The following is a 55,045-nucleotide window of genomic DNA, read 5'->3' as shown; positions in this document are numbered from 1 at the left end:
TCTCGATCCAGCCGGGAGCGATAGCGTTGACGCGGATACGCTCACCCGCCCAGGCGATGGCGAGCGACTTGGTGAGCTGGGCGATGCCGCCCTTGCTGGCGCTGTAGGCCGGCACCAGGCCGCCGCCGAAGAAAGACAGCATGGAGGCGAGGTTGACCACGGCGCCGGCGCCCGACGCCGCCAGCGCGCCGCGGCAGGCAGCGCAAAGGCGCATCGTGCCGTTGAGATTGATGTCGACGACCTCTTCGAAGACCTCCGGTTCGTGCTCGGCCCCGCGCCGGATGATACCGGCAGCATTCACCAGCACATCGAGCCGCAGATAGCGCCCCGCCAGCGCCGTGATGGCCGCGCCATCCCTCACGTCGAGCTCCACCGTTTCGATGCCGGCAGGCGCGGCCACGCCGGGCAAGCCGGCAGCCACCACAGAAGCTCCGACCTCGGCAAACCCCGCCGCAATCGCGGCCCCGATGCCGCTGGTGCCGCCGCTGACCAGCACCAGCCTGTTTTTGAAATCGAATTGCATGATCCAATCACCATGGCGCCCCGGTTGAGCCGGGCACCCGGCAATGATCTGACAATACCCCCTGCCCGGCGTCAATCCGGGTGCGACCATGGGAACGGTGAGAGGACGGCACGGGTTCTTCGTGCACCGGCAGGTAAGGCCGTCGCATGATGCTTGACACCTTTGCTCATCTTGAATTTACTCAACGGCAATAAATAAAGGGCGACGCGGTGACCGTGCCCACGCCCAGCGCATTTTGTGATTTGATTGAATCACGTCAAATCGCAAAGACGCTCCAGCCAATCCGTATGGTTGGCTCGGGACCAGAGAATGAGAGCAAACAAGCGTTCACACCTGAACGTGTTTTGTTCTAAGCAGATTCTTCCTGATCGGGTCACCGGCCCGATCAGGAAGAATCTGCAAGATATCAAACATTTGCAGAATTTCCTGGCGAGGCCCATCCGTGAATCTCGCCAGGAAATTCTGCTTAGCGGTAATGGGGAGGAAGCCATGGCGCCCGCGTCGATGGCGGAACGCGGATTGACCTCCGCGCGCATCCGTCACTACCACCACCGTGTCGTGCTGCAACGACTGCGACGCCTGCGCGAAGCCTCCAAGGCGGACCTTGCCCGCGCCGCCAACCTTACCAACACCGCCATCGGCGAGATCGTCTCGGACCTGCAGGCCTTCGGGCTGATTTCCGTGGTCGGCAAGCGCTATCACGGCCAGCGCGGCCAGCCGGCAACGCTGTTGCGCCTGGAGCCGACAGGCGCTTATGGTATCGGGGTGCGGATCGACCGCAACCGCATCGAGACCGCCCTTGTCGATCTCGGCGGCCAACTGGTCGACAAACGTTCGCATGACTATCCCCTGCCCGCCCCTCAGGAGGCCCTGGCCGTGGTCGCGGCCGATGTAGCCGACCTCAAGGCCATTGCCGACAGCCTGTCCCCCGGGCGCGTGCTCGGCATCGGCCTGGCCCAACCCTACAATCTCGGCGCCTGGCTCGACCGGCTCAATCTGGAGATCGACACGCTGGCGCTGTGGGATGGCTATGATTTCGCCGCGGCTCTGCAGAGCCTGACTGGTCTCGACGTCCATGCCGAAAATGACGGCACGGCTGCCGCCATCGCCGAACTCTTCTATGGCTTCGGCCGGGAATCCGACGATTTCGTCTATTTCTTCCTCGGTCCGGCCATTGGCGGCGGCGTGGTGCTGGGCGGCGACTACCGTCGCGGCTCCCAGGGCAATGCCGGCGATGTCGCCATGCTGCCGGTGCCACCCTCCCGCTTGCCTTCGGTGCCCGCGCCCAAAGGCCCCTACGACATCCTGCTGGCCCGCGCATCCATTGCAGCCCTGATGCGCCATCTTAGCTGGCATGGCCGCAAGATCGCCGGGCCGCACGACCTGCCGGCGGCCATTGCCGGCAGTCCCGCCGTACTGGAGGAATGGATCACCGATTGCGTCGATGCCCTGGTCGGCCCGGTCCTGTCGGCGCAGGCCCTGCTCGATGTTCCCAATGTGGTTGTCGATGGTGACCTCGGGCCAGCGATCATGCAGGAAATCGTCACGCGCCTCGAAACGGCGCTCGCCGCCGCCATTCCCGAGGCCCGCACCGCGCCGGTGTTGCGCCTGGGAACATTCGGCTCGATCGCCCATGCCTTGGGCGCGGCGAGCCTGCCGCTTTTCATCGATTTCGCACCTCGAGCATCACTGACCGCCAGCGCCCGCCCTATCACCTCGCTGGGCGAGTCCGCACGGGCCGACACGCCCTAGGGCGTGTCGTCTTGCTTGAGCCAGTCGAGGCGCACGAGACCACTGCCTTCCTTGGCGAAGAGCGGCGCGAGATAGGCACCCACGGCCCGCAGTTCCTCGTCCAGCTTCCAGGGCGGGTTGAGGATGATCATGCCGCAGCCATTGAGGCGATCGATACGCTGCACGGCATAGCGGCTGAGTTCGAACCGCAGGATGCGGCCGGCAACAGGCAGAGCTGCTACCTTGCGGGCGAAACTCTCCACCTCGCGCATGCCCTTGATGGGATACCAGATGGCGTAGACGCCCGTTGCCCACCGCCGCAGGGCCTGCGCCAACCCTTCGGCAATGGTGCGGAACTCGTTGTCCTCCTCGAAAGGCGGATCGATGAAGACGAGGCCACGCCGCTCGGGCGGAGGCAACAGGCCTGATAGCAGGTCCCAGGCGTCGCCCTCCATCACCTTGACCCGCTTGCCGCGGGCAAAGTTCCCCCGCAGCCTGTCGGCATCCTCCGGATGCTTTTCGCAAAAGACCAGGCGATCCTGGTCCCGCGTCAGATCGGCGGCAAGCCAGGGCGAGCCCGGATAGAGCGGCGGAGATTGGGCCATCAGCCCCTGGCACAGGCCGTACCAAGGCGCGATCAGTTCCGCGACCCGTGCCGGCGGCGGGTTTTCGGCCACCAAGCCGACGCCCTCCAGCCATTCGCCGGTGCGGCGGGCTTCGCTGGCTTCCAGATTGTAGAGCCCGGTGCCCGCATGGGTGTCGATCACGCGGAAGGGCGCATCCTTGGCCCCGAGATGGGTCAGGATACGCGCCAGCACGATATGTTTGAGTACGTCGGCGAAGTTGCCGGCGTGGAAGGCGTGGCGATAGTTCATGATGCGTGATGCAGAGCCTTCGATTTTGCTTTCCTGCCGATATAGCCTTCCCAGATCGCCACGACGAGGAGAATGACGGTGGTGATGCCGCTGATCATCAACAGATCGGTCATGAAGGCGAACGGCGCCATAATGGCCAGTGCCAGCAGGCCGGCGACGTGGGTGATCGGCACACCGCCATAGATCAGGCGCTTATAGAGCGCGTTGCCGATCAGATAGATGGCCGGCCCGCCGAAAATCACCGCCATGCCCCCGAAATCGACATGATGGGCGGGATGCGCGATCGACAAATCATTGCCAACGGCCGTGACGATCACGCCAGCGATCAGGGCTACGTGCAGATAATGGGTATAGGCGGCGATCTGCCCGGGATTCTCGGATTCGACAATGGCCTCCGTGGCGTCCTTGGTGCTGATGTCGAAATAGACCCACCACATGGCGATAGAACCGAGGAAGGCGACGAAGAAGGCGATCAGGCCGGGCGCATCCCAGGCCGGCGATTTGGCGAGGGTGGCTCCTGTGACCAGGACGGACTCACCCAGCGCCACGATGACGAAGAGCGCGCAGCGCTCGACGATATGGCCGCCTTCCACCGTCCATTCCTTGCCGGGATCCGAACGGCCGAGCCCAGGCAACCAGAAGCCGAACCAGGGGGCGAAATATTCGCAGGCAACCGCAATGATCCATAGCACGATCCGGGCCTCGCCCTCGGCGAGGCCGCCGGCGATCCAGATGCAGGCCGCGATCAGGTTCCAGCCGATCATGCGCTGGAAATTGCGGGAGATCGGCGTGCCGGCGCCCAGACTGAACACGGCGAAGGCGGTGCGGCCGACCTGGATGGCCGCAAAGCAGAGCGCAAAGATGAGCCCGCGCTCACCGAAAGCCTCCGGCAAGGCCGCCGCCATGATCAGCCCGAGCGCCATCAAGGCGAAGAGGCAGATGCGAACCGGCGTCTTCTCAGGATCGAACCAGTTGGTGAACCAACAGGTATATTGCCATGCCAGCCAGACGGCGAACCACAGCACCAGGGTTTGGAGCGCCCCGCCCCAGGAAAGATGCTCCAACAGCGAGTGGGAAAGCTGCGTCACCGTGAAGACGTAGACGAGATCGAAGAAGAGTTCCGCATAGGAAACGCGGGCCTCATGACCATCGCGCTCGCGCAGAAAACTAGTGGTGCCACTCTGCTCTGCTGTCATTGTACCTGTTACCTCCGCCCACCCCATATCGCCGGGAACCCGCTGGCGTGGCAAGAGGGGAAATGGCAGCCTGGCGGCACAGGAGGAGGAAGTCTACGGCTCGGGCTTACTCTCCAACCAGACCCATGCCGCCGGCACGTCGGCCTCCGCCAGGCGGTCCGGCAATCCAGTGTGATCCAGGTGCTCGCCGTTCCCAGGGATCCGTTGCCCCCTCGGGCTGCGCATGCCTTCATCGATTTCGTGATGTAGCTGGAAATAGCCGCGGCAGCTGCAACCCGTGTTTCCACCGCGAACAAGGCCGAGCTCTATCCCAACGCCTCCATCTGCCACGAGTATTCGACCGAGGGATTGAAGGCGAAAGGGCCAAGTAACGCTTCAGTAATACTCAAAGGCCGCGCGCACCCAGCCTTTCATACCAATCTGCATAGAGGACCACTCGGTTGGTATTCAAAGCCGGATCACGTAGCTCTTGCGCGTCGTCTCTACCACTTCCCAACTACCGGCAAAGCCCGGCTCGAGGATCATGGTGTCGCCGGGCTTCAATTCCACCGGCGCCCCGCCATCCGGCGTGACGATGGAGTGGCCTTCGAGCAGGGTGCAGCTCTCCCATTCTTCATAGACGATGCGCCAGCGCCCCGGGCTCGCCTCCCAGATGCCGCAGAAGGTCTTGCCATCGGCGCTCTCATAGCTGTTCCAGGTGCGGAACGCCGGATTGCCGGCCTCCAGCCGCTCGGGCTTGGGCGCTCCCGCCTCAGCCTCCCCTTCCCCCGTGCCTGCGAATTTAAGCCATAGAGCCATGTCGGTTCACCAAGACCAATGTCAGTTGAGCGCTGGTATCAGAATGTTTCGCGTTCGGCAGCCTTGATATTGCAGCTGCGTCGGACAGGTCCGGAAACTGCGCAGATCCTTGCTCAGGCAGATGCGCAATTCGGTCAGCACGCTGCCGCGCTCGCCCCGGCTGCAGACCACGGTCATCATGTCGGGCCGCAAGCCAGGATTGGCTTGCGAAAAGGCCCGCTCGATCTCGATGGGCGCGGCGCGGCTATCCTGTGCCGAGCTCCTATAGGCCTCGGGAACGACGATGCGGCGATAGAGCGTCGCCATCGCCTCGAAATAGCGCGCCGGCGACAGGCCCGAGCAGGCCCCGTGCTTGCGCCACTCATAGCGAGCAAGGCCCTCCGAGGGCATCACCCCCCTGGTTGCGGCGAGATCGCGCCGCTGTACGAAGGCACCGGGATTGCACTCGGTGGGATAGTCGCGCTCCCCCTGCGGCCACAGGCCGTGCACGAGGAAGCCGAGGCGCGATCCCATATCGCATTGATCGGGCTGCTTGGTCGCCCCGCCCGTAGCGCAGAAGCCCGGCGACCAGGTCAGTGCGAGCAGATAGAGATCGAAATCCCCCGGCGCCCCGCCGCGGATCTCACGCGCGGCAAGGCCGCTGCTCGCCGCCACCATGACAATGGCCGCGAGCAGAAGACGGATCACGGACGCGCCATCTTGCAGGCGGGTGCGTAGGCCAGATTGTGATCGGTGCCATCGACGCACCATTCCACGCCCCAGCTTGCGCCGATCCAGCCGGTATCCTCGGCGATGGCATAGGAAACGCGACGGTAATGCCCGTCATTGGTCAGCACCCGGGCCACGCAGAAGCGGCGCGGAATATAGCTCGGGCCCCAGGGCGAAAAGGCAATCTGGCGATGACGATCGATCTGCTGGATCGCCAGGTTGGAGTGCCAATAATTGGCCTCTTTGCGGGCAAAGCGCGCAGCGATCTGATCGGAGACGGCCTTGTCGGCGCAATGGGGCAGGATGGCGTCGTAGTTGGGCCCGGACAGCCAGAAATTCTTTTCCAGCGCCGAGGCGGCAAGCGCCGGCGCACAGGATGCAGCCAGCAGGACGGCGGCAAGACCGGCAATACGCATGATGAGAATCCTTAAATCAGCAACTGTGCGAATCTGTCCGTGCCGAGGCCGCCCGTCAAGCGCCAAGCCGTGCGGCCGAGCCCCAATCGCTTCCGGTCCGGATAAGACCGATGCAATCACCGCCTGCGGCGAATGTCCAGGCCGATGAAGCCTCGTTTCTGGGAATTTCGGACCGCGCTTGAGTCACGGTGGCGAGAGACACCGTTCAGGGAGTGCGCATGGCCGTGCGTGACGCAATCGACCCAGTTTGGCGGGGCCGCTTCTCTCCTCATCGCCGCCGTCACATTTCTGTCAGGAAAGACGGTTGTTTTGCAGCAGCCATGAACAGGCTTAAACATGGATCATGAAACGGGGCGTCGATTCGGCCATGCAGAAATTCACCACCGCCCGCGAAGCTGCGCTGGCGCTCCGCCCGGACGAGCCGGTCTACGGTTTCCGTCCGCAGGTCCTGGCCGCCGATGCGCGCGAGTTCATGGCGCAGTTCCCCGGCAAGACTGCCTATGCCGTTAAGACCAATGGCGAACCGATGATCCTCAAGGTGCTGGCCGAGGCCGGCATCACCTCCTTCGATGTGGCCAGCCCTGCCGAATTCGAGGCGGCCCGCGCAGCCTCTCCCAATTGCGAACTGCTCTATATGCATCCGGTCAAGGCCCAGTCCCATATCCGGCTGGCGTTGGAGACCTATGGCATCCGCGAGCTCTCGCTCGACCATGAGGACGAGGTCGCCAAGATCCTGCGCATCGTGCGCGCCCTCGATATTCCGCCCGAGGAGATCACGCTGTTCCTGCGCCTGGCCACCAAGGGTGCGGCGGCCTATGAACTCTCCAAGAAATTCGGCGCCACGCCGACACATGCCGTTGAGCTGCTCGACCGCATGGCCGGCATCGGCTTCAAGACCGGCATCGCCTTCCATGTCGGTTCCCAGGTCGAGGATCCAGAGACCTATGAGCGGGCACTCGCTTCCGTTGCCTGGGTGCGTTCGCGCATCAAGGAGGATATCGTCAGCCTCGACATTGGCGGCGGCTTTCCGGCGCAATATGGCGTGGATCCCAAGAAGAAGGGCTCGAACCAGGGCACGCCGACGACCGAGGCCCTGATGCGCCAGATCGGCGTCGATATCGCCGACTGGAAACTGGACGACCTGCCGCTGGTGGCCGAACCCGGCCGCGTGATCGTGGCGCGCTGCCTGTCGGTGATGGTGCGCGTGCTGCTCAAGAAGGGCCAGCGCCTCTACATCAATGACGGCGTCTGGGCCTCGCTCTCCGATTCATGGACGGGCAAGCTGCTGCTGCCCACCCGCTTCATCCCCGATCCCGCCCGCAAACGCCGCAATGGTTCGCCCGACAAGCTCTTGCCCTTCCGCATCTGCGGCGCGACCTGCGATTCCGTCGACATCCTGACCCGCCCCTTCTATCTGCCCGAGACTGTCGACACCGGCGACTGGATCGAGATCGGCCATATCGGCGCCTATTCGCTCGGCCTGCGCACCCACTTCAACGGCTTCTTCCCCGACCGTTTCGTCGAGCTGGAAACTCCGTTCGAGGAAGAGCCCGGTGTGAGCATTCCGATCGCGGCGGAGTAGCACCGCGCCTCCCTCCTTGATCTTTTCGTTGGGATGACGACTTCGGTTCCGAAATCGTTTGCTTGCCCCAGGCCTCACCCTTAGCTTGATGACGCAATGGAACAGGTCGTCTGTTCTTGCATCCTGGGGGTTCACTTGATTCGTCTTCTTGGTACCTTTCTGATTTGTCTTGCACTGGGCGCCTGCGCGGGAACGTCGGGGCGCACGTCATTTTCGCCAGCTTCCGACCCAGGCCTGGCCTCACAGGGTTGGGTAGAGGCGCGATCCTACGGAGGGCTTGTCCCGGCCGGGGCGCGCATCAAAAAATTACTGGTCTGCGTCAAGCCGCAATGCGGAGGCCTCGGTTTCTTGGTGGTCGGCACCGCGGCAACGCCAGCCAACAGTGCCGTGGGCGTTCGCGCAATATTGGCCAATCCGAAGTTGACCGACGCAAAACTACGCCAGGCTCTCCAGCTTCTCATGGAGGGGTCACCGACGCTCGCTCCCTATAACGGCCATCTCGTCGACGCGCGCAAATCGGGGGATTCGGTGATCATGACTTTCTCCTTCAGCAAGAACGTACCTAATGCCGGCCTCACGCAAGGCCTGGTGCGCGCAAACGTCACCGCGTCGCAGATGAATATCGTGGCGGCCGGCGGCCCCACGTTTGCCAAAGCTCGGGACAGGTTGAGGTTAGGCGGGAACTAAAGAATCGCCCTCGCCAGGCCGCCGTCGATCGGAATGGCCGTGCCGGTGACATAGGAAGCCAGATCACTGGCCAGGAAAGCGGCAACCGCGCCGAATTCGTCGGGCGTACCGTAGCGCCCGATCGGAACCTCGGCCTGGCTTTCCGCTGCGATCGTCTCGGCCGTGACGCCGCGCGCCTCGGCATCGAGACGATCGAGCACTTTGGTGCGTTCGGTGTCGAGCCGGCCGGCAAGCAGAAGGTTGACGGTGATGCCGTCGGCCGCAACCTCGCTGGCCAGGCTCTTTGCCCATCCGGCCACCGCCGCCCGCAGGGCATTCGATGCCGCGAGCCCTTTGATCGGCTCGCGCACGCTTGTGGATGACACCACGAGGAGCCGCCCCCAGCGCCGGGAGCGCATGCCAGGCAGGACATGGGCGGCGATGCGCAGCCCTGTCATGAAGATGGCGTCAAACTGCCGATGCCATCGGGCCGCGTCGGTATCGCAGGCGCCATAGGGCGGCGGCCCGCCGCCATTGAGCAACAGAATGTCGACACCGCCCCATTCACGATCGACCTGTTCGAGCATTTGCGTCACTTGCAGGGGATCGTCGAGGTCGGCCCGAATCCCGAACGAGGCCGGCGAAAAACGGTGAAGGTCCTCGAGCGTCCCCTTGAGCGCCTGATCGTCACGGCCGACCGCGGCAACCGCCGCGCCTTCTTCCGCCAGGCGCGCGGCGACACCACGACCAAGGCCCTTATTGCCGCCCAGGATCAAGGCGCGTTTTCCATCTATGCCGAGATTCATTCCATTTTCCAATATCTTATGAATAATCTTGCCTATCGGACATGCACGATGGCATCGACCTCGACGGCTACGCCGAGGGGAAGCGACGCCATCCCCAGCGCGGAGCGGGCATGCTCGCCTCGTGATCCGAGGATCTTGAGAAACAGTTCGGAGGCGCCATTGCCCACCTGCGAGATTTGGCTGAATCCCGGCGCCGCATTGACATAGACCGCGACCTTGGCGATGCGAACGACCCGGTCGAGATCCCCCTGCAACGCCGCGTCGAGCCAGAACAGCACGTTGGCGGCGCATAATTCGGCGGCCTTGCGGGCCTCGTCGAGGCTCACATCCTCGCCGACCTTGCCGATCGCGACAACTTCCTCCCCCCGCTCCGGGATCTGGCCGGAAATGTAGACGATGTCGCCGACACGCACGCAAGGCGCAAATGGCAGGTCGGCGCGGGCGACCAGCGGCAGTGCGAGACCGAGTTCGTGAAACCGTTTGGCGAGCATGATGGCCACCTGCAATTCAGCGGGAGCAGACTTGCCAGATCCGGTAATTAAAAAGTATTCTTATAATGATTATGTCAATATCAGGATAATTTATGACCAGGGATCTGGATCCCCATCTCTTGCGTGCCCTGCTTGCGGCCGCCGAAACCGGGACGATCAGCGCGGCAGCCGAGCGGCTGTCGCGGACGCAGGCGGCGGTCAGCATGCAATTGCAGCGGCTCGAAAGCGATCTCGGTGCCAGACTGCTCGACAGAACCTCGCGCGGCGTCTCGCTGACGCAGGCCGGCGAGACACTGGCGGCCTATGCCAGGCGCCTGCTCGCCCTGACCAGCGATGCCCGGCGGCAGATCGAGGGCCAGCAATTGGCCGGCAGGATCAGGCTGGGACTGGTCGAGGATCTCGCGCTGACGCAACTGCCGCTGCTGCTGGCCGATTTCCGCCAGCAGCACCCCCGGATCGAGCTCGACCTGATGACGGCCCACAGCCCCGACCTCGACCTCGCGGTGCGGGACGGTCGCTGCGATATCGTCATCGCCGACCCCTCCCGTTTCGGGTCGTCACCGCATTTCCACTGGTCGCGCCGGCTGGTCTGGGGTGGCAGCCGCCTGATCGACCTGCCCGTCGACGAGCCGGTACCGCTGGTTGCCTTCGAGGAATCCTGCACCTGGCAGGATCGGACGGCCGTCGCCTTCGCCGAGGCCGGCATCGCCTGGACGATCGCCTGCCACGTCACCACCTTCGCGGCGCTGGTCGGGGCACTGAGGGCCGGTCTCGGCATCAGCCTGATGCTGCCGCAAACGCTCCCGGCCGATTGCGAGACCCTCGCGCCGCGATATCGCCTGCCACCGCCGCCGGCTGCCTATTTCGGCCTGTTCCTGGCGCAAGAACCGAGCAATCCCACACAGCAGCTCGCCTCATTTCTGCGCGCCAAGCTGATCGCCTGACACCAGGCGGGTTCATGGATGGTCCGGTGGCCTCAATGGGCCCGTCGCGCGCCCAGCACCTCGCGGGGAGTGATACCAAACTGGCGACGGAAAGCGGTGGCGAAATTGGCCGGGCTGGCATAGCCCGCCAGCTCGCTGGCCTCCTGCACACTCTTCTCGCCCGACAGCAGGGCGGCATGGGCATGTTCCAACCGAATGCGCCGCACATAGTCGAAGACACTATGGCCCTCCCCCAACCGGAACAGCCGTTGCAGGCCGCTGGCGCAGACCCCCGCCTCCCGGGCGATCGCCTCGATGCTGAGCGACTCGGCCAGATGGGCTTCGATCAGATCCTTGGCGCGCCGCAGGCGGACCAGATCCTGACGAGCCAAAGCACCGCTGGCGGGCTTGCCGCGATCCGTCCGCGTCGCCGCAGCGATGGTCTCCGCTACGATCTCCACGGCGCGCCCCTCCAGATAGAGATTGCGCAGTTCCGGCGCGAAGGCCGTCGGCGTCATGACCTGCCGCACCAGCTCGGCCAGGCGCGGTGTCAACATCCAGCGATGCTCGCCCAGATGATCCTTGAGCAGCCCGGCCACGACCCCATCGCCATGCACCGCTTCAAGACCTTCGATCTGCAACCATTCCGGCGAGGCGGACACGACCAGATGGCGGACATGCTGGCGTTCCCGCGAGATCCTGCGGAAGATCTCGGGCGTGGTACTCATGATGGCAACGCCTTCCATCGCCCCGCGCGGCCCGCCCCGAAACTCAAAATGACGGTCGCCGATCCCAAGCCCCACCTTGCCGTCCACGAAGAAGATGCAGGACAGGCCCGGCTGCAGGTGCGAGGTGACCGTAAAGGCGTGCTCTTCGACCACATCGCCGCCATGCAGGAACAGGCCCGGGCGCAATTCCCGGTGCATAAACTCGCCTTCCATCAGGATATCATCCATCGACAGGCGGCTGTCGGGGCTATCGAGGGCAACCCGGTCCCTTTCGAGGAAATCGCGCACGCGAATGGCCTTGAGCTCGCCGCCGGTAGCCTGCCCGCGCTGGCTTGACACTGTGCTCATCGGCAAAGCCTTCCGTCTACGTCCGGCATCTCTCCACCCCAGAGTCAGGGCTTGGGACGCCGCGATCATCCGTCACCAAAGATTTCATCGGCGCGCAAAGATCTAAGATCGTCGCGCAAAGACCTTAACATTGCCAAGTACGAAACAATGCCATAGCCGATAATTAAACTCACCTAGTAAGTCAATTCCCTGGGCCTCGCATGTTTTTGAATAGATCAAAACTAGAATACAATCGCAGCGTTACCAGTGGATCGTTACGAAATTCAAAATTTAGAATGAATCTAGACTGCGCAGAATTTGTGTTGCGATTGCGTATGGTTGCAAACGTCTCCGGGCTGACGCTCACCATCGTCCTTCTCCATGGCGTGTCCGCGCCCGCCGCCCTGGCGCAGCAGAATGGCACGGCGACGTCGCAACCGATCGAGCTCGATCCGGTCGTCGTCCAGGCGACAGGTGGCCCGAGCGGTGAGCGGAGCGTGGTGGCCAAGCGCAACAAGAGCGCGTCCAAGACCGATACGCCCCTGATCGAAACACCACAGGCGGTCAGCGTCGTCACGCGCGGACAGATGGATGCGCAGGGTGCCAATACGGTTGCCGAGGCACTGCGCTACACGCCGGGCGTGATGTCGGACCCGAACGGCAACGATATCCGCTATGATTGGCTCTACATCCGCGGCTTCAACACCTACGCCACAACCTGGCTCGACGGGCTCGTGCTGCCCGGCGATCCCAGCGCCTACGCCAATCCCGCCATCAACCCCTATACGCTTGATCGGGTCGAGGTGATCAAGGGCCCGGCCTCGGTGCTCTATGGGCGCACGGTGCCGGGCGGCTTCATCAACCAGGTCAGCAAGCGCCCGCTCACCACCGCCCGCCGCGAAATGTCGCTGCAATCCAGCGCTTTCGGCGGCATCCAGGGCGCCTTCGACTTCACCGGCCCCCTCAGCGACGACGGCGCCTGGTCTTATCGGCTGATCGGCTTGGCCAAGAACCTCAACACCCAGATCGACCATGAGCGCGACCGGCAGTTCCTGATCGCGCCGAGCCTGAGCTGGCGCCCCGACGAGAACACCACGCTGACGCTTTACGGCTACTATCAGAATGATCGGCCGGTCTTCAATCCGCGCTTCTATCCGGCCGTGGGCACGCTGCTGCGCAATCCCAAGGGCCAGATCCCGCGCGACATCTTCCTTGGAGAGCCGGATTGGGGCCACTTCCACCGCGACTATTTCCATCTGGGCTACGAGTTCGAGCACCGTTTCAACGACACCTGGACGGTGCGCCAGAACCTGCGCTACGGCCGCTCCGACCAGAGCATGAAACTGGTGCTGGTGAACCCCGCCTTTGCCTGGCAGTCCGACGGACGTACCCTCGACCGCGTCACTGCCATGTCGCAGGACACGCTATCGGCCTTCACGGTCGACACCCAGATCGAGGCCAAATTTGCCACCGGCCGCTTCGATCACACGGTGCTGGCGGGCCTCGACTATATGCATGGCATCTCGTCGACCAATTTCGGCAATAGCGGCCCGACACGGCCGATCGACATCCTCGATCCCGTCTATGGCAATGGCCCGTTCCCACTGGCCCCGCTTCAGCGCTCCGGCCTGCAGACACAGAACCAAGTCGGCGCCTACATCCAGGACCAGGTCCGCTATGACCGCTGGGTCGCAACGCTCGGCCTGCGCTACGACATCTCCCAGATTGATACGAAAGACCGCATGCCCGGAGGTAAGGCACCTGTTACCACCAAGGACAGGCAATTGAGCGGGCGCGCAGGGCTAACCTACCTGTTCGATAATGGGCTGGCACCCTATGCGAGCTACTCGACCTCCTTCCTGCCGTTGCTTGGTTCCAGCCTTGACAAGGCGCCATTCAAGGCACTGACGGCAGAGCAGTACGAAGTCGGTTTGAAATATGAACCGCCTGGCGGCGGGGCCATGGTGAGCGTGTCAGCCTTCCAGCTCACGACCGATAATGCCCTGACACCAGACTCGCGCGATATTCGTTTCTCCGTTCAGAGTGGCCGACAGCGCGTTCGCGGCATCGAACTGGAAGGGAAATACGATTTCTCGCCCCAGTTCCAGGTGATGGCCTCCTACGCCTATTCGGCCTCCAAGGTGCTATCTTCTACCAATGCGGTGGAGCGTGGCCGGGAAATGCTGCGGCTGCCCGAGCACCAGGCCAGCCTGTGGGCTCTCTATCGCCCCGGCATTGTGCCCGGCCTGTCCCTGAGCGCTGGCATGCGCGCAACCTCCTCCTACCAGACCGACGCCAAATATCTCCCGCAACTGCGCATTCCCGGCCGGGCGCTGGTCGATCTCGGTGCCGAATATGATCTCGGCACTCTGGGCAAGAACCTGCAGGGCGCCACTTTCCGGGTCAATGTCACCAATCTGTTCGATAAGACCTATGTCTCGCACTGCCTCAACATCACCGGCGGCAGCTGCAATTACGGTGCGGCACGCGCCATCACCGCGAATCTGAAATACACATGGTGATGATCGCAGAGCTCTACCGCACCGAACCGCAGGCCGCAGTCACCGGAATGGTGGCTCGCGTGCGTATGACCCTCCTCTTGCTCGGCAGCCTCATCCTGGCTGCCATGAGCCTGGTATCGGTGGCCCAAGCCGAGATCCGGCTGACGGACGCCGCCGGCCGCGAGGTTCGCCTGCAACAGCCGGCCAGGCGCATCGTCACCAATGACAGCCTCGTCCTGCTGTCGCTGGCCCTCGTCGATCCGCAGCCAATCTCCAAGCTGGCCGGCTGGGCCGCGCCGCAGCGTTTCGATCGCGGCCTCTACGATGCCTTTCGCCGCCGTTTCCCCGAGATCGACAACATTGCCGTGGTCGGCGCAGTTTCGCCCGCCAACAGCTCGGTCGAGGCGATCCTCGGCGCGCAGCCCGATCTTTTCGTCGTCAGCATCTGGCAGCCCGATTGGGACGCGATCGCGGCCAAGCTCGAAGCCGCGGGCGTGCCGGTAATCTTTCTCGACTCGCCCCGCAACAGCAGGCGAGCCGGCGAGGCAACCATCGCCTCGATCCGCCTGCTTGGCAGGGCCATCGGCCAGGATACCCGTGCCGAAGCCTTTGCGGCCTTCCTGAAGGCTCGCTACGACGCCATCGCACAGCGACTTCGAGGCGAGAAGACGAAGCCCCGGGGCACCTGGCCTCAGGTCCTCGTCGATGCCCATGCCGGCCTGCAATGCTGCTCCACCCCCGGTGCGGACAATCCCATCACGCATGACCTGGCCTTTGCCGGCGGCCGCGTACTCGGCGCGGACATCGTTCCCGGCTATGATGGCCAGCTCAGCCCCGAATATGTCCTGGCCGCCGATCCAAAAGTCTATGTCGGCACCGGCGGCTCGCATCTGGCCAAGCGCGGCGGCCTCGTTCTCGGCGCCGGCATCGAGCCGGAAACAGCCCGCACCTCCCTGCGCGCCGTGGTCCAGCGCAATCTCCTCGGCGAACTCAGCGCCGTGCGTGAAGGCCGCGCCTATGGCCTGTCGCACCAGGTCGCCATTTCGGCCCTGAACATCCTGGCGGTCGAATGCCTGGCGAAATGGACGCATCCGGAGCTGTTCGCCGATCTCGACCCGGCGCAGACCCTGGCCGAGATCAACCGGAGCTTCCTGGCAGCCCCGATCGAGGGAACCTTCTGGATCGATGCGAGACCTGTGACGGGTCCGTCGGCGCCATGAGCCCCGTCCCTTCCACCGATGGCTCCGGCCGCACCGCCCTCACCGACTATCGCGCGAGCCAGCGCCGCCGCCTGCTCCTGGTCCTTACACTGATCGCACTCGGGCTCGCCGCCTTCTCGATCGACCTCGTCGTCGGCCCGTCCAGTGTCGGCCTGCACAACACGTTGGCGGCTCTGTTCGGCACGGACGAAGTGGCCCGCCCCATCCAGGTTATCGTCTGGCAGGTCCGCCTGCCGACGAGCGTGATGGCGTTGCTGGTCGGCGCCGCCCTTGCCTTGGCGGGTGCGGAAATGCAGACGGTGCTCGGAAATCCCCTCGCCGAACCGTTCACGCTCGGCGTGTCCTACAGCGCCGCTCTCGGCGCGGCGGTGGCGATCGTGCTGGGCCTGTCGCTGCCCGGGTTACCGGCGGGCTGGATGGTTTCGGCCAATGCCTTCTTGTTCGCCGTCCTCTCGCTGGGGGCGATCCACGTGCTCGCCCGCTGGCGCGGCGCCAGTCCGCAGACCCTGATCCTGTTTGGCATCGCGATCGGCCTGTCGGCCGAAGCCCTGCTGTCGCTGCTGCAATTCATGGCCTCGACCGATGCCCTGCAGCAGCTCGTCTTCTGGCGCATGGGCAGCCTGGTGCGCGCGGATGCCGGCTCCACCCTGATCCTGGCCGTCGTGCTCGCCGTCAGCATTCCCTTCTCGCTGGCGGCTTCCTCGCGCTTCACGCTGCTGCGCCTGGGGGAGGAACGCGCCCGCAGCCTCGGCGTCGACATTGCCAGGTTGCGGCTGGGATCGCTGCTGCGCGTCGGCCTGCTCTCGGCCACCGCGGTGGCCTTCGTCGGCGTGATCGGCTTCGTCGGCCTGGTCGGCCCGCATATCGCGCGGCTGCTGGTCGGCGAGGACCATCGCTTCCTGCTGCCCGCCAGCATGGCTGTGGGAGCGCTGGTCATGCTGGTCGCTTCCATCGTCACCAAGCTGATCATACCTGGCTTGCTGCTGCCCGTCGGCGTGGTGACAGCGCTGATCGGCCTGCCCGTGTTCTTCACCCTGGTGCTGCGAACGCTGGGGAAAGGCCGATGAAAGCGGATCATACCCCCACACTCGTCGTGCGCGGGCTTCATGCCGGCTATGGCGGGCATGACATCATCGCCGATCTCACTTTGCCCCCCCTGCAGCCGGGGCGGCTGGTGGCGCTGGTCGGCCCCAACAGTGCCGGCAAGTCGACCCTGCTGCACGCCATGGCTCATCTCATTCGCATGCGCGGTGAGGTCGCGCTGGGCGAGCGCGACCTCACCCGCATCAGCCCCGCCGCACGGGCGAGGCTGGTCGGCTTCATGCCGCAGGCCCTGCCGCTCGACGTCTCCCTCAGCGTGCTGGAAACGGTGATCGCGACCCTACGGGTCGCCCAGGCGGGCGAAGGCGCAGGCTCGCATGCCGAGCAGGCGCTGGATGTCCTCACCCGTCTCGGCGTGCCCTATCTCGCCTCCCTGCCGCTCGACCGGCTCTCCGGCGGACAGAAGCAGGTGGCCAGCCTGGCGCAAGCCATCGCCTGCGCACCGCCCGTGCTGCTGCTCGACGAACCCACGAGCGCACTCGATTTGTCGCGGCAATATTTCATCATGCGCAGCATCAAGGACTATGCCGCGGGTGGGCGCATCGTGGTGGCCGTGCTGCACGATCTCGCCTTGGCCGCGCAATGGGCCGACGACCTCATCGTCATGCGCCAGGGCAAGCTCCATGGCGCCGGACCGCCTGACGAAATCCTCACCCCGCGCATGCTGGCCGATGTCTACGACGTCGAGGCTCGGGTGGAGCACTGTTCGCAGGGACGGCTACAAATCATGGTCGACGGTGTGGTCGAGCGGAGCAACCGCTCAGGCATCCCCCCGACCCATCAACACCAGAAGGCAAACCCATGAAGCGTTTTGTCGCCCAGGCCCGCATCGAATTGCCTGACCCCGAAGCGGTGATCGGGCCGCTCTGCGAGCATTTCATCGAACATGGTGCGGCGGTCGAGCAGCGCGAGGGCGCCCATATCCTTCGTTTCCGCGGCGCCCAGGCCCGCTTTTCGAAGACCGGCCCAGCCACACTGGTCGACACCGAGGCGGAGAGTCTCGAGGAACTCTACTTCATCCGTCAGGCCGTAGCCTCGCATATCCTGGAATTTGCCCAGGGCCGCCGGCCCGCCATCGCCTGGACTGGGGATGGCACGGAGATCTCACGTCCTCCCAACTTCCAGATCTTCCGGGTGATCGGAGTAAAGGATGTGACGCCTCGGATGCGCCGTATCACCTTTTCCGCCAGTGACGTCTCGCGCTATCAGTCTATGGAGGCACTGCATCTCAACATCCTCGCCCAGCACCCCGACCTGTCCGAGGCGCAATGGCCGAGCGTCGGTCCGGACGGGCTGATCCATTGGCCCGATCCCGATCGCAAACCCAGCCTGCGCAAATATACCGTGCGCTCGCTCGACGTTGCGGCGGGTACGCTCGATATCGATTTCGTGCGCCATGCCGATGCTGGCCCGGGCTCCATCCTGGCGGAAAGCGTGAAGCCGGGCGAGGAGGTCGGCGTTCTCGGCCCGGGCGGCGGCGGCCTGGCAGAGGCCGACTGGTATCTGTTCGTGGGTGACGAAACCGCGCTTCCGGCAATCGGACGCATGCTGGAGCGCCTGCCCGCAAGCGCGCGCGGCAAGGCCCTCATCGAGGTCGCCGACGAAAGCGAGATACAGCAGCTCGATTTTGCAGCGGCCATCGAGATCGAATGGTTGTTCCGCAACGGCGCGCCGGCCGGCACCACGAATCTACTGGTCGATGCGGTCAGCCGCACCGCTCTCCCCGGCGACGGTTCCCGCCTCTATGCCTGGGTGGGCTGCGAATACCAGGCTTTCCGCACTTTGCGCGCCCAGCTTCTGGGCGAGCGCGGCCTGCGCCAGCACAAGCATCTCATCGTCGCCTATTGGCGCAGGGGGCATGACGAGATCGCTCATTGAGAAAGCGCTGCGGCGCCGGGACGCGCCGCGCTCAGTGATGCACATGCAGGCATTTGTCGTGATCGGCCAGGATCTCGATCACGCGGCATTCGTCGACGCGGCCGTGGCGGCAGCCTTCCGCCATGCGCTGCAGCTCCACCTTCAACGCCTGCAGGCTGGCAATGCGCTGCTCCACCTCGATGAGGCGAGCCTGGGCGATGGCATCGGCCGCCGCGCAGGACTGGCCGGGATTGTCCTGCAGATCGAGCAGGGTTCGGATCGCATCGACCTCGAAGCCGAGTTCCCGCGCATGGCGGATGAAAGCGAGCCGGCGCACATCGGCTGCCTCGTAGAGACGCCGGTTGCCATCGGTGCGCGGCGGCGCCGGCAGCAGGCCGACCTGCTCGTAGTAACGGATGGTCGGCACCTTGACGCCGCTACGTTTGGCCGCCTCGCCGATCGCCACGCCTGAAAGCTTCATTTTCCGCTTGCTCCTCTAGCCACTAGAGGATGTAGTCCCCTTTGCAGAAGATACAACCCATTCGAAATGCGAGACTCGAAATGGCAATCGCTGCAAGCCAGACCCGTTACCGCGTGGAGGGCATGGACTGTGCCTCCTGCGCCAGCAAGATCGACAAGGCCGTACGCGGCGTCACCGGCGTGGAGGACGTCTCGGTTTCGGTGACGGCCGGCACCATGACGGTCAAGCATGGCGACGGCCAGGATCTCGGCGTCGTCGAGGACAGGGTCCGCCGCCTCGGCTACAAGGTCTCGCCCCTGAGTGCCTCGACGCCGGCGGCCGTGGGAGCGAAGCCCGCTCACGATCATAAGCATGATCACGATCACGGCGCCTGCTCTGGTCACGACCATGATCATGCGGGGCACGATCACGGTGACCACGACCATGACGATCATGCCGGACACGATCACGCTGGACACGACCACAGCAAGCACGATCACGGCGCCCAGGGCGAGGCCCCGACCCTCGCCGGCCTGCATGGTCATGATCATGCCCCCTCCTCCGGCCCGTGGTGGCGCTCCAGCAAGGGCGTGCTCACCATCGCCGCCGGCATCGCGCTGGTAGCGGCCTATGGCATCGGACACCTCTTCCCTTCGATCGCGGTCTGGTCTTTCGAGATCGCCATGCTGGTCGGTCTCATTCCGATCGCACGGCGCGCCTTCGTCGCGGCTCGCTATGGCATGCCCTTCACCATCGAGATGCTGATGACCATCGCCGCAGTGGGCGCGGTGATCATCGGGGCGGCCGAGGAAGGCGCCGCCGTGGTCTTCCTGTTCCTGGTCGGCGAATTGCTGGAGGGCGTCGCCGCCGGCAAGGCACGCGCGAGCATCCAGTCTCTCGCCAGCCTGGTGCCGAAGACCGCTCTTCTCGAAGAAGAAGGACGCACCAAGGAGGTTCCGGCCGAAACCCTCGCCGTTGGCGCCGTGATCCTGGTGCGGCCGGGCGACCGCATTCCCGCCGACGGCGTCATCGTCTCGGGCGAGAGCTCCATCGACGAAGCACCGGTCACCGGCGAGAGCACACCCAAGCGCAAGGAGACCGCCGACACCGTCTTCGCCGGCACCGTCAATGGCGACGGGGCGCTGCGCATCCGCGTGACGGCGACCGCCGCCGACAACACCATCGCCCGGGTGGTCAAGCTGGTCGAGGAAGCCCAGGAAAGCAAGGCGCCGACCGAGCGCTTCATCGATCGGTTCTCGCGCTACTACACGCCGGGCGTGGTGGTGGTGGCCGCCCTGGTGGCGATCCTGCCTCCCCTCATCGGCGGCGCTTCCTGGAACGAATGGATCTACAAGGGCCTGGCGATCCTCTTGATTGGCTGCCCCTGCGCCCTCGTCATCTCCACGCCGGCGGCGATCGCCGCCTCGCTGTCGGCCGGCGCGCGCCGCGGCCTGTTGATGAAGGGCGGCGCCGTGCTCGAAACCGTCGGCAAGATCACCGCCGCCGCCTTCGACAAGACGGGCACGCTCACCGAGGGCAAGCCCAAGGTGACCGACATCGTGCCGCTCGGCCGCCAGGAAGCCGAGGTGCTGCGGCTGGCCGCGGCCCTTGAAGCCGGTTCCAGCCACCCGCTCGCCACCGCGATCCTGGCCAAGGCCGCCGAACAGAACATCCTCACGTCCGTTGCCACGAACTCCAAGGCGCTCGGTGGCAAGGGCGTGACCGGCAGCATCGACGGCCTCGCGCTCTTCCTCGGCTCGCCCAAGGCCGCGGCGAGTGAAACGGCACTCTCCGCCGAAATCACCGCGCGCATAGAGGCCCTCAACCAGGAAGGCAAGACCGTCTCGGTGCTCCTGGCCGGCGGCACGCCGGCCGGCCTCATCGCCATGCGCGACGAGCCACGCGAGGATGCCATCGCCGGCTTGTCGGCCCTGCGTGCTGCCGGCGTGCGCACTCTCATGCTCACCGGCGACAATGCCCGCACCGCCCAGGCCATCGGCGGCAAACTCGGGTTGGAAGTGCATGCCGAATTGCTGCCGCAGGACAAGCAGCGCATCGTCAACGAACTCAAGGCGCAGGGACTGACCGTGGCCAAGATCGGCGACGGCATCAATGATGCGCCGGCGCTGGCGGCGGCCGATATCGGCATCGCCATGGGCGGCGGCACCGACGTCGCCCTGGAGACGGCCGACGCCGCCGTCCTGCATGGGCGCGTCAGCGACGTGGCCAGCATGGTCACGCTGTCGCGGCGGACCATGACGAACATCCATCAGAACATCACGATGGCGCTCGGATTGAAGGCGGTGTTCCTGGTCACCACCATCGCCGGCATCACCGGCCTGTGGCCGGCCATCCTCGCCGATACCGGCGCGACCGTGCTGGTCACCCTGAATGCACTGCGGCTCTTGCGGGTGAAGGCCGGCTGAGGCGATCCAGCCCCTTCTTTCTAGGCCGCGTATCACCCCTCATCCCCCTGCGGGTGTCGTCAACTCTCTTGAGTTGACTAGAGATCCCGGCAGGGGGTGAGGGGTCGCGCGCCCTAACCAGGACCCGCCCTTTCAAACACAGAACAAATCAACCTTGACGCCTCGTCCCTAGATATCGTATATAGCCATTAGGTTAATTAACCATATGGCTATATACGATGCCCGATCATCTCAGCGACACCTTCTCGGCCCTCGCCGATCCGACCCGCCGGGCCATCCTGGCCCGGCTGGCCCGGGGCGAGGCAACCGTCATGCAATTGTCGGAGCCCTTCACGCTGACGCAGCCCGCCATCTCCAAGCATCTCAAGGTCCTGGAGAAGGCCGGCCTCATCAGCCGCGGCCGTACGGCGCAATGGCGCCCGTGCCGGCTGGAGGCCGAGCCGCTGCGGCAAGCCTTCGACTGGGTCCAGCATTATCGCCGCTTCTGGGACGAGAGCTTCGACCGTCTCGACGACTATCTCGCCGAACTCCAGGCCCGCGGAAACAACAAGGACGACAAACATGACTAGCCACACCCAGGCTGCCCCGGCGGCCGGCGAGCACGAACTCGTCATCACCCGCCTGTTCAAGGCGCCGCGCGAACTGGTGTTCAGGGCCTGGACGGACCCACAGCACCTCGCCCGCTGGCCCGGGCCGAAGGGCTTCAGCGCCACCGCCGACCAGTTCGACTGCAATCCCGGGGGCTTCTACCGCACCTGCCTGCATGCGCCTGATGGCACGGATCATTGGGTTCGCGGCACCTATCTGGAGGTGGAGCCGCCTGCCCGCCTCGTCTTCACCCATGCCTGGGAAGGCGACGACGGCAATCCCGGCCCCGAGACCATCGTCACCGTCACCTTCAAGGATGAGAACGGCGAGACCTTGATGCGCTTTCACCAGGCCATTTTCACCTCCCTCGCCTCGCGGGACGGCCATGGTGAGGGCTGGAACCAGAGCTTCGACAGGCTCGAAGCCTATCTCGCCGAGGTGTCGCCCTGAAATTCTCCCACAGCGAGGCCAGGCCATGCGCAAGCTCAAGCTGGAAATGCAGATCTCCGCCGATGGCTTCAGTTCGAGCCAGGATGGCATCAATGACTGGATGGTGTGGAACTGGGCACCGGATTGGGGCTGGGATGAGGAATTGCGCCGCTACCACCACGATCTCAACTTTTCCTCTGACTGTATCTTGCTCAGCCGCGTGATGGCAGAGGAAGGCTTTCACCAGCATTGGCAGACGGTTGCGGAGGATTCCGCCAGCCTCCAGTCAAGTTTCGCCAAGGCGATCGGCGACATGCGCAAGGTCGTGTTCAGCCGCACGCTGACGGAGACGCGCTGGGCCAATACCGAAATCGCCAGGTCAGGCCTCTCCGAGGAGGTCACCCGCCTCAAGCAGGAGCCCGGCAAGGACATCATCGTCTATGGCGGCCCCATCCTGGTGTCGTCCCTGGCGGAGGCCGGGCTGATCGACGAGTTCCATTTCATCGTCAATCCGGCTCTGCTCGGCAGCGGCAAGGCAGTTCTCGGCGAGCTTCGCAAAACGACCCGGCTCAGGCTCATCGACGCCCGCCCCTTCCCCTGCGGCGTGGCCGTGCTGCATTACGCCAAACTGTAACGGCTTCGGTTAGGCCTGTGTCTTCAGGAAATCGACAAAGGCACGCAAGGCCGGGCGCATCAGGCGCCGGCTCGGGTAATAGAGGAAGAGCCCCGGAAAGGCTGGGCACCAATCCTCCATGAGGCGCACGAGCTTGCCTTGCACGAGCGCCTCGGCAACAAGCCCCTCGATCAGCAGTGCCAGCCCCTGACCGGCAAGGGCGGCATCGAGCATCAGCGCATCGTCGTTGACGATCAGGCTGCCCGTCACGGCCAGTTCGATCGCCTTGCCGTCCCGTTCGAGTTCCCAGCGATAGAGGGAGCCATCGGTGAAGCGACGCTGGATGCAATCGTGATCGTGGAGATCGGCGGGCAGCTCCGGCCTAGGACGACCGTTCAGATAGCTGGGCGCCCCGACGATGGCAAAGCGCAGCGGACCCCCGAGCGGCACGGCGATCATGTCCTGATGCAGGCTTTCACCGAATCGGACGCCGGCGTCGACCCCCGACGCCACGATATCGGTGAAGGCATCCTGCGCCAGGATTTCCACGGTCACTGCCGGATATCGGCGCATGAACCGCAATGCCAGCGGCAGTAGCACGGACTGCACGGCCGCGCGTGGTGCACTGAAACGCAGCATGCCGGCGATATCGGCCTGCGAGGCGCTCGCCTGATCGAGCGCCTCCTCGATCGAGGCAAGCGCTGGCTGCAACTGGATCAACAGCCGCTCCCCTGCGACGGTCGGGGCGACGCTACGCGTCGTGCGAGTCAGCAGCCTCACGCCGAGACTTTCCTCGAGGCCCGTGATCGCCTGGCTGACGGCGGAGACCGACATGCCAAGTTTGCGGGCAGCGGCACGAAAGCTGCATTGATCGGCCACGGCCGCGAGAATGACGAGGGCAGGCAAGTCGGCTCGCTTCATTGTTAAGCCATATAGAACAAGCCGTTCATAAAAGCATGGATTATCGAACATTGTATTTGGGTACATGGTCCCCGCCACCACGGAGGATCGTCCCATGAAGACACGCAAGCTCGGTTCAAACCTCAACGTTTCCACCATCGGCCTCGGCTGCATGGGGATGAGCTTTGCCTATGGCGGCCAAGCCGAGGCGGATGCCATCCGCACGCTGCATCGCGCCGTGGATCTTGGCATCACCCTTTTCGATACCGCGGAGGTCTATGGGCCCTTCACCAACGAAGAGCTCGTCGGCAAGGCGTTGAAGGACGTAAGGAACAAGGTGGTCATCGCCACCAAATTCGGTTTCCGCATTGCGCCGGAAGGCCAGGATCGGGACCGCATCATCGGCGTGGACAGCCGTCCCGAACATGTGCGCGCCGTCGCCGAGGCCTCTCTTCGTCGCCTGGGCATCGAGGCCATCGACCTCTTCTACCAGCATCGCGTCGACCCCGCCGTGCCGATCGAGGATACGGTCGGTGCCATGGCGGATCTGGTGAGAGAGGGCAAGGTCAAGGCCCTCGGCCTGTCGGAGGCCGGCGCGACGACCATCCGACGCGCCCATGCCGTCCATCCCATTGCCGCCGTCCAGACGGAATACTCGCTCTGGAGCCGCGATGTCGAGGCGGATGTTCTGCCGGTCTGCCGGGAACTCGGCATCGCCTTCGTGCCCTACAGCCCGCTGGGCCGCGGCTTGCTGACCGGCGCGATTCGGGATCACAGCACGCTCGCCGCCGACGACTGGCGTAAATCCCTGCCCCGCTTCCAGGAAGACAACATGGAGGCGAATCAGCGCCTGTTGGCCGAATTTTCCCTTATCGCCGACGGCAAGGGGGTAACCCCGGCTCAACTCGCCCTGGCGTGGATACTGCACCAGGGGGACTTCATCGTGCCGATCCCAGGTGCACGGCGGTTGCCTCACCTGGAGGACAATGCGGCCGCCGCCGGGATTGCCCTCAGCGGAGCAGACCTTGCCGCCATCGATGCGGCCATGCCGCTGGCCAACGTCCGCGGCGAACGCTACATGCCGGAAGCCATGGCGCTGGTCGACGCCTCGTAAAGCGGCGGAAGGCGTTCAGTCGGATTTGCCGGTCAGGTGGCGCGGCGCAAGGCTGCGGATGGCCTGGCCGGCAACTCCATCGGGCTAGGCCGGTGCGAACAGATGGAGCGGTATCTCCCGCAGGCCCTGGGAATATGCGTCAGGCTCTCAGCATCGCCGCAAGATGCTTGATACGCGCAGGCTCGCCCCCGCGCCGGCGCCGGACTTTTCCACACTGCCCCGGACGATCAGGCAGGCCCGCTGCCGCCAGGCGCGACGGATCGCGGCCGCATCGGCGGGCCTTGCCTGCAGCCTGGGCAACGACCCTCGATAGAGCGGGTGCGGCGAATCGGTAGCGTCCACTGATCTGATTGCCATCTCGCCCCAGGGACATGGTGCCCGAATGCACATGATCTGAAGCGGCGCCAGACGCAATATTTGCGAGCGGTCCCGTGCAATGCCGACAGCCGGCGCGAAAGCGCCAGCGAATGCCAGTGCCGTGACAGCCCCTAGGGTCAGATGCCGAAATGCCCGCATCGCTCGCGCTCCCATCCTGGCCGCAACCTCATCTATTCCAGCACGGCGGCGAGGCTGTCGCTGTTGCCACCGCAACAGGTTTCGTTCCTTACGGCACCATAGACGCAAAAGGCAGGCCTGTGGGCCTGCCTCCCTGCTTCGTCTCGCTGATCTCAGCCCGGTCAGGCCGCGGCCGACTGGCTCTCCGGACGCACGGCCTGATTAAAATCCTCGATCAGCGTGCGGGTGATGGTGCCGGGCGTATAGCGATGCTCGAGGATCTCTGAGACCGGCGTGATCTCGGCGGCCGTACCGGTGAGGAAGCACTCGCTGAAGCTGCCGAGCTCGTCCGGCATGATGCGCCGTTCGATCACTTCCAGGCCGCGAGCCTTGGCGAGATCGATCGCCGTGCGGCGGGTGATGCCATCCAGGAAGCAGTCGGCGATCGGCGTGTGGATTTTGCCGTCCTGGATGAAGAAGACATTGGCGCCGGTGCATTCGGCCACGCGGCCCTGCCAGTCATACATCAGGGCATCGGCATAGCCGCGACGCTCCGCGCGATGCTTGGAGATGGTGCAGATCATGTAAAGGCCGGCGGCCTTCGACAGCGAGGGCGCGGTCTGCGGGTCGGGCCGACGATATTCGGCCACGTCGAGGCGGATGCCCTTCATCTTGGTCGCCATGTCGAACATGCTCGGCCATTCCCACACCGCAATCGCGGTATGGATGGTGGCATGCTGGGCGGCCACGGCCATCATTTCCGAGCCACGCCAGGCGACCGGCCTGACATAGGCGTCCTTCAGGCCGTTCTTGTCGAGCACGGCCTGCTTGGCGGCATCGAGTTCCTCGACAGAATAAGGAATGGCGAAGTCGAGAATCTCGGCCGAACGGCGGAAACGCGCCGAATGTTCGGAGGACTTGAAGATCTTGCCGCCATAGGACCGCTCGCCCTCGAAGACGGCGCCGCCATAATGCAACCCATGCGACAGAACATGAAGCTTGGCATCGCCCCAGGCCAGCATCTGGCCATCAAACCAGATAAAGCCATCGCGTTGATCGAAGGGCAACATCGACATGACAAATCCTCCAGCGCCTCGCGCTTCCTAGAGCAAAGCGCGTTTTGTCGAAAACGCCTGTTTGCTCTCACTCTCAGTTCGACGCGTCTTTGCGATTTGAAACGCTTCCGTCAAATCACAAAACGCTTTGGAGCAAAGCGCGTTTTGTCGAAAACGCTTGTTTGCTCTCACTCTCAGTTCGACGCGTCTTTGCGATTTTGGACAACTCCATCAAATCGCAAAACGCTTTGGAGCAAAGCGCGTTCATGTCCGAGCGCTCGTTTGCTCCAACTCCTTGCCTCGAGGTATCCTTGCAATTGTCGGCAACTCCGCCGGATCGCAAAACACCTTGATGACCGCAATGTTATAGCCATTGGCGGGCAGTTGCGGAAACTGTTCCGTTCGCCGCGAGCATCTTTTTCCGCTCGGGACGTGGCTGGATAAGAACAACCGTCGCTTTTGCGTCGGGGGCCAAATCCCCTTATGTTTCGTACCGGAAACGGCACCGCACTTCACGCGTTGAGGTCTCCACCCGCCCTTGCGGAACATCCTTTCGCCGTGAGCCCCGTTTGCGTAATGATCTGACGAAAATATGTCAATATGACTGACGTAAATTTCTCGTTCTCGCCTACCCCCGCCCCTCGCTCGGAAACCGAGCGGGGCGAGCCTCCGCTTTATGAGCTGATCGAACTTTTCTTCTTCGCCTATCGGGATTTCGTCGCGGATCCCGATCATGCCCTCGAAGCCTATGGCTTTGGGCGGGCCCACCACCGCGTGCTGCATTTCGTCGACCGCAATCCGGATCTTACTGTCGCCGAATTGCTGGATATTCTGAAGATCACCAAGCAGTCGCTGGCCCGCGTGCTGAAAGACCTGGTCGACCAGGGTTTCATCCTGCAGCGAGAAGGCCGGGAGGACCGGCGCCAACGCTTGCTGACCACCACGGTGAAAGGCAAGCAACTGGCCGTCGAGCTGGCAACGACTCAATCCCAACGCATCGCGCGGGCGCTCTCCGAAGCCGGCCTGACCGGTCCCGAACTGGCGCAACGCTTCCTGTTCGCCATGGTCGATCCGGACGGGCGGGCGGAAGTCGCTCGGCTCATCCACGGCAATGTCACCAGAGGTGACAAGATTCGGGGCGAAAAGAAATGAACAAGGTTGCCGTCCTTCCCGACGACGCCCCCCATATCCTGCTGGTCGATGACGACAGCCGCATCCGTACGCTGCTCTCGCGCTATCTCGGCGAGCATGGCTATCGCGTAACCACGGCCGAGCATGCCGCCAGCGCCCGCCAGCGCATTGAGGCGTTCACCTTCGACCTGATGATCGTCGATGTGATGATGCCGGGAGAGAACGGCTTCGATCTGACCCGCTGGATCCGCGGCAGTTCCAGCGTGCCGATCCTGATGCTGACGGCGCGCGGCGATCCGGACGATCGCATCAAGGGCCTGGAGATCGGCGCCGACGACTATCTGCCCAAGCCATTCGAGCCGCGCGAGTTGTTGCTGCGCCTCAACAACATCCTGAAACGGGCGGTTGCTCCGCCACCGGCGGAACCGGCGAGCGACATCGTCACCTTTGGCGACTTCACCTTTCATGTCTCGCGCGGCGAACTCCAGCAGGGCGGCGAGACAGTCCGCATCACCGAACGCGAGCGCGACATGCTGCGCCTGCTGGTCGAAGTTCCGCGCGAGACGGTCGATCGGCTTGCACTCGCCGGCCCCGCCGCCGACATCGCCAATGAACGCACGGTCGACGTGCAGGTGAATCGGCTGCGGCGCAAGATCGAGAGGGATCCGGGCAATCCCGTCTATCTGCAGACGGTACGCGGCACCGGATACCGCCTGATGGTCGACATGTGATGGAGCCTCGTCTGCCGGCCCTTCAATTTGCCGGGGCCCTGCTCCGCAAATGCCTGTCCGGGGTCTCCGAGGCCGCACGCATTGCCTGGCCCAGGGTGCGTGAACTCTCTGCTGGTCCCGGGCGCGTGCTTTCGGCGCTGGGCGACCGCATGCCCAAGGGCCTTTATGCCCGCTCGCTGCTGATCATCATCACGCCGATGGTGCTGCTGCAGGCCATTGTCACCTATATGTTCATGGAAAAATATTGGCAGGGCGTGACGGCGCGGCTGTCGGCCGCCACCACCAAGGACATCGCGGCGATCGTCGAGCTCTACCAGCAAATGCCCCATGACAAGAACACGACAGACCTGCTCCAACTGGTGGCCCAAAAGCAGCTCGCACTCGGTATCGAGTTTCGTCCACTCGAGGATTTGCCGCCACGCGGCGCCCGCCCCTTTTTCGACATTCTCGACCAGGCGCTGTCGGACGAGATCCGCATGCGCATCGGCCTGCCTTTCTGGATCGATACGGTCGGCCGCTCGGACTTCGTCGAGATCCGCGTCAAGCTCGACGATGCCGTGCTGCGTGTCTTTGCCCGTCGCAGCCAGACCTTCGCCTCCAACTCCTATATCTATCTGCTCTGGATGCTCGGCTCTTCGCTGATCCTGATCACGGTGGCGATCCTGTTCCTGCGCAACCAGATTCGGCCGATCCAGCAGCTCGCCAATGCCGCGCAGGATTTCGGCAAGGGGCGCGATGTCCAGAATTTCCGTCCGCGCGGTGCGCGTGAGGTGCGCCAGGCGGCCAGTGCCTTCATCGAAATGCGCCGGCGTGTCGAGCGCGCCTTCGAACAGCGCACCGCCATGCTCAACGGCGTCTCGCATGACATGCGCACCATCCTCACCCGCTTCAAACTCTCGCTGGCCCTGCTCGACGAAAGCAGTCCCGAATATGAGGACCTGCAGAAAGACGTCGACGAGATGAGCCGCATGCTGGAGGCCTATCTCGCCTTCGCGCGCGGCGATGCGGCCGAGCAAGCCGAAGCCACCGACATCGCCGCCCTGTTGGAGGAATTGCGCGCCAATGCCATGCGCCAGGGCCAGGACGCACGGGTCAGCTTCCAGGGCGATCCCATCGTGGTGGTGCGTCCGGACGCATTCCGGCGCTGCCTGACCAATCTGGTGTCCAATGCCCAGCGTTTTGCCAGGACCATCCTCATCACCGGCGTGCGCGAGCAGCGCTATCTCATCGTTACCGTCGATGACGACGGGCCCGGCGTTCCCGAAGAAAGCCGTGAGGACGTGTTCAAGCCTTTCTTCCGGCTGGACGAGGCCCGCAACCAGGATCATGGCGGCACCGGCCTCGGCCTCGCCATTGCGCGCGACATCGCGCGCTTCCATGGCGGCGACATCACCCTTGCCACCAGCCAGTTGGGCGGCCTGAGGGCGATTGTGCGCATTCCAGTCTGATGCCAAGAGGCGTCGGGGATGACTTTTGGTTCCTTCTCATGATTTGGAATCGAAAATCATCAGGTGTTCAAGGTACGGAGGCGTCAGCATCTTGGTGACTTGGTAAGACACCATCTCGACCCGCCAGGACTATGCCAAGCCTCATGCCCAATGACATCGCGCCCGATCCCGTCAACATCGTAGTGATCACCGGTCCCGCGGGGATCGGCAAGTCGACGCTGACCTGGGAAGTCGGGAGGCAACTGGCGGCAGCCGGCATTGCCCATGCCATCGTGGAGACGGACGAACTCGACAGGGTGTATCCGCGCCCAAGCCGAGCGGACCTGGAGCGCCTGCGTCCGGGCACGCTCGATATCAGCACGCTCAATCTGGCGGCGATCTGGGCGACCTATCGCGCTCTCGGCCATCGGCGCCTGATCATGTCGGGCGTGATGCTGCATCTCGACTTCGCCCGGCGCTGGATCCTTGCCGCCATTCCCGATGCGCGCATCACCGTCGTGCGCCTGCAGGCCAACGGAACCACGCTGACCGAGCGCCTCATTCAGCGCGAAATCGGATCAGGACTGGACGACCAGCTCGAGCGCACGCTGGCACAGGCACAGCGCATGGCAGGAGAGGCGGACAACGGAGCGATAAGGCTGGAGACGGACGACCGCTCACCCGAGGAACTCGCCCGCCTGCTGCTGGCAGAGCTGGGCTGGGTTCGATGACGGCCAGAGGCCGACACGAAGAGGGTTATTTCCCGCCGATTTCCTTATCGCCCACGGCAGGGCCACGAGCCAGTTTCAGCGCCGCCTCGACGCCGTTCTCCAAGATCGCGTTGGACTGTTCGGGATCGGGGACGACGCGTGCAAGCTGCAGCGTTCCCGCCAGCAGGGCCATGATGGCGAGCGCAGTGCTGCGGCGCGCTTCGGCATCGCCACCGGGCAGATGATCCGCGATCACGCCGATGCTGCCGAAGAGCTCTTCGGTAAAGGCAGCCCGGGTCTTCTCGGACTGGCGCGCAATTTCACCGGAAAGCGCAGCGATTGCGCAGCCCTGCCCGAGCGTATCCCGGTGGATGGGACGCAGATAATAGCGGATCAGTCCCTCGATCGGATCATCGGCGCGTTCGGCGGAGCGGCGCAATTTGCCGCGCCGTTGGGTCAGCGTATGGGTGACGGCTTCGCGAACCAAGGCATCCTTCGAGGCGAAATGGCTGTAGAAACCGCCATGGGTCAGGCCCGCATCCGCCATCAACGGCGCAATGCCGGTGCCGTCGATGCCATCGCGCAACAGACGCAGCGCGGCGGTTTCAAGAATATGCCGGTGCGTCTCGTCCTTGTGCCCCTTGTCATAGCGCATGAACAGCCTCGTCTCCCACCAGGAATCGCGCCGCCAGAAAATCCACTGCGTGGCCGATCACGCCAGCATCGCCGAGAATGCGGCCATGGCCAAGTCCATCCATCTCGATCAATCGCGATCCCCGCCAATATCTGGCGATCTCGCGGGCTTCGCTAATGGCGACGACGCGATCATCGCCGGAATGGATGAGAAGGGCTGGCTGCGTCAACCGTTCGGCGAAACTGGGCAGGTCCATGATCGGCAGTTCGGTGCCCAGGCGAATGAGTTCGTCTGCCATGTGGGCGAGATCCATGGTGTCGACGACCCCCGAGGCCATCGCGGCAGCCCGCATCTGACGGCCGTAATTGGCTGGTGAGGCGATCAGGACGACCCGCCCGGCATCCAGCCCTCCGGCGAGTGCGACGGTCAGGACCGGCCCTCCGACGGAATGGCCGATCACGCCATGCAGGTGCCCGCAGGCCTTGCCGACGGCGGCCACGGCCCTGGCCATGTGCGGAATGGTCGCCGACACGCCCTCGGACACGCCATGGGCGGGCAGATCGATTGCAATTACGCCAAGGCCGCGCGCCAGCAAGGGTTCGACGAAGGCAAGCATGTCGACATGGGAGGCTTCCCAGCCATGCACCAGGAGCACCAGCTCGCCTTGGCCCCAGCGCCACCCGGCGACGAGGCCGCCTTCATGCGCCACGGAAAAACGGTTCGCACCTTTGGGAAGCGGAATGGCACGCGGGGCAAGCCGCCGGGGCGTAATCATCTGCAGAGCCAGTTCGCGCGGGTCGACGCGTTCCGGAAGATCCATGGCTTTCTCCTCTTTATATTATGATCATAATATAATATGTCATTCATCATGCAATGGGTACTCCGCCGTGCCTGCGCCAGCGAGGATTGAACCATGTCCAACAGCGACCCCGTCGTCATCGTCTCCGCCACACGCACCCCGCTGGGGCGTTTCCAGGGCGATCTCTCGAGCCTGGCTTCCCCCGCGCTCGGCGCCCATGTCGTGAAAGCGGCCCTGACACAGGCGAACCTGCCCGCCGACCGCGTGGACGAGGTCGTGCTGGGCTGCGTGCTCCCCGCCGGTCTTGGCCAGGCACCCGCCCGTCAGGCCGCCCGCAATGCGGGACTGCCCGACGCCACGGGCGCAACGACCGTCAACAAGGTGTGCGGCTCCGGCATGAAGGCAACGATGCTCGGTCATGATCTCATTCGCGCCGGCTCCGCCGATATCGTGGTGACGGGGGGCATGGAGTCGATGTCGAATGCGCCCTATCTGCTGGCCAAGGCGCGCAGCGGCTACCGCATGGGCCATGACCGCCTTCTCGACCACATGATGCTCGACGGCCTGGAGGATGCCTATGAGGGTGGCCGCCCGATGGGCGATTTCGGCGAGGCGACGGCACAGGCCTATCAGCTTAGCCGCGATGACCAGGACGCCTATGCGGTGGAGACCCTGACCCGCGCCCGCAAGGCGATCGAAACCGGCGCCTTCACCGCCGAGATCACGCCGGTGGAGGTGCCCGGCAAAGGCGGCCCCAGGCTGATTGCCGACGACGAGAACCCGCTCAAGGTCTCACCCGACAAGATCCCGCAGCTCAGGCCGGCCTTCCGCAAGGACGGTACCATCACCGCCGCAAGCTCTTCGGCCAATGCCGATGGCGCGGCTGCTCTCATCCTCACCCGCCGCTCCATCGCCGATCGTGATGGACTGCCCGTGCTTGCCGAGATCAAGGGCCATGCCACCCACAGCCAGGATCCGGCCTGGTTCACCACGGCGCCGATCCCGGCCATCCGCAAGCTGCTCGAACGCACCGGCTGGAGCGTCGGCGATGTCGACCTGTTCGAGATCAACGAGGCTTTCGCAGCGGTGGCCATGGCGGCCCGACGCGACCTCGACATCCCAGCCGACCGGCTCAACATCCATGGCGGCGCCTGCGCTCTCGGTCATCCGATCGGCGCCACCGGCGCGCGCATCATCGTCACTTTGCTGCACGCCCTCGCCGGCAACGGCCTCAAGCGCGGTATCGCCTCGCTCTGCATCGGCGGCGGGGAGGCGACCGCCATCGCGATCGAGAGGATCGTGTAAGTGGAGGTGACCGGGGGCGCAGGCGTTTGGGTAACCGCCCATTCTTCCGCGGATGTCGCGCTGCCCCTCACTCCATTGTCAGAACAAGCGCGAGCCGTTCGGGGCGCTGCGTTCCGGCGTCGCCAGCACGACGGCACCGTCGGCGCCAGGAAAGCCGAGCGTCAACACCTGTGACATGAACTTGCCAATCTGGCGCGGTGGGAAATTGACCACCGCCATTACCTGGCGCCCGACCAGTTCCTCGGCATTGTAGAGCGCGGTAAGCTGGGCTGATGAAGCCTTGATGCCGATCTCATCGCCGAAATCGATCCGCATCCGGTAGGCCGGCTTGCGGGCCCCTTCGAGGGGCACCGCCTCCAGCACCGTGCCGATGCGAATATCAACCTTGAGGAAATCGTCGAAGCCGATTTCCGCTGCCGGCTGCCCGTTACTCGTACTCACACCGCCTCCGCATCGTCGCGATCATCCCTGCCCCGCCGGCGAGAATCGGCGAAATCGTGAAAACGCTCGCGCAGCCTTTCGCGCATGCGGGCACGGCGCGCATGGGAGCGTTCGGCGATGCGGCGGAACGGCGCGAAGATCTGGCAGAGATCGTCGGCCCGCTCCATCCAGCGCTCGCCCGAACGAAGCTGCCGATCGACTTCCTTCATCGTCGTGGCTAGGCCCTCATCCTCGTCCTTCAGCCAGACCTTGATGATGCGGGCCCAGGCCAGCGCCAGCCCCTGCGCGCGCACGGCTCCCATCGGGCCCTCGGCGTCGATATCGGCAGCCGTCAGCATCCACTGCATCGAATTGGTGACGACACGGTTCCAGGCGGTCAACGCGAGGGGATCGAGTGCGAAGGCCCTGGAAATGTTGGCGATGGCCGTCTTATGCGGCGAAAGCACATCGATGCGTCGCATCAGAATGTCGAACAACCTCTCGCGGGCCGGTTCCGCGGCCATGCTCTCGTCAATGCCTTCGAGCACCTTCTGGTCGACCTGGCGCGCATAAGCGGCGAGGATGGCTCCCTTGGAGGGATAGAGGCCGCGCAATTGCGACAGGGACAGCCCCGCCTTCTCGGCAATATCGGCCAGACCGATCTCGCCCCAGGGATTGTCGGCGCACAACGCCAGCAAGGCCTCGATCGCAGCCTGACGCGGATCGACGGCATTGTCTGCTTTCGACTTGGCAACCATGGCTCGGACCTCGCTTTCTGGTTTGCCCATCCTAAGATAGGCCGATCGCGAGCCGGATCAATGCGGCGCATTGGCAGACAGGAGCCCTTCTGTCCGTCAGGAAGCGAGTTCGCCCGCGCGCCGGCGTGCCGCCTCGACCGCCCGCTTCATCAGCGGCGTCAAGCCGTTTTCAGCCATCAGCACGTCCAGAGCCGCCGCGGTGGTGCCGCCCGGGCTGGTGACGTTCTGCCGCAGCGTGGCGGCCGGCAGATCAGACTGGTGCAGCAATTCGCCGGAACCCGCCACGGTGGCGCGCGCCAGCCGCATGGCGAGATCGGCGGGGAGCCCCGCCGCCGCTCCGGCTTCGGCCATGGCCTCGACGAGATGGAAGACATAGGCCGGCCCCGATCCGGAGACGGCCGTCACCGCATCGATGAGGCTTTCATCCACAACCCACTCGACCGCGCCGGTCGCCCGCAGCAGAGCATCGGCGGCCCGTTCCTGGTCAGCGGTGACGAAGGCATTCGACACCGCGGCCGTGATACCGCGGCCGACGGCCGCCGGCGTGTTCGGCATGGCGCGCACGATAGCAGTATCGGCCGGCAGCAGCGCCGCGATGCTGGCGATGGTCTTGCCCGCCATGATGGAGACGGCGAGGGTATCAGGCCCGAACAGCGGCGCGACGGAGGCCATGGCGACATCCATCATCTGAGGCTTGATCGCCAGGAGCACCACGGCCGGCGTGCCGAAGGAGGCCAGCATCGGGTTGACCGCGACACCTTTCACGGCAAGGTCACCGGCAACCTCCGGCGGCAAATGCGGATCGATAACCGCCACATGGGCGGGATCGAGGCCGAGCTTCAGCCACCCCTCCAGCATGGCCCCGCCCATCTTGCCGGCGCCCAGCAGCAACAGCTTGCCGCCAATGTCCAATGTCTCAGCCATGGGAAAAACTCCTGCGAATGGGGAATGCCGAGGGGGAAAGGGTGTCGGGAGTGTCAGCCTCCGGCTGACATTTGTCGACCAGAGGCCAACACTCCGCGTTTCCCGCGCTCGGTCAAACGACCATGCAACCGTACATCAAGCTTCGCCCACGGTCTCGAACAGCACGGCCTCGAGCGCTTCCTTGGGGGTCTTGCCGGCCCAGATCACGAACTGGAAGGCCTGGAAATAGCGTTCGCAAGTTTCCACCGCGATCTCGATCAGGGCTTCGCACTGGCGCGGCGTGGCCTCGGCGCCGCCGGCCAGGAACAGGGCATGGCGATACATGATGACCTGATCAGCGTTCCAGACGTCGAAATGGCCGATCCACAACTGTTCGTTGACGAGCGCAATCGTCTGCAGGAGATCGGCGTGGCGACGCTTGGGAATCTTGGCGTCGAAGGAGCAGGCCAGATGCAGCGACTCGATATCGTCCATCCAGGTGAAGGAGACAGCATAGTCGCAGCCATGCCCCTTCACGACGATGGAGATCTCATCTTCGCCGAGTCTGTCGAAAGCCCAGTCATGAAGACTCGCCAGATGTTCGACGAGATCAACCGGGTGACCAGCCCGCTCGCTCTGGAGCTCGATTACCGACATTGCAACTCCCGGCGCCTCCGAGGAGGCGCATTGGCGCTGCGAACACCGATCGATACGCAGCCTGTGAGGGGAGAGTTCAGGCATTCGGGCTGAATCGGCAAGGATTCGTTCCCGCCGTCCACAAGGAGGCCTCTCATTCTTAGCTGGTCTTATTGTCGCACGGCGGGACAGTCTTGCGCTCAGCGTGCAGCAAGTTTGGCCTCGAGCTCGGCGACACGGGCGGCGAGACGTTCGTTTTCGTCGCGGGCCTTGATCGCCATCTCGCGCACGGCGTCGAACTCGTCGCGGCGGACATAGTCGAGATCGCGCATGATGCGCTCGGCCTGGCTGCGCACGACGCTGTCGACTTCCCGGCGCACGCCCTGGGCTACGCCGGCGGCGTCGGTCATCAATTTGGCGAACTCGTCATAGATACGGCCGGATTGCTGTGGCATCACGAAACTCCTTTGCGGCGTCGATAGCACGGGCCAGACCTCGATAAAAGCTTGGCCCCGATAGAAGCTTCTGCCTTGACGCTGTCACCTCTAGTCACCAAAAGGCACCCATGCCTGAGCAATATTTCATCGTCCCCTACATCCACCCCGAAATTTTCAGCATCGGCCCCCTCGTCGTCCGCTGGTATGCGCTGGCCTATATTTTCGGCCTGCTCGGCGGCTGGTGGTACGGACGTCGCCTGATCGGCAATGCCAGGCTCTGGCTGGTACAACCTGGCACCAAGCTGCAATTCGACGACCTCTTGATCTGGGTCACGCTCGGCGTGGTGGTCGGCGGGCGGCTCGGCATGCTGCTTTACGAGCCCGATTATTATCTCGCCAATCCGATCGAGATCTTCAAGGTCTGGGAGGGCGGCATGGCCTTCCATGGCGGCTTCCTGGGCGCGGCCCTCGCGATCATCCTGTTCGCCTGGCGCAACAAGATTCCGATCCTGTCCTATCTCGACATTGCCGCTTGCGTGGCGCCGATTGGCCTGTTTCTCGGCCGCATCGCCAATTTCATCAATGACGAATTGTGGGGTCGGCCAGCCTGGGGATCTTACTGGGGCGTGATCTCGCCTTCGAGCCCCTTCGCCCTGGTGCCACAACAGGGACCGACGCCGCGCTATCCGAGCCAGCTGATCGAGGCCGCTCTGGAGGGCCTTGCTCTGTTCGTGCTGTTTGCCGTCATGACACGCTTCGGCGCCTTGAAACGGCCCGGCTTGATCGCCGGCCTGTTCGGTATCGGCTATGCCGCCGCCCGCTCCTTCAGCGAACTTTATCGCGAGCCGGACGGCTGGTGGATTCAAAATGTGCTGACTATCGGCCAAGCCTACTCCCTGCCGATGATCGTGGCCGGCCTTGGCTTGGTGATCTACGCCCTGATGCATCGCCCCGAGGCGCCAAAGGCCTCCGACACGCCCAAATCGGCATGAGCGAAACGCCGCTCGCCCGCGAAATCAAGGATCTCATCCGCCAGGACGGGCCGATCGACGTAGCGCGCTATATGGCGCTCGCGCTCGGCCATCCCCGTTACGGCTATTACATCACGCGCGATCCGCTCGGCGCCGCCGGGGATTTCATCACTGCTCCCGAGATCAGCCAGATGTTCGGCGAGATCCTCGGCCTGTGGGCTGCCCATCGCTGGATGATCCTGGGTTCGCCCACCCATATCGGCCTCGTGGAATTGGGGCCGGGACGCGGCACGCTGATGGCGGATGCGCTGCGTGCCATCGGCAAGGTCCTGCCGGCCTTTGCAGCCGCCATCGAACTGCATCTGGTCGAGACCAGCCCCACGCTGCGCAAGGCCCAAGCCACCATCTTGGCCGAGGCTCTCGGCCCCAGCCTCGCCGGCCGATCTCCGATCTGGCACGACGACATCGCCACCTTGCCGGACGGGCCATCGATCGTCATCGCCAACGAGTTCTTCGATGCCTTGCCCGTGCATCAACTGGTCCATCGCAGCGGACACTGGCATGAACGTCTTGTCGGCCTGGTCGATGACGAACTGGCCTTCGGCCTCGCTGCCGAGCCCGTGCCGGCCAGCCAGGCCCCTTCCCTTTCTAACACCGCACTCGACGGCACCATCGTCGAATACCCGGAAGCCGGTTCGCAGGTGATGGCTGGCCTCTGCGATCGGCTCGCCCGATTTGGCGGTGCTGCCCTGATCATCGACTATGGCCATCTTGAATTCGGCGTTGGCGACACGCTGCAGGCCATGGCGGCGCATGCCTTCGTCGACCCGTTGGCCCGGCCCGGCGAAGCCGATCTCACCACCCATGTCTGTTTCGAGACACTGGCGCGGATCGCCGCCGACAAACGCCTTGCGATCGACATCCTCGCCACGCAGGCGCAATTCCTCAACGAACTCGGCATCCGCCCGATGGCGGCCAATCTCAGCCGCCATGCCACGCCGGAGCAGGCAGAGGCGATTGCCAAGGCGCTCGAACGCCTCACCGACGATGCCCCGCGCGCCATGGGCTCGCTGTTCAAGGTGCTGGCCGTTTCAGCGCCAGGAACCCAGCGAAGCTGAGAAAGGCCCGGTCAGCCTCACACCTTGCAGCGGCAGCTCTTGCGATGCTTCTTCGCCTTGTAGTGATGCCGGTGCGCCTTGTGGCGGGGGCGATAGACCCGCTCAGACTGAATGATCACCGGCGCCGCGACCGGGCGGATATGCAGGCTGCCAATGCCGGCCGAAGCGTTGAGGCCAGTCTGCCCCTGCACCGAGATCGGCTGCAGCGTCACACCGCCATTGCCGCCGCCGAGCAGCACATTGGCCCCGACACCGACCGCGGCGCTGGCCTCGGCCGACACGCCGGCATAATTGCCGCCCAAGGGCGCGTGGCGATTGGAGGGTTCGAACACGGCCCAGACCATTCGGCCACCGAAGGTGAAACCGACATCCACGCCGATCTTGGTGATGGTACCATCATAGAGTTCGCTGTAGCCGTTGAAGTCCGAGAACCGGCAGGACACCGACTTGCGCGAACCCAGCACCACGCCGATGCCGCCGCCGATATCGCAGGTGAGCGTTCCCGTCCTGACGGCCGCCTGTGCGGAGCCGGCCGCCGCAGGCGCCAGCAAGGCCGCCAGCGCGAGGGCGGGCAGGATTTTCGTGATTTTCATGGGGCACCTATTTCAACAAATCTTTCTGGCCACGGCCAGATAGCTGAGCACTTTGAACCAACGGCTTCAAAACGCAACGGTTCCTGGAGCGAAATCGCCGGCGTCACAATCCTGGCTGGCATCGACTTCCTTCCCGGCACCCGTTTGACATCCCCCGCCTTCCTCCCGATCCTGCCGCCATGACCGATTCGCCCGCCATCGCGCTCCAGCACGCCGCCCTCGACCTGCCCGGCATCCGCCACGGCTTCTTCACGCGCCAGGGAGGTGTATCGGCCGGCATCTACGCCTCCCTCAACGGGGGATCGGGCTCCGACGACGTTCCCGATCATGTCCGTGAGAACCGGGGCCGCATGGCCGACAGCCTCGGCGTGCCACGTGACCGCTTCATCACCTGTTATCAGGTGCATTCGCCCAACGTGGTCACCGTCACCGCCCCCTGGTCCCGCGAGCATGCGCCCAAGGTCGACGCCATGGTGACGCGCGAGCGCAATCTCGCTCTGGCCGTCGCCACCGCCGATTGCGGTCCCGTCCTGTTCGCCGATGCAAAAGCCGGCGTGATCGGCGCGGCCCATGCCGGCTGGAAGGGCGCCTTCACCGGCGTGCTCGAAACCACGCTCGACGCCATGGTGGGCCTCGGCGCCACGCGCGGCGACATCGTCGCGGTGCTTGGCCCCATGATCTCGCGCGCGGCCTACGAGGTCGGCCCCGAATTCAGGGAGCGCTTCATCGAAGCCGATACCACCAATGAACGTTTCTTTGGCCCGAGCCCCAATGCCGGCCACGCCATGTTCGACCTGCCTGCCTATATCACCATGCGGCTCACAGCCGCCGGGATCGGCCGCTTCGAGGACATGGCGCTGTGCACCTATCAGGATGAGGAACGCTTCTTCTCCTATCGCCGGGTGACCCATCGCAAGGAGCCCGATTATGGCCGCCTGCTGCATGCTATCGCTCTGATGGACTGACAGGAACGGGATTCGAGGCAGGATCTGCCATGCTGCATTTTTCAAACGACGAATTCGCCGCGCGCCTGAAGCGCCTGCAGGCCGAGATGGCCGCGCGCAAGCTCGACGCCATGCTGCTCTTTGCGCAGGAGAGCATGTATTGGCTCACCGGCTACGATACGTTCGGTTTCTGCTTCTTCCAGTCCCTGCTGGTCCGCGCCGACGGCACGATGGCCCTGCTCACGCGGACGGCCGATCTGCGCCAGGCCCAGCACACCTCGATTCTCAGCGACATCCGCATCTGGACGGATAGCAAGGATGCAACTCCGGCCCAGCAGCTCCTGGCCATGGTGCGCGATCTCGGCGTGACCGGCGGCCGCATCGGCGCGGAGTTCGATTCCTACGGCCTCACCCATGCCAATGGCCGCAAGCTGGAGGCGGCCTTCGCCGGCGATTTCGAACTGATCGATGCCTCCGATGTCATCGCCCATCTGCGAGCCGTCAAGTCGGCTGCCGAAATCGCCTATGTGCGCGAAGCGGCCCGCCTCTCGGATGCCGCCGATGCGGCCGGCATCGCCGCCGTGTTTCCTGGCGCGGACGAGGGTGATATCCTCGCAGCCCAGCACAATGCCATCTTCTCGGCTGGCGGCGACTACCCCGCCAACGAGTTCATCATCGGTTCAGGACGCGACGCCCTGCTCTGCCGCTACAAGAGCGGCCGCCGCAAGCTCGCCGAGCGCGACCAGATCACGCTCGAATTCGCCGGCGTCTACAGGCACTATCATGCGGCGCTGATGCGCACGGTCACCGTGGGCGACGTCTCGCCCCGCCACAGCGAGCTTTACACGGCTGCGCATGAAGCCCTTCTCGCCTGCGAGGCTGAGATTCGGCCGGGGCGCACAGCCGGCGACGTCTTCGCCGCCCATGCCCGGGTGATGGATTCGCATGGGCTTGAAAACCATCGGCTTGCCGCCTGCGGCTATTCGCTCGGCGCCAAGTTCACGCCGTCCTGGATGGACCGGCCGATGTTCTACGAGGGCAATGACTGGGTGCTGGAGCCGGGCATGGTGATGTTCGCCCATATGATCCTGATGGATTCCGACAGCGGCACCGCCATGTGCCTCGGGCGCACCAGCCTGACGACCCAGAACGGCAGCGAAGTGCTGAACGGAGCCGATGCCGGATTGCAGATGCGCTGATGCGACGGGAAGGCAGCCCAGGCCCGACCGGGCATCGGAACAGCGGCAAATCATCCCAATCCGCACGCATTCCAGCCATGCAAGTGTGAACTCCTTGTGACGCCCCCATTGTATGCGGGGCGGCCAGTTGCTAAGAGCCGGGTGCATTTTTCTCAAAGCGGGAGCCGGCTTCATGGCGGCAGGTGACAGGGGCCACGGTTCGGGCGAGATCAAGCTCGTCGCCGGCAATTCGAATCGTGCACTGGCCGAATCGATTGCGACCTATCTGAAAACCCCCCTGACGAAGTGCTCGGTGCGGCGGTTCGCCGACATGGAGATCTTCGTCGAGATTCAGGAAAATGTCCGCGGTGCGGATGTCTTCGTCATCCAGTCGACCTCCTTCCCCACCAACGACCATCTGATGGAATTGTTGATCATCACCGATGCCCTGCGCCGCTCCTCGGCACGGCGCATCACGGCGGTGATCCCCTATTTCGGCTATGCCCGGCAGGATCGCCGCGCTTCCGGCCGTACGCCGATCTCGGCCAAGCTGGTCGCCAACCTGATCACCCATGCCGGCGCCGACCGCGTGCTGACCCTCGACCTGCATGCCGGGCAGATCCAGGGCTTCTTCGACATTCCCACCGACAACCTCTTCGCCGCCCCGGTGATGGAACGCGACATCAAGGCCCGCATGGAGCTCGAAAAGCTCATGGTGGTCTCGCCCGACGTTGGCGGCGTGGTGCGCGCCCGCGCTCTCGCCAAGCGCATCGACGCCCCCCTCGCCATCGTCGACAAGCGCCGTGAACGCGCCGGCGAGAGCGAGGTCATGAACGTGATCGGTGACGTCAAGGGCCGTACCTGCATCCTGATCGACGACATCATCGATTCCGGCGGCACGCTGGTGAACGCCGCCGAGGCTCTGCTGGAACGTGGTGCCAAGGACGTGCTGGCCTACATCACGCATGGTGTGCTTTCGGGCGGCGCGGTTGCCCGTATCGCCTCCTCCAAGCTGCGCGAACTGGTGATCACCGACTCGATCATGCCGACCGAGGCCGTGCGCGTGGCCCAGAATATCCGCGTCATCTCGATCGCGCCGCTGATCGGCGAGGCCATCGGCCGTACCGCATCCGAAGAGAGCGTCTCCAGCCTGTTCAACTGAGCCTGCCCGTCCCTCCGTTCGGATTGGTTTTTTCAGAACCGCCCGCGCAGCCTCCTTCTCGCGGCGGTTCAGCGTCCTATGGCCTCGACATCGGGGCTGTGCCCTGCCGCGCCACTCGCGGCCAGGTTGTCCGTGGCTTATCCCCATATTTCAGCCAGATCTTCGCGCCATCAGTCTCCGCAACGCAGAAGGCACAAAGCGCAGTCGGTTATGGCGAATATTGCGTCGTATCCCGGCCATCCGCAATTTTCAAACGATCACTATACCCTTCGACATACTGTTCCCCTGCACGCAGCTCGCGCAGCACTACCCTTCCTCTCCCCGTCGAAAATCGCGGGTTGCCGTAGTGAACGCGAGAGCCTTTACTGCCAGCCTTCAACCAATAGCCGGAACAACTGGCTTCAGAGGGGAAATCAGGATGACAGCGATTATTCGAACGCGCCTGTTCGGCGCCCTGCTTGCCATCGGCATGCTCGGCGGCACGGCCCTGCCGGCCTCAGCCGAAACAGTGCTGAACAAGGGCCTTGGCGGCGAACCTCAATCGCTGGATCCTATCCACACGACCACCAATATCGAGCAGTTCATCATCGACGACCTCTACGAAGGTCTCACCGCTTATGACGGCGCCGGCAAGGTGGGTCCCGCCGTCGCCGAAAGCTGGACGGTTTCCTCGGACGGGCTCGTCTACACCTTCAAATTGAGATCCAGTGCCAAGTGGTCGAACGGCGATCCGGTCACGGCGGAAGATTTCGTCTATAGCTTCCGGCGCAATCTCGATCCCAAGGAAGCCGGCGAATATGCCAGCCTGTCCTATCCGATCAAGAATGCTCAGGCGGTGAACACCGGCAAGGCAGCGGTCGATACTCTCGGGGTCAAGGCCATCGATGCCGGCACGCTGGAAATCACCCTCGAAAGTCCGGTTCCCTTCTTCCCCGAACTCCTGGCTCATCAAAGCGTGGTGCCGGTGAACAAGGCCAATGTCGAGAAATATGGCCGCGACTTCGCCAAGGCGGGCAATCTGGTGTCGAACGGTGCCTATACGGTCACCGAGCAGATACCAGGCGACCACCTCACCTTCGTCAAGAACCCCAACTACTGGGGTGCGGCAAATGTGAAGATCGATCGCGTCGTTGCCTATCCGAGCGAGGACCAGGCCGCCATCCAACGCCGCTTCCTCGCCGGAGAGCTCGACCTCGCCTATCAATTCCAGGCCGATCAGCGCAAATTCCTGCAGGAGAAGGTCGGCGACGAGGTTCACGTCTCGCCATCGACGTCGAGCGAATATTATGCCTTCGACACCCGCAAGCCCCCCTTCGACGATGTCCGGGTCCGACGAGCCTTTGCCATGGCTATCGACCGCGACTTCCTGGCCAATGACGTGCTGAACGGCGTCTATCAGCCGCTCTATAGCTGGATCCCGGACGGCATCGTCAATTACACGCCGGCCAAGGCCGACTTCGCCGACATGCCTCAGCTCGACCGCGAGGATAAGGCCAAGGAATTGCTGAAAGAAGCCGGTTACGGTCCGGGCGGCAAGCCGCTCAAGGTCGAGATCCGCTACAACACCAATGAGAATTGGAAGAAAGTCGCCACGGCGATCGCCGATATGTGGAAGGGCCTCGGCGCCGAGGTCACCATGCTCAATTCCGATCTCAAGTCCCACTACGCCTATCTACAGCAAGGCAACAGTTTCGACATCACCCGGGCCGGCTGGGTCGCCGATTATGCCGATCCGGAGAACTTCCTGACCCTGGGTGTCTCCACCAACAAGGTCTTCAACTACGGCCACTACAACAATCCCGAATTCGATGCCTTGATGGCCAAGTCCTTCGCCGAGCGGGATGTACCCAAGCGCATGCAGATCCTGCATGACGCGGAAGCCATGCTGCTGCGCGACGCCTCCGTTACGCCCCTGCTGGTTTACAACGACCCCTGGCTGGTTTCCAAGAAGGTCAAGGGCTGGCACGACAACCTCGCCAACCACCACGGCACGCGTTTCCTCACCAAGGAATGAAACGCCGTATGTGAGAGGCAGGCGGCCCAACCGCCTGCCTCTCATCCGCGGCTAAAGCGTTTTGCGATTTGGCGGGGTCGGCAAGAATCGCAAAGACGCGTCCGAACAAAGAGTTAGAGCTAAGAAGCGTTTCCACTTAAACGCGCTTTGCTCTAGGGAAGCGCGCTCGCCTCGCTGATGCCAGGCCTGAACGCTTCGCGGGCAGCCAATCCGAGGCGATGTCATGCTTTCATTTGTACTGAAGCGCCTGGCGAGCGCGATTCCGACCCTGTTCGTAATCATCACGCTTTCCTTCTTCCTGATGCGGCAGGTACCAGGCGGCCCCTTCAATCTTGCCCGCCCGCTGCCACCGCAGATCATGGACAACCTCAACCGGGTCTATCATCTCGATGACCCGGTCTGGAAACAATACTTAAACTATATCTGGAATGTATTGCGGGGCGATTTCGGCCCCAGCTATGTCTATCGTGATTATACGGTCTCCGAAATCATACTTCAAAAACTGCCATATTCTTTGCAGCTTGGCGGCATGGCATTGCTCTTGGCTGTCGTCGGCGGCATTCTCATCGGCACCATTGCCGCTCTACGCCAGAATTCGATCGTGGATGTCGCCGTGACCGCGATCGGCAATATCGGCATCACCGTCCCCAATTTCGTCATCGGTCCGGTCCTTGCGCTCCTCTTCGGACAAACCCTGCACTGGCTGCCGACCGGCAGTTGGGGCGACGGTTCGTTTCGCTACCTGCTCCTGCCGATGATCACCCTGGCTCTGCCGGAGCTGGCGACGTTTGCCCGCCTGATGCGCGGTTCCATGCTGGAAGCCTTGCATGCCGACCATATCCGCACGGCCAAGGCCTATGGCTTGCCGGCCAAGCTGACCATTATCGGCCACGCCATGCGGGCCGGCGTCCTGCCGATCGTCACTTACCTTGCCCCCGCCGCCGCCTCGCTCCTGACGGGCTCGGTGGTGGTCGAGAAGGTCTTCGGCATCCCCGGTGTCGGCAAGGATTTCGTCGAAGGTGCGCTCAACCGCGACTATACGCTGGTGATGGGGACCGTCGTGCTGGTCTCGGTCTTCATCATCGTTTTCAACCTGATCGTCGACCTGCTCTACGCCTGGCTCGATCCGAGGGTACGCAATGACTGAGACGAATTTGACAACAAGCGCCCCTCGTCGCAGCCGCAGTCTGGTCGAGCTTGCCTGGCTCCGCCTCCGCCGCAACAAGGCCGCCATGGTCAGCCTGTTCGTGTTTGCGGCCATAGTGCTTTTTTCCGTGCTGGGGCCGTTTTTTTCGCCTCATGGCTACGACCAGGTCTACGGGTCCTACGTCAAGGTTCCCCCCAGCCTCTCGCCTTATCCCAAGCACGCGACACTCGAGGAGGCCATGAAGCGGGCGGCCTCCCAGGCCCGTCTGCAGGTTCAATCTTTCGAGAGCTCAGGCACGCAGTTCACGGCGACATTGACTTCCAGCCGGTCGATCGATCCGCGCGCCACCCGCTATGTCGATCGTATCGACGAGTTCCGGAACACCAAGGTCACCGAAACCCGGGACGACGGCCGCACGGTGGTCATGCAGGGCGACATCAATGGCCAGTATTTCCTGCTCGGCACCGATGGCAATGGCCGAGACCTGATGACCAGGATCATGATCGGCGGCCAGGTCTCGCTGCTCGTCGGCCTGCTCGCCAGCCTGGTCAGTCTCATCATCGGCGTCACCTACGGCGCCGTGTCGGGGTTCATCGGCGGGCGTACCGACAATCTGATGATGCGCTTCGTCGAGATCCTCTATTCGCTGCCGTTCATGTTCTTCGTCATCTTGCTGGTGGCTTCCTTCGGGCGCGACTTCTGGCTGATCTTCGTTGCCATCGGCGCCATCGAGTGGCTCGATATGGCCCGCATCGTGCGGGGGCAGACCCTGTCGCTGAAGCGGCGCGATTTCATCTCGGCAGCCCACGCCCTGGGGCTCAGCGAGGGCGCGGTGATCCGCCGCCACATCATTCCCAACACGCTGAGCCCGGTGCTGGTGTTCCTGACGGTGCGTATTCCGCGCATCATCCTGTTGGAAAGCTTCCTCTCCTTCCTCGGGCTCGGCGTGCAGGCTCCTCTGACCAGTTGGGGGGCGCTGATCAAGGAAGGCGCCGATTCCATGGAAGCAGCGCCTTACCTCTTGATCTGCCCAGCCATCTTCCTGGTCACCACCCTGTTCTGCCTCAATTTCATCGGCGACGGCCTGCGCGACGCCTTCGACCCCAAAGATCGCTGAGGAAGACCGATGCAACAGACACCCTCGGATCAGGACACGACAGACACCCTCCTCGACATCAGCGGTCTGGAGGTCAGCTTCAGCACCCCCGACGGCACGGTCAAGGCGGTCAAGGGCATCGACCTCAAGGTCAACAGTGGCGAGACCGTCGCCATCGTGGGCGAATCCGGCTCGGGCAAGAGCCAGACCATGATGGCGCTGATGGGCCTGCTGGCCGGCAACGGCCAGGTGCGTGGATCGGCCAAATATCGCGGCAGGGAATTGCTCGGCCTATCGCCGAGGGAGCTCAACAAGGTACGCGGCGACAAGATCACCATGATCTTCCAGGAGCCGATGACCTCGCTCGATCCGCTTTACAAGGTCGGGCGCCAGGTTGCCGAGCCGATCGTCCATCATCGCGGCGGCAGCTACAAGCAAGCCCGCAAGAAAGTGATCGACCTGTTCAAGCTCGTCGGTATCCCCCATCCGGAGCGGCGGGTGGATGCCTATCCGCATGAGATGTCGGGAGGCCAGCGTCAACGCGTGATGATCGCCATGGCACTGGCCAACGATCCCGACCTCTTGATCGCCGACGAGCCGACCACCGCGCTCGACGTCACCGTACAAGCGCAGATCCTGTCCCTGCTCGCCGAGCTCAGGCAGCGCCTGGGCATGTCCATCGTTTTCATCAGCCACGACCTCAACATCGTGCGGCGCTTCGCCGATCGCGTCTATGTCATGCGTCGTGGCGAAGTGGTGGAGACCGGCACCACGGAAGAGGTCTTCGACAATCCCCGGCACGAATACACCAAGATGCTGCTGGCGGCCGAGCCGTCAGGCCACAAGGATCCACCGCAGCCCGATGCCCCCGTGCTGCTCGAGGGCCGCAACATCCGGGTCACCTATCATCTCAGCGGTAGTATGTTCGGCGGCCACAAGGCCATGGACCTGAAGGCGGTGGACGACGTTTCCGTGCGCCTGCAGCAGGGACAGACCATCGGCATCGTGGGTGAATCAGGCTCGGGCAAGTCGACCCTGGGGCGTGCCTTGTTGCGGTTGAATTCCGGCGAGGGCGACATCCGCTTCGACGGCAGGGACATCTCGAAAGCGAGCGTGCTCGAGATGCGGCCGCTGCGGCGCGCCCTGCAGCTGGTGTTTCAGGACCCCTACGGCTCGCTCTCTCCGCGCATGTCGGTGGGTTCCATCGTCACCGAGGGCCTGAGGGTGCACGAGCCGAATCTATCGGCCGCCGATCGCGACAAGCGGGCCATCCAGGCTCTGACCGAGGTTGGTCTCGATCCTGCCGCCCGCAACCGCTATCCGCATGAATTCTCCGGTGGCCAGCGCCAGCGCATCGCCATTGCACGGGCGATGATCCTCAAGCCCAAGGTGGTGGTGCTGGATGAGCCAACCTCAGCACTCGACCGCTCGGTGCAGAAACAGATCGTCGAACTGCTGCGCGAACTGCAGGCCACGCATGGCCTGTCCTACCTGTTCATCAGCCATGATCTATCGGTGGTGCGGGCCTTGTCCGACTATGTCGTGGTGATGAAGGAAGGCCGCATCGTCGAGGAAGGGGTGACCGCCCAGATCTTCGATGCGCCGCGGGAACTATATACCCAGACCCTGATGGCGGCGGCGCTGGGCAAGGAGCGCGTCGAGGCCACGAATACGGTTTGAGGCCTGGCACGACAGTTGCGTTTGTACAGGTAAAGCATTGTCCGAAAATAATTGAAATGCCTCCTTTGTCATGCCCGGGCTTGACCCGGGCATCCAGCGGCCCCGTCTTCGATACCTGGAAGGGGCTGGATTGCCGGGTCAAGCCCGGCAATGACAAAGGTCGAGCCAATTCGATTCTATTATCGGCGGACGAGCCCTATGGAGGCGGGATATACGGAGCGTCAGCCAGGAGGCTGACGCTCCGTATATCCCCTTCAAACGTGAACAGCGGCTGTAGTGCCCGGGGGGGTCGTGAGTATCCTTCGAAACTTCGCCCCATCACGCTTGCAGAGCATCATTCTTCGTCTTCCCCCGCCTGTGTTTCCAACGGAAATATCAAATGAAGAAGCCCAGATTCATCCTGCCCGTCACCCTCGCGCTGGCACTCATGCCTACCACCTTGAGCGTGCCGGCCCTGGCTGACGATTCGATGGTGAGCTTTGCCATGCCGAGCGGCAATATTTCCTGTCGCTTCATTCCGCAGAGCGAGGGCGAGGGCGCGAGCGCGGGATTGGAATTGCCGACCCTGAGCTGCGAAAGGGAGAAGCAATCACCCGCGCGGATCATTCTCGGGCCGAGCGGAAAAGGCGCCATCTACAAGGATATCAGCGATCCCTTCTGCTGTGACGGCGACACCACTGTCGGCTATGGTCAGACCTGGGAGAATGGCCCTTTCAAATGCGTCTCGGCCGAGGATGGCCTGACCTGCCGCAGACGAGACGGCCACGGCTTCTTCATCAGCCGGGCCAAACTGTTGGCCTACTGAGGAGGCAGCGGAAAGCTGTCGCCTCCACGTCGCTTTGAAGAGCCCCTGTCATCCCCCCGTCATCGCTTGGTCTTATCCGCGAATCCCATCACGCAACCTGGATTCGACGAAGGAGCGGCTGGGGATGACGGATGTGAACAGCATCGGGACACAGGCACGAGCCAAGAGCCAGGGCCAAGCCAAGCAGGGCCACGTCAAACAAGCCGTGGAGCACCATCGGCTGTTGTCATTGCGCGGCATCCAGGATCGGCTTTTCACCTTGGCTTTCAGCGGCCTCGTCTACGCCCAGATCTGGGAAGACCCCGAAATCGACATGGAAGCGCTGGCGCTGAAGCCCGACGATCGGCTGGTCGCAATCGCCTCGGGCGGCTGCAACGTGATGAGCTATCTCAAGGCCGGCCCGGCCTCGATCACCGCCGTCGATCTCAACCGCCATCACATCGCGCTCAATCGTTTGAAGATCGCCGCGGCCCAGCAATTGCCGGATCATGCCACCTTCTACGATTTCTTTGCGCGCGCCGATCAGCGCCGCAATGTCTCGGCTTATGAAACCGCGCTTCGTCCGCATCTCGATGCCGAGACACGCGCCTATTGGGATGGCCGCGACCTGCTTGGCCGCCGTCGCATCGGCTATTTCGGCAAGAACCTCTATCGCTATGGCCTGCTCGGCCGTTTCATTGGTCTCGGCCACCTGATCGGACGGCTGCATCGCATCGATCCGGCCGACCTGCTGGCAGCCCGCGACCTCACCGAGCAGCGTCGTGTCTTCGACGAGCGCATCGCTCCCCTGTTCGATCGCCCGCATATCAAATGGCTGACCCGCCGGCGGGCCTCGCTCTATGGCCTGGGCATTCCGCCGGAACAGTATGATGCCCTGGCCGGCGCCGCCGCCGACGGGGAAGGCATTGCCGATGTGCTGCGCGAACGACTGGAGCGTCTCGCCTGCGATTTCGACCTCAAGGACAATTATTTTGCCTGGCAGGCCTTCGGCCGCGGCTACAAACCGGAGGGCGACGGGCCGGTGCCGCCCTATCTCGAGCGCGCCGCCTATGAGGCCGTGCGCGATCGGGCCGACCGCATCGAGGTACGCCACGTCAACCTGATCGACCACCTCAAGGCTCAGCCAGCAGCCAGCCTCGACGCCTATGTGCTGCTCGATGCGCAGGACTGGATGACCGATGTCATCCTCACCAAGCTGTGGAGCGAGATCACCCGGACTGCCCGTCCCGGCGCCCGGGTGATCTTCCGTACCGCCGCCGAGGAGAGCCTGCTCCCGGGCCGCATCCCCGCCGACTTGCTGGCACGCTGGTCCTATGACCGCGAGCGTTGCCGGGCCTGGACAGCCCGCGACCGTTCCGCGATCTATGGCGGTTTCCATCTCTACGAGTTGCGAGCCCTCCATTGAGCATCGAGATGCAGACAGGCGATGCTGCGGCGGCGATGAACCGGATCTATCGCCACCAGCGCTACATCTACGATCTCACGCGCAAATATTATCTGCTCGGCCGGGATCACCTGATCGTCTCGCTGCGACCGGCCGCCAGCGATGCGATTCTCGAAATCGGTTGCGGCACCGGCCGCAACCTCATCGCCGTAGCCAGGCGCTATCCCGCCACACCACTTTACGGCTTCGACATTTCGACGGCGATGCTCGAAATGGCCCGGCACTCGCTCGACCGCAATCGCCTGGCGCGCGTCACCGTGGCCCAGGCCGATGCCACCCGCTTTTCGCCTGGACAGCTCGGGCGCAAGGGTTTCGAGCGCATCTACATCTCCTATACGCTCTCGATGATCCCCGACTGGCGCGCCGTACTGGAACGCGCCATTGCCGGCCTGAACCCAGGCGGGCGCCTTCTGATCGTGGATTTCGGCCAGCAGGAGGGCCTGCCGGGCTGGTTCAAGCACCTGCTCTTCGCCTGGCTGGCACGCTTCCACGTCCATCCCATCGCGGCATTGCCCACAGCGTTGGCGGACCTCGCAAGCCGCGAGGGACTGCGGCTTCGGACCAAAGACCTCTACCGTGGCTACGCCTTCTATGCGGAACTGGAGAGGCCGGCCATAATGACATAGGTTCGAGCCAATTGCGGGGCACGCTATATTTCCCTCACCCCCGCCTTTCCCAGAACACCGTGCCCTCGAAGCGGAAGGCCTGCTCGCCATGCTGGTTGATGGCTGAACTCAGCATCGAGACGATGCCCCATTCGGGACGGGAAGCGCTCTCCTTCTTGCCCGTGATCTCCACGCTGTAGCGCAGCGTATCACCAGCATGCACCGGCTTGGCCCAGACCATGTTGCGAAAGCCCGGTGACGGGCCGAGCTTGACCACCGGCTTGCCGAGTTGGCGCGCCCTGATGATCTCGACCTCCTGATGCGCCACCAGGAGTTTCATCCAGACCGCGGCAACCTGCCAGCCCGACGCCACCAGGCCGCCGAAATGGCTGGCCGCCGCAGCCGCTTCGTCGACGTGAAAGGGCTGGGGATCGTAGAGCACCGCAAAGCGCTTGATGTTCTCGACCGAAAAGGTGAAGGCACCGATCTCGTCGGTATCGCCGATGGCGAGATCCTCGAAATATTTCATGCCGCCAGCCTCCGGCCGAACATGATGGAGCCGGTCTGGGTGGTCACCACCGTCTTTCCATCAGCCACGAGCTCGAACAGGAACTTCACCAGGCCCATCTCGGGGCGGCTCTTGGAAGCGCGCGCCTCCAGGGTCGTGCGGCGAACGCTCAGCGTGACATCCGGGCGGAGCGGCGCCAGCCATTTGACCTCGTCGATGCCGGGCGCGCCCATCGAGGTGGAGCCGAGCATGAAGCCATCGCAGTTGAGCCGCATCAAGATGCAGCAGGCATGCCAGCCGGAAGCGGCGAGCCCGCCCAGCATGGTGCCTTTTGCCGCCTCATCATCGAGATGAAACGGCTGGGGGTCGTATTCCCTGGCAAAAGCGAGGATGGCCTCGCGCGTCAGCTTGTACGATCCGTAGGTGGCAATCTCGCCGACCGGGAAATCTTCGAAATGGAGCAGGGTATCAGCCATGCCCTCAGGATGGACCGATTAGGCCCTCAACGGCAAGAGCCTGATATTTGTCGAGGAAGGCCTCGACCGGGAGCTTACGGAAGTCGGGCAAGGCGGCGCGCAGGGTCTCGTGCGACCAATTCCACCAGGCCAGGGCCTGCAGGCGGTCGGCAATCGCTTCCTCGAAACGACGGCGGATCGGCCGTGCCGGATTGCCGGCGACGATGGTGTAGGCTTCCACGTCCCGGGTGACCACGGCGCCGGCCCCCACCACGGCGCCGATACCGATGCGGCGCCCCGGCAGCACGATCGCGCCATGGCCGATCCAGACATCGTGGCCGATATGGACATCATGTTCCCTGCGCCAGGCAAAGAAGTCGTCCTCGTCGCTCTCGCCTTCGAAATAGGCCGAGGCGCGATAGCTGAAATGGCTCTGGCTCGCGCGGTTCATCGGGTGATTGCCCGGATTGATGCGTGTATGGGCCGCGATCGACACGAAACGGCCGATATGGCTGTACGCAATGTCCGAATCGTTGACGACATAGGAATAGTCGCCGAGTTCGACCTCATGCAGGCTGGTGCGGGGACCTACTTCGGTGTAGCGCCCGAGCCGGCTTGCGGAAATCAAAGCCGCCGGGTCGACGAAAGGCGTCAGGCTGAGTTTGGGCAAAGGGCGATCCAACGGTGATGGAAGGGCCCTGCTTCCCACTCCGCTGCGACAGCCACGTGACAAGCATCCGCCGGAGCGCCCGATCTGTCGCAAAGGCCCGCGAAATCCGCGGGGGATCGTCACCGAAACATCATTGAACTGCCATCCCTCTGTAATGGCCCAGCGTTACCGACTTCGGAAAGCTGCACGAGAAGGGATCTGTTCATGCTGGCGATCAAAGGAGTTTCCAGGCGCTTCGGCGGCAAGGCTGCCGTCGCGGACGTCAATTTGGAAATCGCGCCCGGCGCCTTCATCGGCGTAATCGGGCGTTCGGGTGCCGGCAAGTCGACATTGCTGCGCATGCTGAACCGCCTCGTCGATCCGAGCGAGGGCACGATCTCCTTCGACGGCGTCGATGTCACGGCCCTGCGCGGCCAGGCCCTGCGCGACTGGCGTGCGCGCTGCGCCATGATCTTCCAGCAGTTCAATCTGATCGGCCGCCTCGACGTGCTCACCAACGTGCTGATGGGCCGCCTCAACAAGGTCTCGACCGCCAGTGCCGTGCTGCAGCTGTGGGGCCTCGAGGACAAGGCCATGGCGCTCGCTGCGCTCGAGCAGTTCGACATCGCCAATCTCGCCGGCCAGCGTGCCGACAGCCTGTCCGGCGGCCAGCAGCAGCGCGTGGCGATCGCCCGCGCTTTGGTGCAGGAACCCTCGATCATCCTGGCGGACGAGCCGATCGCCTCGCTCGATCCGCGCAACACCAAGGTCGTGATGGATGCGCTGCTGCGCATCAACAAGCATTTCGGCATCACCGTCATCTGCAATCTTCATTCTCTCGATCTCGCCCGCGGCTATTGCGACCGCCTGATCGGCATGTCCGCCGGCCGGGTGGTGTTCGACGGCATCCCCGCCATGCTCACCGCCGATGCAGCGCGCGACCTCTACGGCCTCGAGGCCGGCGAAGTCATGGATGCCGATGCCGACGCCAAATGGGCAGGCGACACAAACTCGGCAGGTTTGGCTCGCCCTGCCAGCGTCGCGGCCTGACAGGCCGGCTGCGCATCTTCAAGAGCCACAAGAACACGATATTTCCGACAGGAGAGACCTATGCTTTCGCGCCGCACGCTGCTCGGCCTTGCCGCAGCAGCCATGAGCTTTGCCGCCGGTACCGCCCAGGCCGAGGACTGGAAGGCCCAGTATCCCGAATTGACGCTTGCCGTCATCCCGGCCGAGAATGCCTCCACCACCAATGACCGCTACCAGCCGCTGGCCGACTACATCGCCAAGCAGGTCGGCGTGCCGGTCAAGCTCAACATCGCCAACGACTACGCCGCCGTGATCGAAGCCCAGCGCGCCGGCTTTGCCCAGATCGCCTGGTACGGCCCGGCCTCCTACGCCCGCGCCATCATCACCGGCGTGGCCACCGAGCCGGTCGCCGTCCCCCGCCACAACAATGGCCTCACCGGCTACTATTCGGTGATCTATGTGAAGGCCGACAGCCCCTACAAGACCATCGAGGATCTCAAGGGCAAGAAGCTCGCCCTCGTCGACCCCAACTCGACCTCCGGCAACAATGCGCCGCGCTTCGGCCTGCACAGCCAGGGCATCGACGTCGACAAGTTCTTCTCCTCGGTCGTCTTCGCCGGCAGCCATGACAATGCCGTGCTGGCCCTCGCCCAGGGTACCGCCGATGCGGCCGCCAACAGCTGGAACTCGGAAGACGATTCCAACCTGACCCGCATGCTCAGCCGCGGCATCCTCAAGAAGGATGACGGCACCCCGATGACCAAGGGCGACTTCCGCGTCATCTACAAGACGCCCTTCCTGCCCGAAGGCCCCTATACGGTGCTCGCCTCGCTGCCCGACGATCTGAAGAAGAAGATCGGCGCCGCCCTGATCGACTACGCCAAGAACGACAAGGCCAATTTCGACAAGCTTTCCGATGGCAAGGATCTCGAACTCACTGCGATCAGTGCCAAGGAATATCAGCCGATCGTCGACATGGTGAAGTTCAACGACGCGCTCCGCAAGACCCAGTAAGGGGTCGCAACGACGCAATGAAGGGCGCGCACCGAAAGGTGCGCGCCCTTTGCGCAAGCGGATTACGCCACATGGATTTCCATTGGAACCGCCTGCGTTCGACCAGGCAGGAGGATACACAATTGCCGGCTATCAATAGCCTGCCCCAGGCGCAAACCCAAGCCCTGCTCAGGGCCTATCAGGCAACCATTGCTGCCAAGAAACGCAGGATCT

The 55,045-nt window shown here is 63.8% G+C and carries 57 protein-coding genes (2 of these 57 running past the window's edge); 34 read left to right on the top strand and 23 right to left on the bottom strand.

The genetic code is table 11. The features are described from left to right. On the bottom strand, nucleotides 1-523 hold the 5' portion of the coding sequence (locus tag AB4037_RS03250) for an SDR family oxidoreductase (RefSeq protein ID WP_441770506.1). 185 nt of this gene lie to the left of the window's left edge; only the first 523 of its 708 coding nucleotides appear in the window; it begins with the start codon at nucleotides 521-523; its stop codon lies off the left edge, out of view. A 489-nt stretch (nucleotides 524-1,012) separates the two neighbouring features. On the opposite strand from AB4037_RS03250, the gene AB4037_RS03245 reads away from it, so the two are divergent. Next, nucleotides 1,013-2,275: an ROK family protein gene (locus AB4037_RS03245; RefSeq protein ID WP_441770505.1), complete on the top strand. Its 1,263-nt coding sequence runs from the start codon at nucleotides 1,013-1,015 to the stop codon at nucleotides 2,273-2,275. Here the strand turns inward: AB4037_RS03245 and AB4037_RS03240 are convergent. The 5 genes from AB4037_RS03240 to AB4037_RS03220 form a co-directional block, all read right to left on the bottom strand. Then, nucleotides 2,272-3,129: a 23S rRNA (adenine(2030)-N(6))-methyltransferase RlmJ gene (locus AB4037_RS03240; protein ID WP_441770504.1), complete on the bottom strand. Its 858-nt coding sequence runs from the start codon at nucleotides 3,127-3,129 to the stop codon at nucleotides 2,272-2,274. The genes AB4037_RS03245 and AB4037_RS03240 overlap by 4 nt on opposite strands. Next, nucleotides 3,126-4,325, bottom strand: a complete 1,200-nt coding sequence (locus AB4037_RS03235; RefSeq protein ID WP_441770503.1) for a low temperature requirement protein A — start codon at nucleotides 4,323-4,325, stop codon at nucleotides 3,126-3,128. The genes AB4037_RS03240 and AB4037_RS03235 overlap by 4 nt, the downstream gene beginning before the upstream one ends. 447 nt (nucleotides 4,326-4,772) lie before the next feature. Then, nucleotides 4,773-5,123, bottom strand: coding sequence for a cupin domain-containing protein (locus tag AB4037_RS03230; protein WP_434957449.1), 351 nt, complete (start codon nucleotides 5,121-5,123; stop codon nucleotides 4,773-4,775). Between the two features lie 21 nt (nucleotides 5,124-5,144). Beyond that, nucleotides 5,145-5,810: a ribonuclease T2 family protein gene (locus tag AB4037_RS03225; protein ID WP_434957450.1), complete on the bottom strand. Its 666-nt coding sequence runs from the start codon at nucleotides 5,808-5,810 to the stop codon at nucleotides 5,145-5,147. Further along, complete coding sequence (locus AB4037_RS03220) at nucleotides 5,807-6,247, bottom strand: hypothetical protein (RefSeq protein WP_434957451.1); 441 nt, start codon at nucleotides 6,245-6,247, stop codon at nucleotides 5,807-5,809. The genes AB4037_RS03225 and AB4037_RS03220 overlap by 4 nt, the downstream gene beginning before the upstream one ends. Before the next feature lie 367 nt (nucleotides 6,248-6,614). On the opposite strand from AB4037_RS03220, the gene AB4037_RS03215 reads away from it, so the two are divergent. After that, nucleotides 6,615-7,829 (top strand): alanine racemase, encoded by a 1,215-nt coding sequence (locus tag AB4037_RS03215; protein WP_441770502.1) that lies wholly within the window; start codon nucleotides 6,615-6,617, stop codon nucleotides 7,827-7,829. A 96-nt stretch (nucleotides 7,830-7,925) separates the two neighbouring features. Then, nucleotides 7,926-8,516 (top strand): hypothetical protein, encoded by a 591-nt coding sequence (locus AB4037_RS03210; protein ID WP_441770501.1) that lies wholly within the window; start codon nucleotides 7,926-7,928, stop codon nucleotides 8,514-8,516. Here AB4037_RS03210 and AB4037_RS03205 read toward each other — a convergent pair. Together AB4037_RS03205 and AB4037_RS03200 are read right to left on the bottom strand one after the other, a co-directional pair. Further along, nucleotides 8,513-9,301, bottom strand: coding sequence for an SDR family oxidoreductase (locus AB4037_RS03205; protein ID WP_441770500.1), 789 nt, complete (start codon nucleotides 9,299-9,301; stop codon nucleotides 8,513-8,515). The genes AB4037_RS03210 and AB4037_RS03205 overlap by 4 nt on opposite strands. A gap of 32 nt (nucleotides 9,302-9,333) precedes the next feature. After that, complete coding sequence (locus AB4037_RS03200; RefSeq protein ID WP_441770499.1) at nucleotides 9,334-9,792, bottom strand: RidA family protein; 459 nt, start codon at nucleotides 9,790-9,792, stop codon at nucleotides 9,334-9,336. Between the two features lie 92 nt (nucleotides 9,793-9,884). Between AB4037_RS03200 and AB4037_RS03195 the strand changes: the two genes are divergently transcribed. Further along, entirely contained in the window at nucleotides 9,885-10,736 is an 852-nt protein-coding gene (locus AB4037_RS03195) for a LysR family transcriptional regulator (protein ID WP_441770498.1), read from the top strand. Between the two features lie 32 nt (nucleotides 10,737-10,768). Here the strand turns inward: AB4037_RS03195 and AB4037_RS03190 are convergent, their stop codons facing one another. After that, on the bottom strand, nucleotides 10,769-11,791 hold the full coding sequence (locus tag AB4037_RS03190; RefSeq protein WP_441770497.1) for a helix-turn-helix transcriptional regulator: 1,023 nt from the start codon (nucleotides 11,789-11,791) through the stop codon (nucleotides 10,769-10,771). A 314-nt stretch (nucleotides 11,792-12,105) separates the two neighbouring features. Between AB4037_RS03190 and AB4037_RS03185 the strand changes: the two genes are divergently transcribed. Genes AB4037_RS03185 through AB4037_RS03165 form a run of 5 tightly spaced genes read left to right on the top strand, consistent with a single transcriptional unit; the run spans nucleotide 12,106 to nucleotide 18,470 of the window. Next, complete coding sequence (locus tag AB4037_RS03185) at nucleotides 12,106-14,292, top strand: TonB-dependent siderophore receptor (protein WP_441770496.1); 2,187 nt, start codon at nucleotides 12,106-12,108, stop codon at nucleotides 14,290-14,292. Next, nucleotides 14,286-15,491, top strand: coding sequence for an ABC transporter substrate-binding protein (locus AB4037_RS03180; protein ID WP_441770495.1), 1,206 nt, complete (start codon nucleotides 14,286-14,288; stop codon nucleotides 15,489-15,491). Before AB4037_RS03185 ends, AB4037_RS03180 begins: the two co-directional genes overlap by 7 nt. Beyond that, nucleotides 15,488-16,558: a FecCD family ABC transporter permease gene (locus AB4037_RS03175; RefSeq protein ID WP_441770494.1), complete on the top strand. Its 1,071-nt coding sequence runs from the start codon at nucleotides 15,488-15,490 to the stop codon at nucleotides 16,556-16,558. Before AB4037_RS03180 ends, AB4037_RS03175 begins: the two co-directional genes overlap by 4 nt. Further along, the gene (locus AB4037_RS03170; protein WP_441770493.1) at nucleotides 16,555-17,397 is read left to right on the top strand and encodes an ABC transporter ATP-binding protein; all 843 of its coding nucleotides are present in this window, start codon (nucleotides 16,555-16,557) and stop codon (nucleotides 17,395-17,397) included. Before AB4037_RS03175 ends, AB4037_RS03170 begins: the two co-directional genes overlap by 4 nt. Further along, nucleotides 17,394-18,470: a DUF2218 domain-containing protein gene (locus AB4037_RS03165; protein WP_441770492.1), complete on the top strand. Its 1,077-nt coding sequence runs from the start codon at nucleotides 17,394-17,396 to the stop codon at nucleotides 18,468-18,470. Before AB4037_RS03170 ends, AB4037_RS03165 begins: the two co-directional genes overlap by 4 nt. A gap of 31 nt (nucleotides 18,471-18,501) precedes the next feature. Here AB4037_RS03165 and AB4037_RS03160 read toward each other — a convergent pair whose 3' ends face one another. Further along, nucleotides 18,502-18,930, bottom strand: coding sequence for a MerR family transcriptional regulator (locus AB4037_RS03160; RefSeq protein WP_441770491.1), 429 nt, complete (start codon nucleotides 18,928-18,930; stop codon nucleotides 18,502-18,504). An 80-nt stretch (nucleotides 18,931-19,010) separates the two neighbouring features. Here AB4037_RS03160 and AB4037_RS03155 point away from each other — a divergent pair, with 80 nt between their 5' ends. The 4 genes from AB4037_RS03155 to AB4037_RS03140 all read left to right on the top strand — a co-directional run bounded on the left by AB4037_RS03155 (nucleotide 19,011) and on the right by AB4037_RS03140 (nucleotide 22,986). Next, nucleotides 19,011-21,335 (top strand): heavy metal translocating P-type ATPase, encoded by a 2,325-nt coding sequence (locus AB4037_RS03155; protein WP_441770490.1) that lies wholly within the window; start codon nucleotides 19,011-19,013, stop codon nucleotides 21,333-21,335. A gap of 218 nt (nucleotides 21,336-21,553) precedes the next feature. After that, the gene (locus AB4037_RS03150; RefSeq protein ID WP_434957465.1) at nucleotides 21,554-21,904 is read left to right on the top strand and encodes an ArsR/SmtB family transcription factor; all 351 of its coding nucleotides are present in this window, start codon (nucleotides 21,554-21,556) and stop codon (nucleotides 21,902-21,904) included. Further along, nucleotides 21,897-22,373, top strand: coding sequence for an SRPBCC family protein (locus tag AB4037_RS03145; protein ID WP_441770489.1), 477 nt, complete (start codon nucleotides 21,897-21,899; stop codon nucleotides 22,371-22,373). The genes AB4037_RS03150 and AB4037_RS03145 overlap by 8 nt, the downstream gene beginning before the upstream one ends. Nucleotides 22,374-22,398: 25 nt before the next feature. Further along, nucleotides 22,399-22,986, top strand: coding sequence for a dihydrofolate reductase family protein (locus AB4037_RS03140; protein WP_441770488.1), 588 nt, complete (start codon nucleotides 22,399-22,401; stop codon nucleotides 22,984-22,986). Nucleotides 22,987-22,995: 9 nt separating this feature from the next. Here AB4037_RS03140 and AB4037_RS03135 read toward each other — a convergent pair whose 3' ends face one another. Next, a complete protein-coding gene (locus tag AB4037_RS03135; RefSeq protein ID WP_434957468.1) occupies nucleotides 22,996-23,886 on the bottom strand; it encodes a LysR family transcriptional regulator in 891 nt (296 codons plus the stop codon). Between the two features lie 94 nt (nucleotides 23,887-23,980). Between AB4037_RS03135 and AB4037_RS03130 the strand changes: the two genes are divergently transcribed. Further along, nucleotides 23,981-24,979 (top strand): aldo/keto reductase, encoded by a 999-nt coding sequence (locus tag AB4037_RS03130; protein ID WP_441770487.1) that lies wholly within the window; start codon nucleotides 23,981-23,983, stop codon nucleotides 24,977-24,979. A 677-nt stretch (nucleotides 24,980-25,656) separates the two neighbouring features. Here the strand turns inward: AB4037_RS03130 and AB4037_RS03125 are convergent. Beyond that, entirely contained in the window at nucleotides 25,657-26,550 is an 894-nt protein-coding gene (locus AB4037_RS03125) for a branched-chain amino acid aminotransferase (protein WP_441770486.1), read from the bottom strand. Nucleotides 26,551-27,129: 579 nt separating this feature from the next. Between AB4037_RS03125 and AB4037_RS03120 the strand changes: the two genes are divergently transcribed. The 4 genes from AB4037_RS03120 to AB4037_RS03105 all read left to right on the top strand — a co-directional run bounded on the left by AB4037_RS03120 (nucleotide 27,130) and on the right by AB4037_RS03105 (nucleotide 30,549). Then, on the top strand, nucleotides 27,130-27,681 hold the full coding sequence (locus tag AB4037_RS03120) for a MarR family winged helix-turn-helix transcriptional regulator (protein WP_434957471.1): 552 nt from the start codon (nucleotides 27,130-27,132) through the stop codon (nucleotides 27,679-27,681). Beyond that, nucleotides 27,678-28,391: a response regulator gene (locus AB4037_RS03115; protein ID WP_434957472.1), complete on the top strand. Its 714-nt coding sequence runs from the start codon at nucleotides 27,678-27,680 to the stop codon at nucleotides 28,389-28,391. Before AB4037_RS03120 ends, AB4037_RS03115 begins: the two co-directional genes overlap by 4 nt. Nucleotides 28,392-28,444: 53 nt before the next feature. Further along, nucleotides 28,445-29,839, top strand: coding sequence for an ATP-binding protein (locus tag AB4037_RS03110; RefSeq protein WP_434959678.1), 1,395 nt, complete (start codon nucleotides 28,445-28,447; stop codon nucleotides 29,837-29,839). A 143-nt stretch (nucleotides 29,840-29,982) separates the two neighbouring features. Further along, entirely contained in the window at nucleotides 29,983-30,549 is a 567-nt protein-coding gene (locus AB4037_RS03105) for a hypothetical protein (RefSeq protein WP_441770485.1), read from the top strand. 25 nt (nucleotides 30,550-30,574) lie between these two features. Here the strand turns inward: AB4037_RS03105 and AB4037_RS03100 are convergent, their stop codons facing one another. Both AB4037_RS03100 and AB4037_RS03095 read right to left on the bottom strand, forming a co-directional pair. Then, nucleotides 30,575-31,183, bottom strand: a complete 609-nt coding sequence (locus AB4037_RS03100) for a TetR/AcrR family transcriptional regulator (RefSeq protein ID WP_441770484.1) — start codon at nucleotides 31,181-31,183, stop codon at nucleotides 30,575-30,577. Beyond that, nucleotides 31,173-31,982 (bottom strand): alpha/beta fold hydrolase, encoded by an 810-nt coding sequence (locus AB4037_RS03095; RefSeq protein WP_441770483.1) that lies wholly within the window; start codon nucleotides 31,980-31,982, stop codon nucleotides 31,173-31,175. The genes AB4037_RS03100 and AB4037_RS03095 overlap by 11 nt, the downstream gene beginning before the upstream one ends. A 93-nt stretch (nucleotides 31,983-32,075) precedes the next feature. Between AB4037_RS03095 and AB4037_RS03090 the strand changes: the two genes are divergently transcribed. Further along, nucleotides 32,076-33,266: an acetyl-CoA C-acyltransferase gene (locus tag AB4037_RS03090; protein ID WP_441770482.1), complete on the top strand. Its 1,191-nt coding sequence runs from the start codon at nucleotides 32,076-32,078 to the stop codon at nucleotides 33,264-33,266. 78 nt (nucleotides 33,267-33,344) lie between these two features. Here AB4037_RS03090 and AB4037_RS03085 read toward each other — a convergent pair whose 3' ends face one another. The 5 genes from AB4037_RS03085 to AB4037_RS03065 all read right to left on the bottom strand — a co-directional run bounded on the left by AB4037_RS03085 (nucleotide 33,345) and on the right by AB4037_RS03065 (nucleotide 36,438). After that, nucleotides 33,345-33,707: a tRNA-binding protein gene (locus tag AB4037_RS03085; protein ID WP_434957477.1), complete on the bottom strand. Its 363-nt coding sequence runs from the start codon at nucleotides 33,705-33,707 to the stop codon at nucleotides 33,345-33,347. After that, nucleotides 33,704-34,444 carry a TetR/AcrR family transcriptional regulator gene (locus AB4037_RS03080; protein WP_434957478.1) on the bottom strand — a complete coding sequence of 247 codons (741 nt, stop codon included), beginning with the start codon at nucleotides 34,442-34,444 and terminating at the stop codon, nucleotides 33,704-33,706. The genes AB4037_RS03085 and AB4037_RS03080 overlap by 4 nt, the downstream gene beginning before the upstream one ends. Nucleotides 34,445-34,540: 96 nt before the next feature. Beyond that, the gene (proC, locus tag AB4037_RS03075) at nucleotides 34,541-35,368 is read right to left on the bottom strand and encodes a pyrroline-5-carboxylate reductase (RefSeq protein WP_434957479.1); all 828 of its coding nucleotides are present in this window, start codon (nucleotides 35,366-35,368) and stop codon (nucleotides 34,541-34,543) included. A gap of 135 nt (nucleotides 35,369-35,503) precedes the next feature. Then, nucleotides 35,504-36,004 (bottom strand): YbjN domain-containing protein, encoded by a 501-nt coding sequence (locus tag AB4037_RS03070; protein WP_068288472.1) that lies wholly within the window; start codon nucleotides 36,002-36,004, stop codon nucleotides 35,504-35,506. Between the two features lie 179 nt (nucleotides 36,005-36,183). Further along, complete coding sequence (locus AB4037_RS03065; RefSeq protein ID WP_434957480.1) at nucleotides 36,184-36,438, bottom strand: accessory factor UbiK family protein; 255 nt, start codon at nucleotides 36,436-36,438, stop codon at nucleotides 36,184-36,186. Between the two features lie 110 nt (nucleotides 36,439-36,548). On the opposite strand from AB4037_RS03065, the gene lgt reads away from it, so the two are divergent. Both lgt and AB4037_RS03055 read left to right on the top strand, forming a co-directional pair. Then, nucleotides 36,549-37,412, top strand: a complete 864-nt coding sequence (gene lgt, locus AB4037_RS03060) for a prolipoprotein diacylglyceryl transferase (RefSeq protein WP_434957481.1) — start codon at nucleotides 36,549-36,551, stop codon at nucleotides 37,410-37,412. Next, nucleotides 37,409-38,509 (top strand): class I SAM-dependent methyltransferase, encoded by a 1,101-nt coding sequence (locus AB4037_RS03055; RefSeq protein ID WP_441770481.1) that lies wholly within the window; start codon nucleotides 37,409-37,411, stop codon nucleotides 38,507-38,509. Before lgt ends, AB4037_RS03055 begins: the two co-directional genes overlap by 4 nt. 17 nt (nucleotides 38,510-38,526) lie before the next feature. Here the strand turns inward: AB4037_RS03055 and AB4037_RS03050 are convergent, their stop codons facing one another. Further along, nucleotides 38,527-39,102: a DUF992 domain-containing protein gene (locus AB4037_RS03050; RefSeq protein ID WP_434957483.1), complete on the bottom strand. Its 576-nt coding sequence runs from the start codon at nucleotides 39,100-39,102 to the stop codon at nucleotides 38,527-38,529. 179 nt (nucleotides 39,103-39,281) lie between these two features. Here AB4037_RS03050 and pgeF point away from each other — a divergent pair, with 179 nt between their 5' ends. From pgeF to AB4037_RS03000, 10 genes are all read left to right on the top strand, one after another. Continuing rightward, complete coding sequence (pgeF, locus tag AB4037_RS03045) at nucleotides 39,282-40,067, top strand: peptidoglycan editing factor PgeF (RefSeq protein WP_441770480.1); 786 nt, start codon at nucleotides 39,282-39,284, stop codon at nucleotides 40,065-40,067. A gap of 29 nt (nucleotides 40,068-40,096) precedes the next feature. Next, nucleotides 40,097-41,245, top strand: a complete 1,149-nt coding sequence (locus AB4037_RS03040) for a M24 family metallopeptidase (RefSeq protein ID WP_434957485.1) — start codon at nucleotides 40,097-40,099, stop codon at nucleotides 41,243-41,245. A 172-nt stretch (nucleotides 41,246-41,417) separates the two neighbouring features. Next, nucleotides 41,418-42,386, top strand: coding sequence for a ribose-phosphate pyrophosphokinase (locus AB4037_RS03035; protein ID WP_434957486.1), 969 nt, complete (start codon nucleotides 41,418-41,420; stop codon nucleotides 42,384-42,386). A 418-nt stretch (nucleotides 42,387-42,804) separates the two neighbouring features. Then, on the top strand, nucleotides 42,805-44,400 hold the full coding sequence (locus AB4037_RS03030) for a peptide ABC transporter substrate-binding protein (RefSeq protein WP_441770479.1): 1,596 nt from the start codon (nucleotides 42,805-42,807) through the stop codon (nucleotides 44,398-44,400). 223 nt (nucleotides 44,401-44,623) lie between these two features. After that, nucleotides 44,624-45,547, top strand: a complete 924-nt coding sequence (locus AB4037_RS03025; RefSeq protein WP_434957488.1) for an ABC transporter permease subunit — start codon at nucleotides 44,624-44,626, stop codon at nucleotides 45,545-45,547. Continuing rightward, nucleotides 45,540-46,664: an ABC transporter permease gene (locus AB4037_RS03020; protein ID WP_441770478.1), complete on the top strand. Its 1,125-nt coding sequence runs from the start codon at nucleotides 45,540-45,542 to the stop codon at nucleotides 46,662-46,664. The genes AB4037_RS03025 and AB4037_RS03020 overlap by 8 nt, the downstream gene beginning before the upstream one ends. 9 nt (nucleotides 46,665-46,673) lie before the next feature. After that, entirely contained in the window at nucleotides 46,674-48,323 is a 1,650-nt protein-coding gene (locus AB4037_RS03015; RefSeq protein WP_441770477.1) for an ABC transporter ATP-binding protein, read from the top strand. 379 nt (nucleotides 48,324-48,702) lie between these two features. Continuing rightward, a complete protein-coding gene (locus tag AB4037_RS03010; RefSeq protein ID WP_441770476.1) occupies nucleotides 48,703-49,128 on the top strand; it encodes a DUF6636 domain-containing protein in 426 nt (141 codons plus the stop codon). A gap of 124 nt (nucleotides 49,129-49,252) precedes the next feature. Continuing rightward, entirely contained in the window at nucleotides 49,253-50,533 is a 1,281-nt protein-coding gene (locus tag AB4037_RS03005; protein WP_441770475.1) for a DUF3419 family protein, read from the top strand. Between the two features lie 8 nt (nucleotides 50,534-50,541). Then, nucleotides 50,542-51,198: a class I SAM-dependent methyltransferase gene (locus AB4037_RS03000; RefSeq protein ID WP_441770474.1), complete on the top strand. Its 657-nt coding sequence runs from the start codon at nucleotides 50,542-50,544 to the stop codon at nucleotides 51,196-51,198. A 34-nt stretch (nucleotides 51,199-51,232) separates the two neighbouring features. Here the strand turns inward: AB4037_RS03000 and AB4037_RS02995 are convergent, their stop codons facing one another. The 3 genes from AB4037_RS02995 to AB4037_RS02985 are packed head-to-tail and all read right to left on the bottom strand — an operon-like array spanning nucleotide 51,233 to nucleotide 52,810. Further along, nucleotides 51,233-51,706 carry a MaoC family dehydratase gene (locus tag AB4037_RS02995; protein ID WP_434957494.1) on the bottom strand — a complete coding sequence of 158 codons (474 nt, stop codon included), beginning with the start codon at nucleotides 51,704-51,706 and terminating at the stop codon, nucleotides 51,233-51,235. Continuing rightward, complete coding sequence (locus AB4037_RS02990) at nucleotides 51,703-52,161, bottom strand: MaoC family dehydratase (RefSeq protein WP_434957495.1); 459 nt, start codon at nucleotides 52,159-52,161, stop codon at nucleotides 51,703-51,705. The genes AB4037_RS02995 and AB4037_RS02990 overlap by 4 nt, the downstream gene beginning before the upstream one ends. Before the next feature lie 4 nt (nucleotides 52,162-52,165). Then, the gene (locus tag AB4037_RS02985) at nucleotides 52,166-52,810 is read right to left on the bottom strand and encodes a chloramphenicol acetyltransferase (protein ID WP_441770473.1); all 645 of its coding nucleotides are present in this window, start codon (nucleotides 52,808-52,810) and stop codon (nucleotides 52,166-52,168) included. A 204-nt stretch (nucleotides 52,811-53,014) separates the two neighbouring features. On the opposite strand from AB4037_RS02985, the gene phnC reads away from it, so the two are divergent. The 3 genes from phnC to phnE form a co-directional block, all read left to right on the top strand. Then, nucleotides 53,015-53,839 carry a phosphonate ABC transporter ATP-binding protein gene (gene phnC, locus AB4037_RS02980; protein ID WP_441770472.1) on the top strand — a complete coding sequence of 275 codons (825 nt, stop codon included), beginning with the start codon at nucleotides 53,015-53,017 and terminating at the stop codon, nucleotides 53,837-53,839. A gap of 60 nt (nucleotides 53,840-53,899) precedes the next feature. Then, nucleotides 53,900-54,832, top strand: a complete 933-nt coding sequence (gene phnD, locus AB4037_RS02975; protein WP_434957498.1) for a phosphonate ABC transporter substrate-binding protein — start codon at nucleotides 53,900-53,902, stop codon at nucleotides 54,830-54,832. Nucleotides 54,833-54,954: 122 nt separating this feature from the next. Continuing rightward, a protein-coding gene (gene phnE, locus AB4037_RS02970) for a phosphonate ABC transporter, permease protein PhnE (RefSeq protein ID WP_441770471.1) crosses the window boundary here: on the top strand, nucleotides 54,955-55,045 show its start. It continues 791 nt past the right edge of the window; 91 of the gene's 882 nt are visible here — the first part of the coding sequence; its start codon is at nucleotides 54,955-54,957; its stop codon lies beyond the right edge, outside the window.

Origin of the sequence: Labrys sp. KB_33_2, assembly GCF_052114505.1 — a bacterium.
Lineage (GTDB): Bacteria > Pseudomonadota > Alphaproteobacteria > Rhizobiales > Labraceae > Labrys.
This window is presented reverse-complemented; position numbering and strand designations above follow the sequence as displayed.

Coding starts and splice junctions, on each gene's coding strand:
- AB4037_RS03180 (WP_441770495.1), top strand. CDS start 14,286: ATGGTGATGATCGCAGAGCTCTACCGCACCGAACCGCAGGCCGCAGTC.
- AB4037_RS03105 (WP_441770485.1), top strand. CDS start 29,983: ATGCCCAATGACATCGCGCCCGATCCCGTCAACATCGTAGTGATCACC.
- AB4037_RS03205 (WP_441770500.1), bottom strand. CDS start 9,301: ATGAATCTCGGCATAGATGGAAAACGCGCCTTGATCCTGGGCGGCAAT.
- AB4037_RS03010 (WP_441770476.1), top strand. CDS start 48,703: ATGAAGAAGCCCAGATTCATCCTGCCCGTCACCCTCGCGCTGGCACTC.
- AB4037_RS03000 (WP_441770474.1), top strand. CDS start 50,542: ATGCAGACAGGCGATGCTGCGGCGGCGATGAACCGGATCTATCGCCAC.
- AB4037_RS03125 (WP_441770486.1), bottom strand. CDS start 26,550: ATGTCGATGTTGCCCTTCGATCAACGCGATGGCTTTATCTGGTTTGAT.
- AB4037_RS03160 (WP_441770491.1), bottom strand. CDS start 18,930: ATGAAGCTTTCAGGCGTGGCGATCGGCGAGGCGGCCAAACGTAGCGGC.
- AB4037_RS03080 (WP_434957478.1), bottom strand. CDS start 34,444: ATGGTTGCCAAGTCGAAAGCAGACAATGCCGTCGATCCGCGTCAGGCT.
- AB4037_RS03210 (WP_441770501.1), top strand. CDS start 7,926: ATGGAACAGGTCGTCTGTTCTTGCATCCTGGGGGTTCACTTGATTCGT.
- proC (WP_434957479.1), bottom strand. CDS start 35,368: ATGGCTGAGACATTGGACATTGGCGGCAAGCTGTTGCTGCTGGGCGCC.
- AB4037_RS03015 (WP_441770477.1), top strand. CDS start 46,674: ATGCAACAGACACCCTCGGATCAGGACACGACAGACACCCTCCTCGAC.
- AB4037_RS03020 (WP_441770478.1), top strand. CDS start 45,540: ATGACTGAGACGAATTTGACAACAAGCGCCCCTCGTCGCAGCCGCAGT.
- AB4037_RS03030 (WP_441770479.1), top strand. CDS start 42,805: ATGACAGCGATTATTCGAACGCGCCTGTTCGGCGCCCTGCTTGCCATC.
- phnD (WP_434957498.1), top strand. CDS start 53,900: ATGCTTTCGCGCCGCACGCTGCTCGGCCTTGCCGCAGCAGCCATGAGC.
- AB4037_RS03025 (WP_434957488.1), top strand. CDS start 44,624: ATGCTTTCATTTGTACTGAAGCGCCTGGCGAGCGCGATTCCGACCCTG.
- AB4037_RS03220 (WP_434957451.1), bottom strand. CDS start 6,247: ATGCGTATTGCCGGTCTTGCCGCCGTCCTGCTGGCTGCATCCTGTGCG.
- AB4037_RS03040 (WP_434957485.1), top strand. CDS start 40,097: ATGCTGCATTTTTCAAACGACGAATTCGCCGCGCGCCTGAAGCGCCTG.
- AB4037_RS03215 (WP_441770502.1), top strand. CDS start 6,615: ATGCAGAAATTCACCACCGCCCGCGAAGCTGCGCTGGCGCTCCGCCCG.
- lgt (WP_434957481.1), top strand. CDS start 36,549: ATGCCTGAGCAATATTTCATCGTCCCCTACATCCACCCCGAAATTTTC.
- AB4037_RS03115 (WP_434957472.1), top strand. CDS start 27,678: ATGAACAAGGTTGCCGTCCTTCCCGACGACGCCCCCCATATCCTGCTG.
- AB4037_RS03155 (WP_441770490.1), top strand. CDS start 19,011: ATGGCAATCGCTGCAAGCCAGACCCGTTACCGCGTGGAGGGCATGGAC.
- AB4037_RS03090 (WP_441770482.1), top strand. CDS start 32,076: ATGTCCAACAGCGACCCCGTCGTCATCGTCTCCGCCACACGCACCCCG.
- AB4037_RS03065 (WP_434957480.1), bottom strand. CDS start 36,438: ATGCCACAGCAATCCGGCCGTATCTATGACGAGTTCGCCAAATTGATG.
- AB4037_RS03095 (WP_441770483.1), bottom strand. CDS start 31,982: ATGGATCTTCCGGAACGCGTCGACCCGCGCGAACTGGCTCTGCAGATG.
- pgeF (WP_441770480.1), top strand. CDS start 39,282: ATGACCGATTCGCCCGCCATCGCGCTCCAGCACGCCGCCCTCGACCTG.
- phnC (WP_441770472.1), top strand. CDS start 53,015: ATGCTGGCGATCAAAGGAGTTTCCAGGCGCTTCGGCGGCAAGGCTGCC.
- AB4037_RS03175 (WP_441770494.1), top strand. CDS start 15,488: ATGAGCCCCGTCCCTTCCACCGATGGCTCCGGCCGCACCGCCCTCACC.
- AB4037_RS02995 (WP_434957494.1), bottom strand. CDS start 51,706: ATGAAATATTTCGAGGATCTCGCCATCGGCGATACCGACGAGATCGGT.
- AB4037_RS03170 (WP_441770493.1), top strand. CDS start 16,555: ATGAAAGCGGATCATACCCCCACACTCGTCGTGCGCGGGCTTCATGCC.
- AB4037_RS03035 (WP_434957486.1), top strand. CDS start 41,418: ATGGCGGCAGGTGACAGGGGCCACGGTTCGGGCGAGATCAAGCTCGTC.
- AB4037_RS03190 (WP_441770497.1), bottom strand. CDS start 11,791: ATGAGCACAGTGTCAAGCCAGCGCGGGCAGGCTACCGGCGGCGAGCTC.
- AB4037_RS03235 (WP_441770503.1), bottom strand. CDS start 4,325: ATGACAGCAGAGCAGAGTGGCACCACTAGTTTTCTGCGCGAGCGCGAT.
- AB4037_RS03230 (WP_434957449.1), bottom strand. CDS start 5,123: ATGGCTCTATGGCTTAAATTCGCAGGCACGGGGGAAGGGGAGGCTGAG.
- AB4037_RS03240 (WP_441770504.1), bottom strand. CDS start 3,129: ATGAACTATCGCCACGCCTTCCACGCCGGCAACTTCGCCGACGTACTC.
- AB4037_RS03005 (WP_441770475.1), top strand. CDS start 49,253: ATGACGGATGTGAACAGCATCGGGACACAGGCACGAGCCAAGAGCCAG.
- AB4037_RS03055 (WP_441770481.1), top strand. CDS start 37,409: ATGAGCGAAACGCCGCTCGCCCGCGAAATCAAGGATCTCATCCGCCAG.
- AB4037_RS03100 (WP_441770484.1), bottom strand. CDS start 31,183: ATGCGCTATGACAAGGGGCACAAGGACGAGACGCACCGGCATATTCTT.
- AB4037_RS03120 (WP_434957471.1), top strand. CDS start 27,130: ATGACTGACGTAAATTTCTCGTTCTCGCCTACCCCCGCCCCTCGCTCG.
- AB4037_RS03185 (WP_441770496.1), top strand. CDS start 12,106: ATGGTTGCAAACGTCTCCGGGCTGACGCTCACCATCGTCCTTCTCCAT.
- AB4037_RS03165 (WP_441770492.1), top strand. CDS start 17,394: ATGAAGCGTTTTGTCGCCCAGGCCCGCATCGAATTGCCTGACCCCGAA.
- AB4037_RS03140 (WP_441770488.1), top strand. CDS start 22,399: ATGCGCAAGCTCAAGCTGGAAATGCAGATCTCCGCCGATGGCTTCAGT.
- AB4037_RS03130 (WP_441770487.1), top strand. CDS start 23,981: ATGAAGACACGCAAGCTCGGTTCAAACCTCAACGTTTCCACCATCGGC.
- AB4037_RS03145 (WP_441770489.1), top strand. CDS start 21,897: ATGACTAGCCACACCCAGGCTGCCCCGGCGGCCGGCGAGCACGAACTC.
- AB4037_RS02990 (WP_434957495.1), bottom strand. CDS start 52,161: ATGGCTGATACCCTGCTCCATTTCGAAGATTTCCCGGTCGGCGAGATT.
- AB4037_RS03135 (WP_434957468.1), bottom strand. CDS start 23,886: ATGAAGCGAGCCGACTTGCCTGCCCTCGTCATTCTCGCGGCCGTGGCC.
- AB4037_RS03070 (WP_068288472.1), bottom strand. CDS start 36,004: ATGTCGGTAATCGAGCTCCAGAGCGAGCGGGCTGGTCACCCGGTTGAT.
- AB4037_RS03200 (WP_441770499.1), bottom strand. CDS start 9,792: ATGCTCGCCAAACGGTTTCACGAACTCGGTCTCGCACTGCCGCTGGTC.
- AB4037_RS03050 (WP_434957483.1), bottom strand. CDS start 39,102: ATGAAAATCACGAAAATCCTGCCCGCCCTCGCGCTGGCGGCCTTGCTG.
- AB4037_RS03150 (WP_434957465.1), top strand. CDS start 21,554: ATGCCCGATCATCTCAGCGACACCTTCTCGGCCCTCGCCGATCCGACC.
- AB4037_RS03245 (WP_441770505.1), top strand. CDS start 1,013: ATGGCGCCCGCGTCGATGGCGGAACGCGGATTGACCTCCGCGCGCATC.
- AB4037_RS03195 (WP_441770498.1), top strand. CDS start 9,885: ATGACCAGGGATCTGGATCCCCATCTCTTGCGTGCCCTGCTTGCGGCC.